Raw genomic sequence first — 47,494 nt, 5'->3', positions numbered from 1 at the left:
TATCAAACGAGTTGTCCATGTAAGGATCGTTGATTAACCCTTTCCAGCCGACGGTGGTACGGGGTTTCTCAAAATAGACACGCATAACGATGTACAGCTGATCCTTCAACTGCTCAGAAAGAGTTTTCAAAAGATGGGCGTATTCAAGTGCAGCTTCGGTATCGTGGATTGAACAAGGGCCACACACCACCAACAGACGCGGATCGCGGCCCGCGATGATGTCGGAGATGGTCTGACGGGAAGCCGCGATTTGCGCTTCCTGAGCAGCACTGAGCGGAAATTTCGCTTTCAACTCTCCCGGGGTGATTAAAATTTGTTCATCGGCGATATGCACATTGTTCAGCGCGTCTTTTTGCATGATTGCGATCCTTTTTACTCGTTTATGCGTGTTGGGATCCTCACTGAGGATGGCGTTCACTTTACCATAAGTCGTAAATCATGCAATCCACAGATGTACACTTTTATTACCACACATAAAAACCAACAAGGTAATTTTAAATAAAATTGTTTTATTTCATAAAATTAAAAATAAAAAACCGCACAACAATATTACACCATAATGTAAACTATTAATTACACTCATTGTGGAAATTTAATACCGCCCCTGGCATCATCTGGGCTAACATTCTGTTAAATAGACTTTTTTGGGATCGATCTTATGGCAATTCCTCATGTACATCTCCGCCCCTACAATTTGCAGGATGCTGAGGCTTTTACCGAGGCGGTGAATGCATCGCTTCCCAGCCTTAGCCCGTGGATGGAGTGGGCACATGATGACTATCGTAATGATGAAGCCGTCAGTTGGATCAATTTTACCCATCTCCAGCGGGCCAGAGGTGAAGCCGAAGAGTTCGCCATTGTCGATGGTAATGATCAATTGCTTGGCGGGGCTGGGATCCGTTTTGCCCGCCAACCCGGAGAATTCTGTGCTCTGGGTTATTGGGTGCGCTCATCTGCCCAGCGCCAGGGCGTCGCGACACGGGCTGTGGCGCAGCTGATTGAATTAGGCTTTCAATCACCCGAGGTGAAGTTACTGGAAATTCTCGCCGCTGCTGATAACCTGGCCAGCCGCGCAGTGGCAGAACGCAGCGGGTTTAGTTTCATTGATTATCGCTACGGGTTAATCGTGCTGGAAAGCGGCCCGGTGAATACCGCCATTTATCATTTAGAACGTAGATAAAAAAAGGGGCTGGCAGATGCCAACCCCTTGTTTGCTATTAACTTTGAGATGTCGCTTTCGCGAGCTCTTAGCTAAGACGCTCTTTAATACGAGCAGACTTACCAGTACGCTCACGCAGGTAGTACAGTTTGGCTTGACGCACAGCACCACGACGTTTAACAGCAATGCTGTCAATTACCGGAGAGTGAGTCTGGAAGACACGCTCAACGCCTTCGCCGTTAGAAATCTTGCGAACAGTGAATGCAGAGTGCAGACCGCGGTTACGAATAGCGATAACCACGCCCTCGAATGCCTGCAGACGTTTCTTAGAACCTTCAACGACCCATACTTTCACTTCCACGGTATCACCCGGACGGAAGGAAGGTACGTCCTGTTTCATCTGCTCTTGTTCAATTTGCTTGATAATGTTGCTCATAATTAAATCTCTTATCCTGGGTAAACTGATAGTCAGGGAAGATTACTCTTCCGCCTCATCGTTTTGTTGCTGCTGATGTTCCCGCTGGAACTCAGTAAGCAACCTTGCTTGCTCTACAGTCAGAGCCAGGTTTTCCAGAAGTTCAGGTCTTCTCAGCCAGGTACGGCCTAGCGACTGTTTCAGACGCCAGCGGCGAATATCGGCATGGTTCCCCGACAGTAACACTGCCGGTACATCCATCCCTTCTAACACCTCAGGTCGGGTATAGTGCGGGCAATCCAGCAAACCGTCCGAGAACGAATCCTCATCGGCTGACGCCTGCTTCCCCAGAACGCCGGGTATAAACCGGGCGACGGAGTCAATCAACGTCATGGCTGGTAGCTCACCGCCACTGAGTACGTAATCACCGATTGACCATTCTTCATCAATTTCGGTTTGAATAACGCGCTCATCAATCCCTTCATAGCGACCACATACCAGAATCAACTTCTGATGTGTCGCCAGTTCGCAAACGCCCTGTTGGTCAAGTTTGCGCCCCTGAGGTGAAAGATAAATCACCCTAGCCCCTTCTCCCGCCGCTGCTTTCGCTGCGGAGATGGCGTCCCGTAAAGGTTGCACCATCATCAGCATTCCCGGTCCGCCGCCGTAAGGACGATCATCCACGGTACGGTGCCGGTCGTGCGTGAAGTCACGCGGACTCCAGCTCTCAATGCTGAGCAGGCCATTTTTTACTGCCCGGCCAGTTACCCCGAAATCGGTAATAGCGCGAAACATCTCTGGAAACAGGCTAATAACACCAATCCACATCGCGTTCGCCGTTACGTTACCGGTTGATCCGGAGGTCAAAAACCAGGATCCCAATCTACTTCAATAGTGCCAGTAGAGAGATCGACTTTCTTGATAACCTGTTCATCAAGAAACGGTATTAACCGCTCCTGTGCACCGAATGCATCTTTCAGGTTTGCCTTTACGACGAGAACGTCGTTCGAACCGGTTTCCATCAAATCAATGACTTTGCCCATTTCGTAGCCTTCGAGGTTTACTACTTTGCAACCCATCAGGTCTTTCCAGTAGTAATCACCCTCTTCCAGCGCTGGCAGTTGCGCGGAGTCAACCGTAATTTCGCAATTGGTTAACTGTGCCGCTGCATCCCGATCATCAATGCCTTTGACTTTGATGATCAGATCCTGATTGTGGTGCTTCCAGCCCTCCAGTTCGACCAGCTGCCATTGACCGGCGTGCTGAATCAACCAGGGCTGATAGTCAAAGATACTTTCGGCTTCTTCGGTGGAAGAAAACACTTTGAGCCAGCCCCGAATGCCGTAAGCGGCACCCATCTTCCCCAATACGATTGGGTTAGCGGGAGGCTGTGCGGCAGGTTTTCTGCTCATGCTCACCACCGTGACAGATTAAGCTGCTTTTTTTGCTTCTTTGATCAGCGCGTTAACGCGATCAGAAAGCGTTGCGCCCTGGCCAACCCAGTGCTCAATACGGTCCAGATCCAGACGCAGACCTTCAGCCTGACCAGCAGCGATCGGGTTGAAGAAACCTACGCGCTCGATGAAGCGACCGTTACGAGCATTGCGGCTGTCAGTAACGACGACCTGATAGAACGGACGCTTTTTCGCGCCGTGACGTGCCAAACGAATAGTTACCATAACATCCTCATTAGTTAATAAAACAACCGGGCCCCATCGAGGAACGGGGCCCGGGTGCAATATATAAAGCCCGAAAATTCTACTCATTTTGGCGCAAAAAGCAACCTGAGCATCTCACTTTTCCGGCATTTTACCGGTCGCCTTAGCGACCGGGGAATCCTGGCGGCATCATGCCTTTCATGCTGCGCATCATTTTCGCCATGCCGCCCTTCTTCATTTTCTTCATCATGCGCTGCATGTCATCGAACTGCTTCAGCAGTCGGTTAACATCCTGCACCTGCATGCCTGAACCCAGGGCGATACGGCGTTTGCGTGAGCCTTTGATGATTTCCGGCTTCTCACGCTCTTTGCGTGTCATCGAGTTGATGATGGCTTCCATACGCACCAGAAGTTTATCGTCCATCTGCGATTTCACATTATCCGGCAGTTGGCCCATGCCAGGCAGCTTGCCCATCAGGCTTGCCATCCCACCCATGTTGCGCATCTGCTTTAGCTGATCAAGGAAATCGTTAAGGTCAAAGCCATCGCCGGTTTTCAGTTTCTTCGCCAGCTTTTCCGCTTGCTCGCGGTCAACTTTGCTTTCGATATCTTCAATCAGCGACAGCACATCGCCCATACCCAGGATGCGCGATGCAATACGATCTGGGTAGAACGGCTCCAGGGCTTCAGTTTTCTCACCAACACCCATGAATTTGATCGGCTTGCCGGTAATATGGCGAATCGACAACGCCGCACCACCACGTGCATCACCATCGACTTTGGTCAGAATCACACCGGTCAGCGGCAGCGCTTCATTAAATGCTTTCGCGGTATTGGCGGCATCCTGACCCGTCATGGCATCAACAACAAACAGGGTTTCTACCGGATCAATCGCGGCATGTACCTGCTTGATTTCGTCCATCATCGCTTCATCAACGTGCAGACGGCCCGCGGTATCCACGATCAGAACGTCGTAGAATTGCAGACGAGCTTCTTTCAGCGCGTTGTTCACGATATCGACAGGCTTCTGGCTCAGGTCAGACGGGCAGAAATCCACGCCAACCTGCTGCGCCAGCGTTTCCAGCTGTCTGATCGCCGCCGGGCGATAGACGTCAGCAGAAACGACCAGTACTTTTTTCTTGTGCTTCTCACGCAGGAATTTACCCAGCTTGGCAACGCTGGTGGTTTTACCCGCACCCTGCAGACCCGCCATCAATACGACGGCCGGTGGCTGAGCGGCCAGGTTGAGTGCATTATTTTCTGCACCCATCGCCTCGACCAGCTCATTGCGAACAATTTTGATGAATTCCTGACCTGGGGTCAGGCTCTTGTTCACATCATGACCAACCGCGCGCTCTTTCACACGGTTGATAAATTCACGTACGACTGGCAGCGCAACATCCGCTTCCAGCAGCGCCATACGCACTTCGCGCAGCGTGTCTTTAATGTTGTCTTCGGTCAGCCTTCCGCGGCCGCTAATATTGCGCAGGGTTTGCGACAAACGATCGGTTAAATTATCAAACATGCTCTCTCACTTAAAAACATAGCGAGGCCGCCAGGGCGACACAATGCGGCGGATTATAACACGAAGCCAGGCCGATCTCTGCAATTGCCCTTCAGATCGTTTGGAGCCTGATGCGGCTAACGTTATACTGCTTTTTTCCTTATCTGACCGACACCTGACAGGATCTATGTTTGTTTCTGCGATCGTGGCGCTGTTCGCCTACTCTATCAGCCTTGCTCTGATCATACCCAGCCTGTTGAAACGCAACGGTGGCTGGCGACGCCTTGCGGTACTTTCCGCCTGTGTGGCGCTGATTGCCCACGCCATCGCGTTGCAACAGCGTATTTTTGCCGTCGATAACGGCCAAAATCTCAGCCTGTTGAACATAGGTTCGCTGGTGAGCCTGCTGATCTGTTCGATTATGACCATCGTGGCGTCACGCAATCGTGGCTGGCTGCTGCTGCCTATCGTTTACAGCTTTGCGTTGATTAATCTGGCCTTTGCCACTTTCGTGCCCAACGCGTTTATTACCCATCTGGAAACCACGCCGGGCATGATGATTCACATCGGCCTGTCGCTGTTTGCCTATGCCACCCTGATCATTGCCGCCCTTTATGCGTTGCAGCTGGCGTGGATTGACTATCAGTTAAAAAATAAAAAGCTGGCGTTCACCCAGGATATGCCACCGCTGCTCACCATTGAGCGCAAAATGTTCCACATCACTCAGGTTGGCGTCGTGCTGCTGACGCTGGTGCTGTGCACCGGTCTGTTCTATATGCACAATCTGTTCAGCGCCGAGAATGTGGACAAAGCGGTACTCTCAATCATTGCCTGGTTCGTCTATATCGTTCTGCTCTGGGGACATTACCACGAAGGCTGGCGCGGTCGCCGTGTCGTCTGGTTCAATTGCAGCGGTGCGATTTTGCTGACCATGGCCTACTTCGGCAGCCGTGTACTGCAGCACCTGCTAACTCAATCGTCTCACTAAAGGAATTTTTGCGTTGGAACATGTTTCAACCACCACGCTGATCATCACCCTGGTCATCATGGTGCTGGTCTCGGCCTATTTCTCCGGTTCAGAGACCGGCATGATGACGCTTAATCGTTACAAGCTGCGCCATCAGGCTAAAAACGGACAGCGCGGCGCACGGCGCGTCGAAAAATTACTGCGTCGGCCAGATCGACTGATCAGTCTGGTGCTGATCGGTAATAACCTGGTCAACATCCTCGCCTCGGCGTTAGGCACTATCGTCGGCATGCGTTTATACGGTGATGCCGGCGTCGCGATAGCAACCGGCGTACTGACTTTTGTGGTGCTGGTGTTCGCTGAAGTGCTGCCCAAAACCATCGCCGCGCTCTATCCGGAGAAGGTCGCTTATCCCAGTAGTTTCCTGCTCGCTCCGCTGCAATATGTGATGCTGCCATTGGTATGGCTGCTCAACACCATTACACGCATTCTGATGCGCATGGTTGGTATCAAAACGGATGGCTCCATCAGTTCGGCGTTAAGTAAGGAAGAGCTACGCACCATCGTCCATGAATCACGCAGCCTGATGTCACGCCGTAATCAGGATATGCTGCTGTCAGTGCTGGATCTGGAAAAGGTGGGCGTTGAAGACATCATGGTGCCGCGTAACGAGATTGTCGGCATCAACATTAATGACGACTGGAAATCGATTGTTCGTCAGCTCAGTCATTCACCGCATGGTCGTATCGTATTATTCCGCGACTCGCTGGATGATTGCGTCGCCATGCTGCGGGTCCGTGAAGCCTGGCGCATGATGACCGAGAAAAAAGAATTCAACAAAGAGACACTGCTGCGTGCCGCCGATGAAATCTACTATGTGCCGGAAGGTACCCCGCTTAACGTGCAGCTGGTTAAATTCCAGCGCAATAAGAAGAAAGTGGGGTTAGTGGTGGATGAGTATGGCGATATCAAAGGTCTGGTCACCATCGAAGACATTCTTGAGGACATTGTTGGCGATTTCACCACCTCAATGTCTCCGACGCTGGCCGAAGAGGTCATGCCGCAGAACGACGGTTCTGTTCTGATTGAAGGCAGTGCAAATATTCGTGAAATCAACAAGGCCTTCAACTGGTCATTACCGGAAGAAGAAGCCCGTACCATCAACGGTATGCTGCTGGAAGTGCTGGAAGAAATCCCTCAGGTTGGCACCCAGGTACAAATTGGTAAGTACGATATTGATATTCTTGATGTGCAGGACAACATGGTGAAACAGGCACGTATTACGCCGCATACACCGCTAAAGTCTTCCATCGGTTCCTGAACTGAAGCATAAAAAAATGCCGCGATAATCGCGGCATTTTTCTTTCTGCATCAGCAAAAAACTAGATATGCAGTTCTTGTAGCTTTTCTTTCGGCAGTTTCAGATCTTCGTTGTAGTTAACGCCGATCTCGCTTGCCAGCACGTTGCGGGCAATCTGCTGCGCTTCATCCAGCGAATGCAGTTTGTAGCTACCACATTGATATTCGTTCAATTCCGGGATCTGGTTCTGTTCTTTTACTTTCAGAACATCTTCCATCGCCCCTTTCCACGCTTTTGCCACACGCTGTTCGTCCGGCGTGCCAATCAGGCTCATATAAAAGCCGGTACGGCAACCCATCGGCGAAATATCAACGATTTCCACGCCTTCACCATTCAGGTGATTACGCATAAATCCAGCGAAGAGGTGCTCCAGCGTATGGATGCCGCGCTCAGTCAGGATTTCCTTGTTCGGCCGGCAGAAACGCAGGTCAAAAACGGTGATGGTATCGCCATGAGGAGTTTTCATGGTTTTTGCTACGCGTACTGCGGGCGCCGCCATGATGGTGTGATCTACAGTAAAACTATCCAGCAGTGGCATATTGTCACCTCCTGTTTTGAGAATTTTTTTTAAAACGATGAAACTTTTCTGTTCGCCCAACGTCTGAATATATGAAAGACGCGCATTTGTTATCATCATCCCTGACAACAGAGATGTTAATTCGGCCACAGTGATGTGGCCTTTTCTTTTTTACCCTTCCCGGCTGGCGAGGTAGCTCGCAAAATCCAGCGTATCGCTCTGTTCCAGCTTCTCTTGCGCGAGCACTGAATCCTGCGCCTGGCGAGTAAAGTCATCCTCACTCAGAACCTGTAACGGCTCTTCGCATAACAAATGACGATATTGTTCAGCCAACGCCACTCCGGTCCCGGTCAAACCATTTTCCTTCATTGCATGAAGGATACGCGCCGAATAGGTTAGCTCAGGATCGTCAAACGATGCCACCAGTTGATCGCAAACCTGTTGATATTGCGTGCTGCCATGATTGCTGTCGAGTACTTCTGCTACGCGACTCAAATCAGCAAACAGGGCCTTACCTACCTCAACCAGCGTATGCTGCGTTTCACTGCAACCCACGGCAATCACCTGCCCCGGCTTACGGCCTTCCAGCACCACTCGATTCCAGTTTTTACGGCTGCACAGCAATTCATCTGCGCTCATTTCCGGCGCATCGGCCAGCGTACACCAAATCAGGAACAAATCGAGGAAACGCACCTGGGTCGCATCAACGCCAATCGCTGAGAATGGGTTGATATCCAGCGAACGGACTTCAATATATTCAATGCCGCCACGTTGCAGCGCATCTGACGGTGCTTCACCGGAACGTGTCACACGCTTCGGCCTAATCGGCGCGTACAGCTCGTTCTCAATCTGCAGCACATTGGTATTCAGCTGCAGCCAGTTACCATCGGCATCTTTAGTACCCATGGCCGCATACTCTTCCGATGGCGTTTTGATCGCGGCTTTTAGCGCCGCAACATAGCCATCCAGTGAGTTGAAGGTGATACCCAACCCACTTTGCGATTTATTGGTATATCCAAGGTCGCTCAGGCGCAAGGAGGTTGCATACGGCAACCACAAGGTCCCTTTGTCGTTCGTTTCAAACGGCAGATTGGTTTCGCGGCCTTGCAGGAAGCTCGAGCAAATTGCCGGCGAAGCACCAAACAGATACGGGATAACCCAGCCGAAGCGATAATAGTTACGGATCAGGCGCAGATAACCGGCAGAAATGGTCTCTTTACCACTTTCCGCATCTTTGACATCCGCCCACTCCTGCCAGAACGACAGCGGCAGTGAGAAGTTGTAATGGATACCTGAGATCGTCTGCATCAACGCGCCATAGCGATTTTTCAGCCCCTGGCGATACAGCGTCTTCATTTGGCCAATGTTGGAACTACCGTATTGCGCCAGCTCGATGTTATCGGCATCGTCAATAATGCACGGCATGCTAAAGGGCCACATGCGCTCCTGCCCCAGTTCACGCGCCACGTGGCGGTGAATATCGCGCAGGAAACTGAGCATGTGATCGATGTTCTGATCTACAGGCGTGATGAACTCCAGCAGCGTCTCGGCAAAATCGGTAGTAATCCAATCATGTTTCAGCGCTGAACCCAGAGACTCTGGGTGCCCGGTCGTTGCCAGATGACCATCCGGGTTGACACGCAAGGTTTCGCGTTCAATACCACGGCCGATACCCTTTAACGCGTCGGGATGCGCTTCCAGCCAGGAGAGCGCTTTTGATACGTCCGGGATCACATTAACCTCCCGCTGTGCGAATAATTTATTTTTGTTCAGCATAATGTTAACCGTAGCCTCGAATCTGTGCGAATCAATGCCACCATTGCAAACCTTGTAAGGTGACCATCGCGATAACGATGTAACGCAGTGTTTTACCGATGGCGAGAAACAGCAACGCCGGAAGCCAGGCAACGCGCAACCAGCCTGCGAAGACGCAGAGCAGATCGCCCACCACTGGCAGCCAGCTAAATAACAGGGCTGCAGGTCCCAATCGGTGTAACCACGTCATTGCTGTGTTATGCCATCGCCCCTGCCCTTTCGGCGGCATCAGGCGACCAAGAAGAATGTTAGTCAGGCCACCCAGCGTGTTTCCCACTGATGCAGCCAATAGCAGCCCATAGACCGATCCCTTTTGGGCGATCAACAAGGCTACCAGCACCGCCTCTGAGCTTCCCGGAAGGAGGGTGGCACTCAGAAAGCTACTGCCGAATAACGAGCCATAGGTCAGAAATTCATTCACAGTAAACGGACATCAACCACATCCATGCCTGCTGCTTTTGCTGCCTGAACACCAAAATCAGCATCTTCAAATACCACACAGCGCGCGGGCGCGACGCCCATTAACTCGGCGCAGCGTAAAAAGGTATGAGGTTGCGGTTTATGGCGCTGTACGTCATCAGCGCCAACGACGGCGGTAAAAAGATGATAAACACCTAATTGTGTGAGCAGGGCTTTAGCCAGGCTATGTTCACTGCCAGTGCCAACCGCCATCGGGCGACGTCCGTGATAAGCTTTCACCACCTCCATCAGCGGCAGAGGACGCACGCTATCCAGCAGCATTGCTTTAAAGGCCACGGTTTTTTCCGCCGCCAGCAAATGAGGATCGTGCGTAGCATGGTTTTGCTCAATGATGAATTGCGCCAGCTGCCAGGTGGGCGCACCGTTAAAGCTCACCATTTTTTCCTCATCCATGGTGAAACCATAGCGGCTAAGTACCTGATGCCAGGCTTTTCGATGTGTCGGCTCAGAATCGAGAATCGTGCCGTCCATATCGAAAATCAGGGCGTCATATTGGTCGTACATTGTCACTCCGGGCGTCCAGCAAACGAGCCATTACTTTAACGTAATGCGTTCAGGTTGTCGCCAGGCGCGCTTAACAGCAAATGCTTTGAAAGCATTAGTATTTTTAGTTTTAAGATAAAGGTGAGAAAGTGGTGCCGCAGATAAATGGCGGTTAAAACAGGGCTTTTTTTACAGCGGAGTGATAAATCGGGGGGATATGGTGCATCCAGGAGGATTCGAACCTCCGACCGCTCGGTTCGTAGCCGAGTACTCTATCCAGCTGAGCTATGGATGCATTGGAGAAACGTTGTTGCGATGGAAGAACTGAAACAATCGGGTGATGAGACAAAGAATGGTGCATCCAGGAGGATTCGAACCTCCGACCGCTCGGTTCGTAGCCGAGTACTCTATCCAGCTGAGCTATGGATGCATTGAGATATTTTCTTACGATGGACTAACTGAAATCAACCTGGGAATGATACGAAGAATGGTGCATCCAGGAGGATTCGAACCTCCGACCGCTCGGTTCGTAGCCGAGTACTCTATCCAGCTGAGCTATGGATGCATTTCTGAAAATTCTTGTACAACGCAGGGTGCTAACAACTCACCTCGAAAGGAACTGCTCGTTCACTCTTTACGACATCTTTTTCGATGGTGCATCCAGGAGGATTCGAACCTCCGACCGCTCGGTTCGTAGCCGAGTACTCTATCCAGCTGAGCTATGGATGCATCGAAAAATGGCGGTGAGGCGGGGATTCGAACCCCGGATGCAGCTTTTGACCGCATACTCCCTTAGCAGGGGAGCGCCTTCAGCCTCTCGGCCACCTCACCTTACGCGTTCTTCCGAACCGTGCTTCTGAACTTTCTTTCTGCTCATCGGCACTGCGTGGCGCACATATTACTTTCCCGCATTTATAAGTCAAACAATTTTTCCCACTACAGGTTCGTTTGCACAAATGACAGACAATCCGCGCATTTTGCCGACAAAAAGAGTGATTAATCAACAGTAAAAGGGGGATGCAGATAACAAAATGGGAAAGAAAAAAATGGGAGGGGAAGAAGTTGCAGGCAGGAAAAATCGGTAGCGCCTCGCAGCAAGGCGAGGCGCTGAATCCGTTAGTAACTCGTAGGCTGAGCTTTTTCTGCCTGAATGCGCTGATAGATCTCTTCGCGATGCACCGAAACTTCTTTAGGTGCATTGACGCCAATACGGACCTGGTTACCTTTAACTCCCAGCACCGTTACAGTCACCTCATCGCCAATCATGAGGGTTTCACCAACTCGACGAGTTAGAATAAGCATTCTTTGCTCCTTGAAAGATTAAAAGAGTCGGGCCTGTTCGGGTTCCCGGCCATATCCATCATATAACGCTGAACAATGTCTATGACAAATACACCATTGTGGTTTGCCACGCCAATACATTCTGCTGATAGTTAGTTTAGCCGAAATACACTGCCTCAACCTGACTTTGTCATTACCTGGTGCACATCGCGTTAAAAAGCGCCGGAACGTTCCGTTCCTGGCGCTCTCCACGATGCTTAGTTTTATTTCGTTACAGTCGATTGCTGACCCAGTCCTGCACACCCGCCAACGCGCCAGCCAGCGCCTGTGGATTCGTACCGCCCGCCTGAGCCATATCCGGGCGACCACCGCCTTTCCCGCCCACTTGAGCAGCCAGTTCCCCCACCAGTTCGCCCGCTTTTACGCGATCGGTCAGGTCTTTGGTCACACCCGCGATCAGCGATACTTTACCTTCTGCTACGGTCGCCAGCACGATAATGGCGGAACCAAGCTGATTTTTCAGGTCGTCCATCATGGTACGCAGCATCTTAGGTTCTACATTGCTAAGTTCACTCACCAGCAGTTTAGTCCCTTTAACATCCACGGCTTTGCTGCTGAGTGAGGCACTTTCCTGTGCTGCCTGCTGATCACGCAGTTGCTGCAATTCTTTTTCCAGGGCACGAACATGGTCCACCAGTCCGCGGACTTTCTCATTCAGATTACTGCTATTGGCTTTCACCAGATGCGCAATGTCCTGCAACTGGTGGCTTTGTGCATTAACCTGCGCCAGAGCCCCTTCGCCAGTTACCGCTTCGATACGACGTACACCCGCAGCAGTACCCGATTCAGACAAAATACGGAACAGACCAATATCACCGGTGCGCGCAGCATGCGTACCGCCACACAGCTCGGTTGAGAAATCTCCCATGCTCAGCACACGAACACGTTGATCGTATTTCTCGCCAAACAGTGCCATGGCACCCTTCGCTTTAGCAGCCTCAAGATCCATGATATTGGTTTCAACGGCCAGGTTACGACGGATCTGCGTGTTGACGATATCCTCAACCTGACGAATCTCCTGCGGCTTCATCGCTTCAAAATGAGAGAAGTCGAAACGCAGGTATTTATCATTGACGAGCGAGCCTTTCTGCGCGACATGCTCACCTAAAACCTGGCGCAATGCGGCATGCAACAGGTGTGTCGCTGAATGGTTCAGACGGATGCGGGCACGGCGTTCTTCATCAACCTGAGCACTCAGGCGATCGCCGACACGCAGCTGGCCGGTAGTTAGCTTACCGATATGACCAATGGCCTGACTATACTTCTGTGTGTCCTGCACGCTAAATTCAGCATTATTCCCAGCCAGTACGCCGGTATCACCTACCTGGCCACCAGACTCGCCGTAGAACGGGGTCTCATCAAGCACCACTACCGCGTCCTGGCCTGCGCTCACCTGCTCAACCGCTTGCCCATCGACAAACAACGCCTGTACGGTAGAGGTCAGTGCCAGCTGGTCATAACCTTTAAAGGCCGATGCAGAATCAATACGAATCACATTGTTGTAATCCGCACCAAATCCACTGGCTTCACGTGCACGCTGGCGTTGCTGCTCCATCGCCACTTCAAACCCAGCTTCGTCGATCTTCAGATTGCGCTCACGGCACACATCCGCAGTCAGGTCTACCGGGAAGCCGAAAGTATCATAAAGGCGGAATACAGTTTCGCCATCCAGCGTATCGCCTTGCAGCTTCGCCAGTTCTTCGTCCAGCAGCGCCAGGCCACGCTCCAGCGTTTTCGCAAACTGTTCTTCTTCCGCTTTCAGGACGTTCTCAACCTGAACCTGCTGACGTTGCAGGTCTTCACCTGCCGAGCCCATTACCGCAATCAGAGGCGCAACCAGCTTATAGAAGAAGGCATCTTTCGCGCCAAGCATGTTGCCGTGACGTACCGCGCGACGAATGATACGACGCAGTACATAGCCACGGTTTTCGTTCGAAGGAATCACGCCATCAGCGACCAGGAAAGCACAGGAACGGATATGGTCAGCGATCACTCGCAGTGATTTGTTGCTGAGATCAGTCGCACCTGTCACTTCAGCCACTGACTTAATCAGTCTGGCGAAAAGGTCGATTTCGTAGTTGGAGTTAACGTGTTGCAGAACCGCAGCAATACGCTCCAGCCCCATACCGGTATCCACTGAAGGTTTCGGCAATGGCTGCATGGTACCGTCTGCCTGACGGTTGAACTGCATGAATACGATATTCCAGATTTCAATATAGCGGTCACCATCTTCTTCCGGACTGCCCGGCGGGCCACCCCAGATATGATCGCCATGATCGAAGAAGATCTCGCTGCATGGACCACATGGGCCGGTATCACCCATCTGCCAGAAGTTGTCTGATGCGTAAGCGCTGCCTTTATTGTCCCCGATACGAATAATACGTTCGTGCGGAATACCAATATCTTTGGCCCAGATGTCATAGGCTTCATCGTCAGTTTCATAGACGGTGACCCAAAGGCGTTCTTTTGGCAGCTTAAACCACTGCTCGCCCGTCAGCAGTTCCCAGGCATAGGCAATCGCGTCTTTTTTGAAATAGTCGCCAAAACTGAAGTTGCCCAACATTTCAAAGAAGGTGTGATGACGCGCGGTATACCCCACGTTTTCGAGGTCATTGTGCTTACCGCCCGCACGAACGCAGCGCTGCGCTGTGGTCGCACGTGAGTAATCGCGCTTATCCTGACCGAGGAAAACGTCTTTAAACTGGTTCATCCCGGCGTTGGTAAACAGCAGCGTCGGGTCGTTGTTCGGTACGAGGGAGCTGCTGGCTACAACCTGATGTCCCTTGCTATGAAAAAAGTCGAGAAACGCTTGACGGATCTCAGCAGTGCTCTTGCTCATAAATTTCCTGGAATCACGCTAACGAACGTTACCTCTCGTCTGGCAAGCCGCATGCGCCCGGCCCACCACTGACTGAGGAACAAAAAGTGGGAATAAGATAAATTTTCTTCAGTGGGAAGTAAAATCCCATTGCCTTTCAGTCGTCAAAATTTCTGAAAATTGCCTGAATATCTTCCATCAGAAAGCCTTTTGTCATCAGAAATCGCTGGACTTTGCTTTTCCCGGCCCAGTCTTGTGGCAACGGATCGCCAAACTTACGTTTCGCCAGCCCGGCTGCACACGCGATCCAGTTGACCTCGGTATCAAACAGCGCTTGGTCAATTTCATCGCGCGCAATACCTTTTTGTTGCAGCTCCATGCGAATACGTTGCGGGCCATACCCTCTGCCGCTGCGACTGAGGATAAATCGCTCGGTAAAACGCTGATCGTTTAACCAACCATTTTGCTGACACCAGTCGGCAACCTGCTCCAGCAACTCATCAGGAATGGGTTCGGCTTTTTCCTGTTGCTGCATCCAGGCAGCCCGCTGGCTGGAAAGTTGTAGCTTGCGCTTCAGTTCTTCACGGCTATGGTCACGTTGTGACAGGATGCGCATGGCGCGGTCCAGTAAGCGCGAGAAAGTTGGCGCGGGTGTCGGAGATGATGACATATGACTTACCTTTTTCAGACCGTAGCGCAGGGTAAAGCAAGAGATTCAAGAGGGAAAGTGCAGGCGGGGTAAAAACAAAACGGGAGCAGAGCGCTCCCGTTGTGGTATCAGAAATCTTCGTTCGTTTCGCTGGCTTCTTCGTAATCGTCAGCGGAAACCTCCGCAGCACCGGCACTGGCCGTTGCACCGGTCAGCAGCATGTCACGCAGCTTCTGATCGATTTCATTAGCAATCGCCGGGTTTTCCTTCAGGAAATTGGTCGAGTTTGCTTTACCCTGGCCGATTTTGTCACCGTTGTAGCTGTACCAGGCACCGGCTTTCTCAACCAGCTTGTGCTTCACGCCCAGATCAACCAGTTCACCAAAGGTGTTGATACCTTCGCCATACATAATCTGGAATTCAGCCTGTTTGAACGGTGCAGCAATTTTGTTCTTCACCACTTTCACGCGGGTTTCGCTACCCACCACTTCGTCACCCTCTTTAATGGCACCGATACGGCGAATATCGAGGCGTACGGAAGCGTAGAACTTCAGCGCGTTACCACCGGTGGTGGTTTCCGGGTTACCGAACATCACACCAATCTTCATACGAATCTGGTTGATGAAAATCAGCAACGTATTGGACTGCTTCAGATTACCCGCCAGCTTACGCATCGCCTGGCTCATCATACGAGCGGCCAGCCCCATGTGAGAGTCACCGATCTCGCCTTCAATTTCCGCTTTCGGCGTCAGGGCAGCAACGGAGTCAACGATGATGACGTCAACGGCACCGGAACGCGCCAGCGCATCACAAATTTCCAGCGCCTGCTCACCGGTATCCGGCTGCGAACACAGCAGGTTATCAATATCGACGCCCAGCTTCTTCGCGTAGACCGGGTCAAGCGCATGCTCGGCATCAATAAAGGCACAGGTTTTACCTTTACGCTGCGCAGCGGCAATGACCTGCAAGGTCAGCGTAGTTTTACCAGAGGATTCCGGACCATAAATCTCAACGATACGGCCCATCGGCAGGCCGCCTGCGCCCAGCGCGATGTCCAGCGAAAGTGAACCGGTGGAGATGGTTTCAACATCCATCGAGCGGTCTTCACCCAGGCGCATGATGGAGCCTTTACCAAACTGTTTCTCGATCTGGCCCAGCGCGGCAGCTAAAGCCTTCTGTTTGTTCTCGTCAATCGCCATTTCCACTCCTAATCATGCCGGGTAAGCGGACATCTCTGTATGTCTGCTCGCGTTCTGTTGCTGGTAATTATACTGTACAGTCATACAGTATCAAGTTTAATTTGTCAGAAATTCATCATGCAGCGTTTGCAGTGCCCAGGCAACGGACTGACGACGCACCGCATCACGGTCACCAGCAAAGTGCTGACACTGCGCCATCAGTTGCCCATCCGGCCCGGCAAAGCCAAACCAGACAGTACCGACGGGTTTATCCGCGGTGCCGCCATCCGGTCCCGCAATACCGCTGACAGCAATAGCATACTGCGCACCCGCCTCTTTGCAGGCTCCCGCAGCCATTTCGCGCACGGTCTGCTCGCTCACGGCACCAAACCGGGCCAGCGTACCGGCCTGCACACCCACCATTTGTTGTTTGGCGTCATTGCTATAGGTCACGAAACTGCGCTCAAACCAGGCGGAACTGCCGCTGATATCAGTAAACACTTTTGCAATCCAGCCACCGGTACAGGACTCAGCCGCGGTGATGGTTGCCTTGCGCGTTTTCAGCTGCTCGCCAACACGACGACTCAACTGCTGTAACTGTTCATCGTTCATCGTCTTCTCCTTGTCTGGCGCTCACGTTAACAGTAAATGGTGCAGCGGAGGATCCTTTTCAACCCCGATGTACCGTTTTGCGCGTGCGCTTCCAGAAGCTTCAGCGTGTTTTCATTGCCACCATAAAAAGACGCGGGAAGGCCAGCAAAACCTTCCCATCGGCGCGAGTCGGATAAGCGGTAATCAGCGCCTGATGATATTCCGCTAAAAACGCCTGTTGCTGATTTTCATCCAGCCCGGCAAGGAAAGGACGCAAGCCGGTGGCTCGCAGCCAGGTAATAATCGCCTGTGCATCCGCCATGATGTGGTAGTAGGTGGTACGCCAGATATCCACCTCACAACCCGCATCACTCAGCAAATCATAATACTGTGCAGTGGTCAGTAAGCGCTTACGTTCAGCCGCCTGCTGGGAGATATGCGGCAGCCAGCGCTCACCCACAGCCACCTCGCGCATCAGGCGATGCGAAGGTTCCTCAAGGTTATCCGGCATCTGAATTGCCAGTGAGCCGCCGATAGCGAGCTGGCTCACCAGGTGTGGCAGCAGCGAAGAATGTTCACCCAGCCATTGCAAAGATGCATTCGCGTAAATCACCTGCTGGGGTTGTTCGGCCTGCCAGGAACGAATATCGGCCAGCTCAAAGAGGCAATCCGGAAGGCGTTCACGCGCCTGCACCAGCATCGCGTCCGAGCTATCAATGCCACAGATGACGGCCTCCGGCCAGGCCTGCGCCAGTAGCTCGGTACTGTTGCCCGGTCCGCAACCTAAATCCGTTGCGAAACGCACCTCAGGAGTGGCAACCCGCGCCAGCAACTCATAGGCCGGTCGAGTCCGCTCTGATTCAAACTGACGATATAGCTGTGGATTCCAGTCTTGCATTGTCACGCTCCTGTTTTATCCCAAGAACTAAACACTACTCGTTTTTGCCATCCCCCGAAAAGAAAAGTGCGATAGCTCACTTTTTGTGTGCTGTTCTCTGGTGAGTTTAGCCAATGGCGATTAAGTTAAAACGGCGTTTCATTTTTCACGATAAGGAGTTTGCTATGGTTGCACAACCTGCACTGGCTGGCGTCTGGTGTCCGTCAGTAACCCCTTTTGATAACGACGGTAACGTCGATATTGACGCTCTGGGCCGTCACTTCGACCGGCTCAATCATTCAGGCATTGATACACTTCTGTTAATGGGCAGCATTGGGGAGTTTGCTTCGCTCACGCAACAGGAGCGACTACATCTGATTCGCGAAGCGCGTCAGCTATCCCCACTCACGATGGTCGCTAACGTTTCCAGCACCTGCGTGCCTGATATGCTGCAACTGGCTGAGGCCGCGTGGCAGCATGGGTTTGACGCGGTGATGGTGCTACCTCCTTATTACTATGGACAAACGCAAAAACAGTTGCTGAGTTATTTCAAAACCCTGGACCAGCAATTAGGTGGGAAGTGGTTTGCCTACAATTTTCCGGCGCGTACCGGTTGTGATTTAACCCCCGCGCTGGTAGCGGAACTGGCAGCAGAACTGCCGAATTTTATTGGTATCAAAGATACGGTGGATTGTCTGTCGCACAACCGTGCGCTGATTGAAGAAACAAGAAAGGTCCGCAGTGACTTTGCGGTGTTATCCGGCTATGACGAATATCTGTTACCTAACCTGCTGGCAGGCGGTGCAGGGGTGATTTCCGGGCTGAATAATATTGTGCCAGAGCTGTTTGCCGGGGCAATGCAGGCATGGCGGGCAGGCGATTTACATCAGTTAACCGCAATTCAGCAACGCATTGGTCAGCTGATGGCGATTTATACCCTGGGGGACGATTTTGTCACGACGATCAAAACCGCCGTCGCACGTCGTTATGAATCGATGACCACCCGATCCCGCAATTATGGCGGAGAACTCAGTGCCGCCCAGTACGCAGCGATAGATCGACTGCTGGCATAATGGAACAACGCGGACGGCACTGCGCCGTCCGGATCTTAGTTCTTTTTCACGAACTCAGATTTCAGTTTCATCGGGCCAAAACCATCGATCTTACAATCGATATTGTGATCACCTTCAACCAGGCGAATGCTTTTCACTTTTGTGCCGATTTTCAACGTTGAGGAGCTGCCCTTAACCTTCAGATCCTTGACTACAGTGACACTGTCGCCATCCACCAGCAGGTTACCATTAGCATCACGCACAACCAGACCATCAGCAGCCACATCATCCGCCGCCAGCGACCAGATATGTCCACATGACGGGCAGTTCAGCTTCTCGCCATCCTGCCAGGTATAGTCGGCCTGGCATTCAGGACAGGCGGGTAAGGTATTCATAAGCGCTCCTCAGAGAAAAGGTCGCGGCGAAGGTGGTGCCGCAAAAGGGGCGACATCTTATCTCCTTACTGTTAGTAAGGACAGCATTAAAATATCGCTCCCTGACGAGCTTTGCTGACCGCTTCGCCCAACTGCCACACCGCCATTGCATAATGCGTGCTGTGATTGTAGCGGGTTATGACGTAGAAATTGGGCAGCCCGTACCAGTATTGATAACTGGTGCCGAGATCGAGGCGCAACAAACTGGCCTGATTGTTACCGTCCAGCGATCCCTGCGGTGTCAGGCCACTTGCCGCCAGAGTGCTAACCGGGTACAAGGTTTTGAAACCATTCTCCAGTGCCGGAGCCTGCCCGCTGGCCGGGACAGCGACGGCCTCCCCCGGACGCCAACCGTGTTCTTTGAAATAATTAGCCACGCTGCCGATAGCATCAACCGGATCCCACAAATTGATGTGTCCATCCCCGTTAAAATCCACCGCATATTGTTTATACGACGATGGCATAAACTGTCCGTAGCCCATTGCGCCCGCGAAAGAACCGCGCAGATCAAGCGGATCATCCTGCTCGGTACGTGCCATCAACAGAAACGTTTCCAGCTCGCTGCTAAAGTAAGCTGCCCGGCGTGGATAGTTGAACGAAAGCGTTGCCAGCGCATCCAGTAAGCGGGTTTTCCCCATCACCCTACCCCAGCGGGTCTCAACACCAATAATGCCGACAATAATTTCCGGTGGCACGCCATAGACCTGCTGGGCGCGTTGCAGCGCATCCTGATATTGATTCCAGAAGGCCACACCATTTTGCACGTTATCAGGGGTAATGAATTTATTACGATAGCGAATCCAGGCACCATTTGGGCCGGTTGGCGGAGTGTAGCTCGGTGCTTGTTGGTCCATCAGGCGCAGAACATAATCCAGCCGTTTCGCCTGGCCAATCACCGCATGTAATTGCTGGCGATCAAAACCGTGCTTCGCCACCATCTGGTCAATAAATTGCTCAGCGGCAGGATTCTCCGCGAAATCACCAAACATTGGCTGGATAGCGTGTGATTGATCCAGTAGAAAACCACCCTGAGGTGCAGAAACGACGGCGGGCTGCTGGGATGTTTCAGGCTTGCTACTACAGGCGGCAAGCAGGGTAATGAGCGGGAGAAGGGCAACCTTAAAACGCATTGGATTTCCATAAGCCAGATGAAACCGGAGTCCACATATTAATCGTTCAGGTTAATGACTTACAGGGCAATATCTTAAATTTACGTCAGTTATCTCTGTCAGGGCTCCGCCCGGCGAAATTTGCGACCCGCTTCCACACTTTACCATTTACAGCGTTTTTTTCTTTTTTCCTGCCGCAGCAATTTGCTATGGTCGGCAACCGAAAGGCCAGCAGGCGGATGAAGGAGATGCTGCAAAAATGGTAACATCGCTTCTTTCGTTATCGCGCCAGCGTGATAACGCACCTTCCCTGTAGCGATAACCTATTACGGGCACTCAAAAAGTAAATGCAAAGCGAGAAAGAGATGAAAGGAGCAGAGCAAATGGACTTCACCGCCCATACGCCCATGATGCAGCAGTACCTGCGTCTGAAGGCCGATCATCCTGATATCCTGCTGTTCTATCGCATGGGTGATTTTTATGAGCTGTTTTACGATGACGCAAAACGCGCTTCACAGCTGCTGGAAATCTCACTCACCAAACGCGGTGCGTCTGCAGGCGAACCCATTCCCATGGCAGGCGTTCCCTATCATGCGGTTGAAGGCTATCTGGCGAAACTGGTCCAGTTAGGTGAGTCGGTGGCGATTTGTGAGCAGATTGGTGATCCCGCGCTGAGCAAAGGCCCGGTAGAACGCAAAGTGGTGCGTATTGTCACCCCCGGCACCATCAGCGATGAAGCATTATTGCAAGAGCGCCAGGATAACCTGCTGGCGGCTATTTTTCAGAGCCAGCGCGGTTTTGGCTATGCCACGCTGGATATCAGTTCCGGGCGCTTCCGGTTGAGCGAGCCTGGCGATCAGGAAACCATGGCCGCCGAATTGCAACGCACGAATCCGGCTGAATTGCTCTACCCCGAAGATTTTCAGGCGATGCCGCTCATTGATCAGCGTCGTGGCCTGCGCCGCCGTCCACTCTGGGAATATGAAATCGATACCGCGCGCCAGCAGTTGAATCTGCAATTTGGCACACGCGATCTTAATGGGTTTGGCGTCGAACAGTCGTATCTGGCACTGCGCGCGGCAGGTTGTCTGCTGCAATATGTCAAAGACACCCAGCGCACCTCCCTGCCCCATATCCGCTCGCTCAGCATGGAGCGTCAGCAGGATAGCGTGATTATGGATGCCGCCACACGTCGCAACCTCGAAATCACGCAGAATCTGGCCGGAGGGACGGAAAACACCCTCGCTGCGGTTCTGGATAAAACCGTTACCCCGATGGGCAGCCGCATGCTAAAGCGCTGGCTGCATATGCCATTGCGTGATGTAGAAACCATCGCACGTCGTCAGCAATCCATTGCGGAATTACAGGCGCACAGTGAAGAGTTACAACCCGTGTTACGCCAGGTAGGCGATCTGGAACGTATCCTCGCCCGTCTGGCGCTGCGCACCGCCCGCCCACGCGATCTGGCCCGTATGCGCCACGCTTTTCAGCAGTTGCCGGAACTGAATGCCTTACTGGAACAGGCCGAGGCTCCTCAACTGATTCAGCTGCGTATGCAAATGGGGGATTTCAGTGAACTACGCGAACTGCTGGAGCAGGCGATTATTGAGTCTCCGCCGGTATTAGTTCGTGACGGAGGTGTGATTGCACCCGGTTATAACGCTGAACTCGATGAGTGGCGAGCACTGGCTGATGGGGCCACCGATTACCTCGATCGTCTTGAAATCCGCGAACGGGAAAAACTCGGGCTGGATACCCTTAAAGTCGGCTTTAACGCCATTCATGGCTATTACATCCAGGTCAGCCGTGGTCAGAGCCATCTGGTACCCATCCACTATGTGCGCCGTCAGACGCTGAAGAATGCTGAACGCTACATCATTCCAGAACTGAAAGAGTATGAAGACAAGGTCCTGACCTCAAAAGGCAAAGCACTGGCGCTGGAAAAAGGCCTTTACGACGAGCTTTTCGATCGCCTGCTGCCGCACCTGGAAGCGCTGCAATTAAGCGCTGCCGCACTGGCCGAGCTTGATGTGCTGGCTAACCTGGCGGAACGTGCCTGGACGCTCAACTATTGCCGTCCGGTGCTACAGGATAAAGCCGGTATCCGCATCATCGGCGGTCGTCACCCGGTTGTTGAGCAGGTGCTGAAAGAACCCTTTATCGCGAATCCATTATCACTCTCCACTCAGCGTCGTATGCTGATCATCACCGGACCGAATATGGGTGGTAAAAGCACTTATATGCGCCAGGCGGCATTGATCGCGCTGATGGCGTGGATCGGTAGCTTTGTTCCGGCTGAGGAAACGGTGATTGGCCCCATCGACCGTATTTTTACCCGTGTCGGTGCAGCTGACGATTTGGCCTCAGGACGCTCTACCTTTATGGTGGAAATGACCGAAACCGCCAACATCTTGCACAACGCTACCGAAAACAGCCTGGTACTGATGGATGAAATCGGTCGTGGTACCTCAACCTATGATGGCCTGTCGCTGGCCTGGGCCTGCGCCGAAAGCCTGGCCAACCGCATTAAAGCGATGACGTTGTTCGCTACCCACTATTTCGAGCTGACCACGCTGCCAGAAAAAATGGAAGGTGTGGTTAACGTGCATCTCGATGCCGTGGAACATGGTGACACCATCGCCTTTATGCACAGCGTCCAGGACGGCGCAGCCAGTAAAAGTTACGGCCTGGCTGTAGCGGCGTTAGCAGGTGTACCGAAAGAAGTCATCAAACGTGCACGCCATAAACTGAAGGAACTGGAAGCCCTTTCGGGCAGTTCAGCAGCCTCGACGGTAGAAGGTTCGCAGCTGCCGCTCCTGGTAGCAGACACGTCACCGGCAGTTGAGGCACTGGAAGCGCTCGATCCCGATACCCTGACACCACGTCAGGCTCTGGAGTGGATCTATCGGTTGAAAACGCTGGTGTAGAAGCAGCAGGATGGTGGCAGCCCGCCACCATCCTGAATAACAAGCATAAAAAAACGGTGACCAAATGGTCACCGTTTTTATGTAGCGATTACGGTTTATTCACGAAACAGCGCTTCGATATTCAGGCCCTGAGTCTGCAGAATTTCACGCAGACGGCGCAGACCTTCCACCTGAATCTGACGGACACGCTCACGGGTCAAACCGATTTCGCGGCCAACATCTTCCAGCGTTGCCGCTTCATAGCCCAACAGGCCGAAACGACGCGCCAGCACTTCACGCTGCTTAGCATTGAGTTCAAACAACCACTTAACGATGCTTTGTTTCATATCATCGTCCTGCGTGGTGTCTTCCGGGCCGTTATCTTTTTCATCGGCCAGGATGTCCAGCAACGCTTTTTCGGAATCACCACCGAGTGGCGTATCAACCGAGGTAATGCGCTCGTTGAGACGCAGCATACGGCTTACATCATCAACCGGTTTATCCAGCTGCTCGGCGATCTCTTCGGCACTCGGCTCATGATCGAGCTTGTGAGAAAGTTCACGCGCAGTACGCAGATAAACATTTAACTCTTTTACAATGTGGATAGGCAGACGAATGGTACGGGTTTGGTTCATGATCGCCCGTTCAATGGTCTGACGAATCCACCAGGTGGCGTAAGTCGAGAAGCGGAACCCACGTTCAGGGTCAAACTTCTCTACTGCGCGAATCAGGCCGAGATTCCCCTCTTCAATCAGGTCAAGCAGAGCCAGACCACGATTGCTATAACGACGGGCAATCTTCACCACCAGGCGCAGGTTACTTTCAATCATGCGGCGGCGAGAAGGAATGTCGCCTCGTAATGCGCGGCGGGCAAAGAACACCTCTTCTTCCGCCGTTAATAATGGAGAATAACCAATTTCTCCGAGGTAGAGCTGCGTCGCATCCAAAACGCGTTGCGTCGCACCCTGTGACAACAACTCTTCTTCCGCTACATCGTTATCACCAGGTTCGTTCTCAACGAGAGCCTTCTCATCAAAAACCTCAGCTCCGTTCTCCTCGAATTCCGCATCTTCGTGTAACTCGTTAACTTTCAGCGTATTCTGGCTCATAAGCGGCTCCTACCCGTGATCCAAGGGCAGAACACCTGGGTTCTGCCGGATTATCGTTGCGGTAAGTAACGCAACGGATTTACGGATTTCCCCTTGTAACGAATTTCAAAATGCAATCTTACTGAGCTGGTTCCGGTGCTACCCATGGTAGCGATTTTTTGCCCAGCTTTAACTTCCTGTTGTTCCCGGACCAGCATAGTGTCGTTATGGGCGTACGCACTCAGGTAGTCATCATTGTGTTTGATGATGATTAAATTACCGTACCCACGGAGCGCGTTGCCTGCGTATACCACCCTACCCGAAGCAGTGGCGACAACAGGTTGTCCACGCGAACCGGCGATATCGATCCCTTTGTTTCCGCCTTCCGCAGCGGAGAAGTTATCGATGATCTTCCCATCAGTCGGCCAACGCCAGCTTCCCACTGGGGTTGTGCTATCCGTTGTGCTGCTGACTGTGGGCGGTGCGATAACCGGAGCTGTGGTCGTTGCCACATTATTTGCCCCTTTCGACGGCAGCAATTTGCTGCCTGAAGAATTACCCGAATCATCAGAATACGTAATAACAGGTTGCTGTGCAACCGGGGTCGATTTAATTTGCGAAGAACTCGGTGTAACGGGTACGCCGCCCTGAGTTGCATCGGCCGCAGTGATAGCGTTACCACCGGTAATTGACTGTCCGGATCCATTACCAACCTGCAACGTTTGCCCGGCGCTCAGGCTATACGGGGCGGCGATGTTGTTGCGTTGAGCCAAATCGCGAAAATCGTTGCCAGTAATCCAGGCAATATAGAACAGGGTATCGCCACGCTTGACGGTGTAAGTCTCACCGCCATAACTACCTTTAGGAATATTCCCATAATTGCGGTTGTATACAATATGACCATTTTGCGTCGTCACATTATCATTACCACTAATCATTCCGCCCGACGCGGGCGCAGAAGGTACACCACCACTTAACATTCCGCCACGAGGCATTGTCGGTACACCGCCGCCAGAGGCGTCGCTCATACCACCGTTTCCACCAATCTGACTAATGGGTGCCTGTGTGTTATCGCTGGAGCTACAGCCTGCCAGCCAGAAACCGACCACTGTCAGTGCCGCCAGACGGCGTAATTGAAATATTGTGCTTCCCGTGCTCATTGATCCCCCGTGATGGCAATCCTGGATATAACTGTGACTGCGTTAGCCGCATTTTACACTGCGTAATGCGTCCGAAACGGCCTTTCGCTTTGATTAACAAGGATAGTAGCAAGATCAACTGCGCCATGCTATGTAACAGTTGTGAACAAGTACGAAGCGCTTTAGGCCAGATCGCCCTGTACTAAAGGCACAAAGCGGACGGGTTCGATGATCTCTTCAATCATCTCATCTCCCTGACGACGCAGACGTTTCAACACTTGCTGATCTTCTCCAACCGGCAGCACCATTCTGCCGCCGTCGCGCAATTGCGCTATCAGCGCAGTCGGAATTTCAGGTGGTGCTGCGGTGACGATAATGGCATCAAACGGACCGCGTGCCGCCCATCCCTGCCAGCCATCACCGTGGCGTGTGGAAACATTATGGAGATCGAGCTGCTTCAGCCGACGTTTCGCCTGCCACTGCAACCCTTTGATGCGTTCAACGGAATAAACGTGGTTAACCAGATGGGCCAGAATGGCAGTCTGATAGCCGGAGCCGGTGCCGATTTCCAGCACACATGCGTCGGCATTCAGTTCCAGCAGCGCTGTCATGCGCGCCACCATGTAGGGCTGTGAAATGGTTTGCCCGCTGCCAATCGGCAGTGCGACATTGTCCCAGGCTTTGTGTTCGAAGGCTTCGTCGATAAAACGCTCACGCGGCACATCGGCGATGGCTTTCAGCAGATGTTCATCATGGATGCCCTGCGCGCGCAGTTGCGCCAGCAGGGTTTCGACGCGCCGACTCACCATGCCAAATCCACCTCCGCCTGGGTCAGCCATTCGCTTAACACCAACTGCGCCGCTGGCGCGGTCAGGTCGACATGCAACGCGGTGATGGAAACGTAACCGGCATCAACCGCCGCAAAATCAGTATCCGGACCCGCATCCAGCTTTTCGCCCGGCGGCCCGATCCAGTACAGGGTGTTACCACGCGGATCCTGCTGACGAATCACCTGATCGGCCGGATGTCGGCTGCCGCAACGCGTCACGCGGAAGCCTTTCACTTCTGACAGGGGTAAATCAGGTACATTGATATTCAGGATGCGGCCGGTACGCAGCGGCTCACGTGTCAGGGCGCGCAGCAACGCGCAGGTCACTGCGGCTGCGGTGGCGTAATGCTGATGACCATTAAGGGATACGGCCAGCGCCGGTAGCCCGAGATGACGTCCCTCCATGGCAGCGGCTACGGTGCCAGAATAAATCACGTCATCACCGAGGTTCGGCCCGGCATTGATACCGGATACCACGATATCCGGGCGCGGTTGCATCAGGGCATTCACTCCGAGAAACACGCAGTCAGTCGGAGTGCCCATCTGTACAGCAATATCGCCGTTTTCATGGGTAAAGGTACGAAGCGGTGTTTCGAGGGTCAGCGAGTTGGAGGCACCGCTCCGATTACGATCGGGTGCCACCACCTGCACTTCAGCAAACTGGCGCAGCGCGCGCGCCAGAGTCTGAATACCAGGAGCATGAATTCCATCATCATTACTCAGCAATATCCGCATCGTTACCTTCTTGTTGGAGAAGCTCACGCACCACACTGGTGGCATAACTGCCCGCAGGCAGCCAGAACTCCATCTCCAGCGTCACATCATCCCACCAGTTCCAGCGCAACTCTTTTGGCACCACGCGCATTGCACGTCGTGCCGCATCAACACGTTCACGCTCAAGCAGTGTAATCAATTCTGCCGCACCTGCCAGGCTCTGCTGTTCAAATTCAAGCGCTTCCGCCTGGGTGCCCCAGCCACCACGCCCGGCTAACGGGGCGGTGATACGCAGCTCATCCTGGTCCACACGCTGTTGCAGTTCGGCCAGTTCTTCGGCCTGCGCGACAAACCAGCTACCACGCCCGGTCAGCTGCAATGCATCGCCGCTGATGACCACATCAAGGCTATTGTCACGCTGTAAGCGGGCGCTGGTCACCTGATTAAACAGATGGCTACGTGTCGCCGAAAGCAGCAGGCCTTTTTTGTTACGATCGCGTGGGCGAAAGCTATCCTGCGCCCACTGCCGGGCCTGCGTCAGATTATTACCATCGCGCCCGAAACGCTGCTCGCCAAAATAATTCGGCACACCGCTTTTCTGAATTTTCTGCAAACGCTGTTCTACCTCGGTACGATCCGAAATTTGACGGATCACCAGGCGAAACGCATTTCCCGCCAGCGCACCGGTACGTAGTTTACGCTTGTGGCGCACAACCTGCAGAATTTCCACACCTTCAAGCTGAAATTCAGACAGATCGGGCATAGCGTTACCCGGTAAACGGAAGCAAAGCGTCTGTTCCGTCACCGCATGACGGTCCTTCATCCCGGCATAGCTGAGATCGCGCACGTGCACACCTAAAAATTTCGCCAGCGCTTCCGCGACGAAACGGGTGTTACAACCGATTTTACGGATACGCACCAATAGCTGTTCACCTTCGCCATCATAGGGATAACCGAGATCCTCGATAACGACAAAATCTTCCGGATTGGCTTTAATCACCCCAGTCGCGCGCGGTTCACCATGCAGGTACAGCAATTCACTCATGCCGTTTCTGCCTTAACCAGCAACGCAACCGCTTCACAGGCAATGCCTTCGCCGCGCCCGGTAAAACCCAGTTTTTCTGTAGTCGTGGCTTTGACGTTGACCTGATCCATATGGCAACCAAGATCTTCGGCGATATTCACGCGCATTTGCGGGACGTGCGGCAGCATCTTCGGTGCCTGGGCAATGATGGTGACATCCACATTACCAATCTGGTAACCCTTCTGCTGGATGCGACGCCAGGCTTCACGCAGCAGGCCACGGCTGTCTGCGCCTTTATAAGTGGGATCGGTATCGGGAAACAGTTTGCCGATATCGCCCATCGCCACCGCTCCCAGCAGGGCGTCAGTCAGCGCATGTAACGCCACATCACCATCGGAATGCGCAATAAAACCCTGTTCGAAGGGAACTCGCACCCCGCCAATCACCAGAGGCCCCTCGCCTCCGAAGGCGTGCACGTCAAAACCGTGGCCGATACGCATCATGCGCTCTCCTGTAACTGAATCTGGGTAAGATAAAAGGCCGCCAGCGCCAGGTCTTCTGGCCGCGTCACCTTGATGTTATCACTGCGACCGCTCACCAGTTCGGGATGGTAGCCGCAGTATTCCAGTGCTGATGCCTCATCGGTAATGATCGCCCCTTCATTAAGGGCGCGCGTCAGGCAAGCCGTCAGCAGTGCGTGAGGGAAGAATTGCGGCGTCAGCGCATGCCATAAATTTTCACGCTCAACGGTATGCGCAATGGCCGCTTTGCCCGGTTCGGCACGCTTCATGGTGTCACGCACCGGTGCCGCCAGAATCGCCCCCACTTTACTGTGCTGACGCACGGCCAGCAGGCGTGCTAAATCATCGGGATGCAGACACGGACGCGCCGCGTCATGCACCAGCACCCACTCCCCCTGCTTCACTGCCTGCAACCCCGCCAGCACGGACTCAGCGCGCGTATCGCCGCCGGTGACGCGCAGCACGCGGGCATCCTGCGCCAGCGGCAAGGTGTCAAACCAGCCATCATCGGGGCCGATGGCGACCACCACCTGTTTTACGGCAGGATGCGCCAGCAACCGCGCGACGCTGTGTTCAAGAAGGGTGAATTGACCGATGGTCAGATACTGTTTCGGGCAGGCCGCCTGCATGCGGCTGCCAATACCGGCAGCGGGCACTACGGCGATCACATCCGCAGAGGAAGAAAGGTTGTTCATGGTTTATCGTTGTTGATTTTGCGCAGCTTGTTGCGCGTTACGTTTGTTCTGGTCCGGCACCAGACGATAGAAGGTTTCACCGGGCTTGATCATGCCCAGTTCATTGCGTGCGCGTTCCTCGATAGCCTCAGAACCGCCGTTGAGATCGTCAATTTCGGCGAACAGCTGATCGTTACGCGCTTTGAGTTTGGCGTTATTCGCCTGTTGTGACGCGACGTCATCATTAACGCGCGTATAGTCATGAATCCCGTTCTTACCCAGCCACAACGAATATTGAAGCCAGCCGAGCAGTACGAGTAGCAATAACGTCAGTTTTCCCATCCCCGCCCCCTGAAAAACGGCTCAATCATCCCATAACTTCGCGCCGGACTCCACTCCAGCAGCGAAAATGCCGTTCACAGGCGTTTGTCCGTACAAATAATGACGCAGATGATGAGAACATCGGCAGGTAAAGTTTTGTAACCAGCCGACGCGTTTGCACATCAGGCACAGCTTACCAGCCGGAGAGAAATGAGAAGAGTAGCCAGAACAGGCATACCACCACGATTGCCGTGACCACCCCGCTCCAGAACAAATGACCACGCAGCATCAGGCTGAAGACAATACCAATCAGCACCGAAACCGGCAGCAGGGCGAGGAAAAATGGCCAGGTATAGAGGAAGAAGAACAGCGTATTGGAGCCGTAGAGCAGGAACGGAATTGCCAGAGCGCACCAGTACGAGAGAAAACCAATCACACCACCCGGTAACGACGAGCGCGGCTCATCCTGGGGGAGTTCATCTTTGCGTGCCAGCATAGGGGTAACGTTCTGCATAGAGTTCCTGTTGACGCGAAGCGCGGCAAACCGTAATGATTTGCCGCTGTCTATTCAGGATCTGATGATATCGCGGTGGCGCAGCAGGTCTAACAATTGGGCGGTCAGTTTTGTAACCAATTGTTCACCATCCAGGTGGATTGCAGGCTGATCTGGTGCCTCATAAACGCTGTCGATGCCGGTGAAATTCCGCAGTTCCCCGGCACGGGCTTTTTTATACAATCCTTTCGGATCGCGTGCTTCGCACACTGCCAGCGGCGTATCGACAAACACTTCAATAAACTGGCCTTCTGCCAGCAGGTCGCGCACCATCTGGCGCTCGGCACGGTGCGGGGAAATAAAGGCGGTCAGCACCACCAACCCCGCATCTACCATCAGTTTTGCCACTTCACCGACGCGACGAATATTTTCTTTACGATCGTCATCGCTGAAGCCGAGGTCACGGCATAAGCCGTGACGCACATTGTCACCATCCAGCAGATAGGTACTGACGCCCAGACGATGCAGCGCCTGCTCCACTGCACCTGCTACCGTGGATTTTCCCGAGCCGGACAGCCCGGTAAACCACAGCACCACGCCCTGATGACCGTGCTGCTGCTCACGCTCAGCGCGCGTCACCGGATGGTCATGCCACACCACGTTTTCATCGTGTTGCGCCATTACTGACCACCCAGCAGATCGCGTGCATTCCAGTGTGGGAAATGACGACGAACCAACGCATTCAGTTCCAGCTCAAAGTCGCTGTACTGACCAGCCTCAGCGCGGCTGGCACTTTGCGGTTCTTCAATCATGCCCGCGCCGACGGTAACGTTGCTCAGACGATCAATAAAAATCATGCCACCGGTCACCGGGTTCTGGCGATACTGATCCAGCACCATCGGTTCATCGAAGGTGACTTCCACCAGCCCGATACCGTTCAGCGGCAGGCTGTCAGCATTGCGTTTTTCCAGCGTGTTGATCTCAACCTGATAAATTACTTTTTCCACGCGACCACGGGCTTTCTTACCGGCAATCTTCACATCATAGCTCTGGCCTGGTTGCAACGGCTGCTCAGCCATCCACACCACGTTGACGGTGGCGGATTGCACCGATTTCAGCTCCGCATCAGCGTCTACCAGCAGGTCGCCGCGACTGATGTCAATCTCATCTTTCAGCACCAGGGTGATAGCCTCGCCAGCGCCTGCCTCCGGCAAATCACCGTCAAAAGTGACGATGCGCGCGATAGTCGATTCCACACCCGACGGCAGCACTTTCACGCGCTGCCCCACTTTCACCACGCCTGACGCCAGCGTACCGGCATAGCCACGGAAATCGAGGTTCGGGCGGTTAACGTATTGCACCGGGAAGCGCATCGGCTGATGATCAACCACGCGGTTCAGCTCTACGGTTTCCAGCACATCCAACAGCGTCGGGCCGCTATACCACGGCATGCTCTCGCTCTGTGAGGCAACGTTATCCCCTTCCAGCGCCGACATCGGCACAAAGCGGATATCGAGGTCTTCCGGCAGCTGTGCCGCGAAATCGAGGTAATCCTGTTTGATCTGTTCAAACGCGTCCTGTTTGAAGGACACCAGATCCATCTTGTTGATCGCCACCACCAGATGCTTAATGCCCAGCAGCGTCGAGATAAAGCTGTGACGACGGGTCTGATCCAGCACACCTTTACGGGCATCAATCAGCAGAATCGCCAGATCGCAGGTTGAGGCACCGGTCGCCATATTGCGCGTGTACTGCTCGTGTCCGGGGGTGTCCGCGATAATGAATTTGCGCTTCTCGGTGGAGAAGTAACGATAAGCCACGTCAATGGTGATGCCCTGCTCACGCTCGGCCTGCAAACCATCAACCAGCAGTGCCAGATCGAGCTTTTCGCCCTGCGTGCCGTGACGTTTGCTGTCGTTGTGCAGTGAAGAAAGCTGATCTTCATAGATCTGACGGGTATCGTGCAGCAGACGGCCAATCAGTGTACTTTTGCCGTCGTCCACGCTACCGCAGGTGAGGAAACGCAGCAGGCTTTTGTGTTGTTGCGCGGTCAGCCAGGCTTCCACGCCGCCCTGATCGGCAATCTGTTGTGCAATAACGGTATTCATCTGCGTCTCCTTAGAAATAACCCTGACGTTTCTTCAGTTCCATCGAACCGGCCTGGTCACGGTCAATCACGCGGCCCTGGCGTTCGCTGGTAGTGGAGACCAGCATCTCTTCAATAATTTCCGGCAGCGTTCGAGCTTCGGATTCCACCGCACCGGTCAGCGGCCAGCAGCCGAGGGTACGGAAACGCACCATACGCTGTTTGATCACTTCACCTGGTTGCAGGTCGATACGGTCGTCATCCACCATCATCAGCATGCCATCACGCTCCAGCACCGGACGCGGTGCGGCAAGATACAGCGGCACAATCTCGATGTTTTCCAGGAAGATGTATTGCCAGATATCCAGTTCGGTCCAGTTGGAGAGCGGGAACACACGGATGCTCTCACCTTTGTTAATCTGGCCGTTGTAGTTGTGCCACAGCTCCGGTCGCTGGTTTTTCGGGTCCCAGCGGTGGAAGCGGTCACGGAATGAATAGATACGTTCCTTAGCGCGTGATTTCTCTTCATCACGGCGTGCGCCACCAAACGCGGCATCAAAGCCGTATTTGTTTAGCGCCTGCTTCAACCCTTCGGTTTTCATGATGTCGGTATGTTTGGCGCTACCGTGTACAAACGGGTTGATGCCCATCGCCACGCCTTCCGGGTTACGATGTACCAGCAACTCAGCACCCATCGCTTTGACGGTGCGATCGCGGAATTCGTACATTTCACGGAATTTCCAGCCGGTATCAACGTGCAGCAGCGGAAATGGCAGCGTGCCCGGATAGAAGGCTTTGCGCGCCAGATGTAGCATCACCGAGGAGTCCTTGCCGATGGAGTACATCATCACCGGATTACTGAACTCGGCCGCCACCTCGCGGATGATATGGATACTCTCTGCCTCCAGCTGGCGCAGATGAGTGAGTCGGTTTTGGTCCATAATTTTTCCTCAAGCCAAATTGACAACGGCGGACTCGCGAGCCCCCTGCTGTGCCGAATGTTGAAACCAGGCCAGTTGCCCGTGCAAATTCACAACTTCGCCAATCACCAGCAATGCTGGCGTCGGCGCGGTGGCGGCCAGCGCCTCCAGTTGGGCTAAGGTGCCAGTCAGCACCTGCTGATCCTGACGCGTGCCGCGGCCAATCACCGCAACAGGCGTCGCTGGATCGCGCCCGTGTTCAATCAGTCCGGCGGCAATCTCCGCCGCCTTCACCGTGCCCATATAAATTGCCAGCGTCTGACGCGCGCGCGCCAGTGACGGCCAGTCAATACCGTTGCTGTCTGCCCGGCAGTGGCCGGTGATAAACAACACGCTTTGCGCATGGTCACGATGGGTTAAAGGGATACCGGCATAGGCGGTTGCGCCCGCTGCCGCAGTGATACCCGGCACCACCTGAAACGGGATACCGGCAGCTTTGGCGGCCTGCAACTCTTCACCGCCGCGACCAAAAATAAAGGGATCACCGCCTTTCAGTCGCACCACGCGTTTACCTTCCAGCGCCAGTTTCACCAGCAGCTGATTGGTCTCTTCCTGTGATACGGAATGGGCACCGGCGCGTTTACCCACGCAGATACGATCGGCATCGCGTCGTACCAGTTCCAGCACCTCATCACTGACCAGGTGGTCATACAGCACCACATCGGCCAGCTGCATCACCTGCAAGCCACGTAGCGTCAATAACCCGGCATCACCGGGACCGGCACCGACCAGGGTGATTTCGCCTGGGTTTCCGCTGTCGTTCTCCAGCTCACGATCCAATGTGCGACGCGCTTCATTAACGTTGCCCGCCGCCATCTGGCTGGCGAACAGGCCGTTGAAGGCGCGCTCCCAGAAACGACGGCGTTCTGACATCTGGCGATAACGTTGTTTCACTTTGTCGCGCCACTGCCCGGCAACGAGGGCCATTTGCCCGAGATTCGCGGGCAACAGGGCTTCAATTTTTTCCCGCAGCAGACGCGCGAGTACCGGTGCGGTGCCACTGGAGGAAATCGCCACCACCAGCGGGGAACGATCAACAATCGACGGGAAGATAAAGCTGCATTTCGGCTGGTCATCCACCACATTCACTAGCTTGTGGCGCGCGTTGGCAGCGTCGAAGACCTGGCCGTTAAGGATGTTGTTATCTGTGGCGGCAATCACGAGGAACACACCTTCCAGCTGTTCCGCATCAAAGGTTTGCGCTACCCACTCAATGGCCGCAATCTCATGCAGTGCCTGCAACTCATGGCCCAGCTCACGCGCCGTCACCCGCACATGCGCACCGGCACGCCGCAGCAGTTCAATCTTGCGCGCAGCGATGTCGCCACCGCCGACAACCAGTACCGGACGGTTTTTGAGATCGGCAAAGAGAGGCAGATAATCCACGTTAACCTTGTTAGTTTTACAATAAGTTAACGCGACTATACGTCCCCGCCTTCTGGCAGATGAAATTACGAATTGGAATGAGTAGTTACCGAATGGAATAACGACCCGGGATTGCTGAGAACATTTTGTGCTTAGCAAATGATATTGCTGGTGTTTCGGAGCAAATCAAATTGTGTAATAGCGGTCACAGTTTCATACTGAAGCACAATTTTTTTTGCACGACGGGATGTCAGAAAAGGACACACTATGTTTGCCACCCTCCGCCGCGTCTTGCTGGCAGCAGCGATAGCGGGCGGTTTTCCTCTCCTTGCTCAGGCTGCCGGGAACGTACCCGGGCAATTTGCCGAACAACAATTGCGTCATATCGCAACCTATTATCCGGGTCGCATGAGCGGCAGCCCGGCAGAGCTGATGACCGCAGATTACCTGCGCCAGCAATTCACCCAACTGGGTTATCAGAGCAATACCCGCCAGTTCAATACCGGCTATAACTGGCGCGAAAAGCAGGGCCAGATGCGCTGGCATAAAGTGACCGCCACGTCGGTGATTGCCGCCCGCGCGGGTAGCGCACCGCAGGAGATCCTGATTGTGGCGCATCTCGATACCTGGACACCGCTCAGCAGCCGTGAAACTGACAACAACATCGGCGGTCTGCGTTTGCAGGGCGTGGATGATAACGCTTCTGGCCTGGGTGTGATGCTGGAGTTAGCCCAGCAGCTCAGCAAAACGCCTTTACATTATGGCGTACGCTTTGTGGCGCTGAGTGCCGGTGAAACCGGTCTGCATGGCATGGATGATTATCTGTCACGCATGAGCGCCAAAGAGAAGAAAGACACCCTGCTGGTGATCGATCTGAACAGCCTGATCGTCGGCGATCATCTCTACTTTAACAGCGGCATGAATACGCCATCGGCGGTGCGCAAGCAAACCAGCGCCCGTGCCGTGCAGCTCGCGCACCGCTTTGGCATCTCTGCTGCCACCCATACGCTGGTGGCACGTGATTTTCCCGGGGAGAATCCTTTTGATAAGGCGGGTATGCCGCTGCTGGATGTCACCGCCAGCAACTGGGCGCTGGGAAATAAAGATGGGCAGCAGCAGCGCGTGCGCAGCTCCCACTTCCCGGATGGCAGCGTCCGTCATCAGACCGAGCGCGATAACCTGGACTATCTCGACCACTGGCTGCCAGGCCGCATTACCCAACGCACCCATGAGAGCGTGAGAATCCTGTTGCCATTGCTCACCGAGCTGGCGAACCCGACAACATGAGGAACTGATATGTACGTGGTTTATCTGAACTATTTCCGTCCGGTAGAAGAAGTGGAAGCCCTGCTCGCGCCCCATATTGCATGGCTGGATCGTTATTTTGCCAGCGGTGCATTTATTGCGGCCGGACGTAAGGAGCCACGTACAGGCGGAATGGTGATGGTGAAAGAGATGCCACGGGACGAGCTGGATGCGATTCTGGCGGAAGATCCCTTCGTGGCGGTGGCGAATTATGACGTCACAAAGGTGAATGTGACGCGAGCTGGCGAGGATTTTGCCGGTTTAACCGGAATTTAATGACGAACCGTAGCGGCGCGATAAATCGCGCGATCTTTTAAAAGACGCGCGATTTATCGCGCCGCTACGGGTGAAAACCTTAACCTTCGTGCAGGCCGCACTCACGCTTCAGACCGAAGAAACGCGTTTCTTCTTCCGCCATGCCGGGTTCCCATTTCTTCGTGGTATGCGTATCCCCCACTGACAGGTAACCCTCATCCCACAGCGGATGGTATTTCAGGCCATGCTGTTTCAGGTACTGATGCACCTGGCGGTTATCCCAGTCGATAATCGGCAGAACTTTAAAAACACCACGCTGAATCGCCAGTACTGGCAGATGCGCCCGGCTGCCGGATTGATCACGGCGCAGGCCCGCAAACCAGGTTTGCGCCCCCAGCGTTTCCAGCGCGCGGTTCATTGGTTCCACTTTATTGATCTGGTTGTATTTCTCGATCCCTTCGACACCCTGCTCCCACAGTTTGCCGAAGCGTGCTTCCTGCCACGCAGGCGAGGTCTCAGCACGGAATACCTGCAAATTCAGGTTGAGTTGCTCAGTCAGCTCATCGATAAAGCGATAGGTTTCCGGGAACAGATAACCGGTATCGGTCAGAATCACCGGAATCTCCGGTTTCAGCCGGGTGACCATATGCAGCAACACCGCCGCCTGAATACCAAAGCTGGACGAGAGTACAAACGCACCAGGCAGTTGCTCCAGCGCCCAGTTCAGACGCTCTTCTGCCGATTGTTTTTCCAGCCGGGCGTTGGTTTCTGCCAGCGCCATTACGCGATCAATTTTCGGTAAATCATTCAGTGCGGAAAGATCGAGTACCGTCATACTGCCTCCGGGTCCCAAAAATCACGGGCAGGATCAACCACTGGCTTCACGATGCCCGCGCGAATCACGAAGTCGCCAAAACCTTCTTCACCTTTGCGTTCTTTGGCCCAGCGTCCCACCAGCTCATCAATGCTGGCGAGGATCTCGCCTTCCGTGATGTTTTCACGATACATACGCGGAATACGGGTACCGATACGGTTGCCGCCAATATGCAGGTTGTAACGACCTGGCGCTTTGCCCACCAGACCGATTTCGGCCAGCATGGCACGGCCACAGCCGTTAGGACAACCGGTAACGCGTAGCACTATGTGCTCCTCGCCAACGCCATGACCATGCATGATTTCTTCCACTTTGGTCACGAACGACGGCAGGAAGCGCTCGGCTTCAGCCATCGCCAGCGGGCAAGTCGGGAAAGATACACAGGCCATCGAGTTTTCACGCTGCGGCGTCACCTGTTCCATCAAACCATGTTCACGGGCGATGGCTTCAATCTGCGCTTTTTGCTTCTCCGGCACCCCCGCCACGATCAGGTTCTGGTTGGCAGTCAGACGGAAATCACCCTGATGCACTTTGGCGATTTCGGCAATACCGCGTTTCAGCGGACGGCCCGGATAATCCAGCAAACGACCGTTTTCAATAAACAGCGTCAGATGCCATTTCTTATCGACACCCTTGATCCAGCCAATACGGTCGCCACGGGTGGTGAATTCGTACGGACGCGTCGGACCGAAGGTCAGTCCGGCACGTTTTTCCACTTCAGCTTTAAAGGTTTCCACGCCCACGCGTTCCAGCGTGTATTTGGTTTTGGCGTTTTTACGATCGGTACGGTTGCCCCAGTCACGCTGCGTGGTCACCACGGCGGCCGCGACATCCAGGATCTTCTCCACCGGCAGGAAGCCAAATTCGCTGGCGGTGCGCGCGTAAGTCGCTTTGTTGCCGTGATCGATCGACAGCCCACCGCCCACCAGCAGGTTAAAGCCCACCAGCTTGCCTTTCTCAGCGATAGCAATAAAGTTGAGATCGTTAGCGTGCAGATCCACATCGTTATGCGGGGGGATCACCACCGTGGTTTTAAACTTACGCGGCAGGTAAGTCTCACCGAGGATCGGCTCCTCATCGGTGGTGGCAACTTTTTCCTGATCCCACCAGATCTCCGCATAGGCGCGGGTTTTCGGCAGCAGGTGCTCCGACAACTTTTTCGCCCATTCGTAGGCTTCCTGATGCAGCTCAGATTCCACCGGATTCGAGGTACACAACACGTTACGGTTGACGTCGTTAGCGGTTGCCAGCGCATCAAGACCGACTTCATGCAGCATCTGGTGGGTCGGCTTGACGTTCTTCTTCAGAATACCGTGAAACTGGAACGTCTGGCGGTTGGTCAGACGGATACTGCCGTAAATGGTTTTGTCGGTGGCGAATTTATCAATCGCCAGCCACTGGGTCGGCGTGATGATGCCGCCCGGCAGACGGCAACGCAGCATCATGGCATGGCGCGGTTCGAGTTTCTGCGCCGCACGCTCGGCACGGATGTCACGGTCATCCTGCTGGTACATACCGTGGAAACGGATCAGCAGGAAGTTATCGCCGTTGAAGCCGCCGGTCAGACCATCATCAAGATCTTCAAGGATGGTGCCACGCAGATAATTGCTTTGCTTTTTCAGACGCTCGGCATCAACAAGTTTGCCTTCAACGACCAGCGGTCCAGGGTGTTTTTCACTCATTAGTAAACGTCTCGCTGATAACGGCGCTCAATGCGCAGCTCACTTAAAAACTCGTCAGCCGTTTCACGATCCATTCCACCGTGCTCGGCCACCACATCCAGTAATGCCTGCTCAACGTCTTTCGCCATGCGATTGGCGTCGCCGCAGACGTAAAGGTGCGCGCCTTCTTCAATCCAGCGCCACACTTCCGCACCTTTGGCACGGATTTTATCTTGTACGTAAATCTTCTCTGCCTGGTCGCGTGACCACGCCAGATCGATATGGGTCAGCAGACCGTCTTTGACATACTTCTGCCACTCAACCTGATACAGGAAATCGTCGGTGAAGTGCGGGTTGCCAAAGAACAGCCAGTTTTTGCCGCCTGCACCCTCGTTATCACGCTGTTGCATAAAGGCGCGGAACGGGGCGATGCCAGTACCGGGTCCGATCATGATCACCGGCGTTTCCGGGTTGGCAGGCAGACGGAAGTTGTCGTTATGTTCGATAAACACGCGAATGTCGCTGTCTTCTGCCAGACGATCGGCCAGCCAGGTCGAGGCACCGCCGCCACGTACCCGTCCATCGATGTCGTAGCGCACCGCACCCACGGTGATGTGCACTTCAGTTTCGTTCTCAGCCTGCGAGGACGCAATGGAGTAAAGACGCGGCGTCAGCGGGCGCAGCAGCCCGGTTAACTGCTCAGCGTTCAGTTCAGTGGGAGCCTGGCGCACCATATCGACAATCGGCAGGCTCTGCGCATAGTGTTGCAGTTTCGGTTTGTCACCCACCAGTGCCAGCAGCGCATCGTTGCGCGCCAGCGCGGCATAATGTTCGACGATCTGCGGCGTGTTCACCGTCAGCTCGAAATGACGTTGCAGGGCATCAGACAGCGCCAGGGTTTCACCGTGGATAGTCACCGGCTCGTCACCTTTCAGCCACAGCAATTCCAGCAGCTCGGTTACCAACGCCGGATCGTTTTCATACCAGACACCGAGGGCATCGCCCGGCTGGTAACGCAGGCCCGAATCGCCGAGATCGATTTCGATATGACGCACGTCTTTATCGGAATCACGCCCGGTGATTTTCTGGTTCACGGCAAAGCTGGCTGTCAGCGGCGCTTCTTTGCTGTAAGGACTGCTGTGGACTTCGTTAACACTGCCCGCTGCGGTGATAGCTGCAATGGCGGGTGCTTCAGTCGGCACACGCGCTTTCAGGATGTCGGTAATTTGCTTACGCCAGGCGCTTCCCTGTTCGGCATAATCCACATCCGCGTCAACGCGATCCAGCAGACGCTCAGCACCCAGCTCGGCCAGGCGACTGTCGAAGTCCTTACCGGCTTTGCTAAAGAATTCGTAGGACGTATCGCCGAGACCAAATACGGCAAAAGCCGCGCCCTTCAACTGCGGGGCTTTTTTCGACATCAGGAATTTATGCAGCGCCACCGCTTCTTCCGGCGGCTCGCCTTCACCCTGGGTGGAGGTCACCACCACCAGCAGCTTTTCCTGACCAATTTGTTTGAATTTGTAGTCACCGGCGTTGACCAGATTAACGCTCAGTTTGGCGGCCAGCAGGTCATCACGCAGTTGTTCCGCCAATCGGCGTGCATTGCCGGTTTGTGATGCGGAGATCAACAGGATGGTCGGCACGTCGGCCTGCACCGGCGCAGGGGCAGCCACGGCTCCTGGCGTCTGGTTGACCATGCCCCAGAAATAACCCGAAAGCCATGCCATTTGGGTGGTAGAGAAATCGGTAGTCGCCGCCTGTAAGCGCGCGAGTTGCTCCGGGGTTAGCGGCAGCAGTGAACCTGGGGGTGCCTGAGTCGTCATCGCGTTAAAAATTCCAGTATCAGAAGTCCGGACCGTAAAATGGCGGAAGAGTGAGTAGGTTACCGGCCCGTATATTAACGATTAAATACACCTTCGACATAATAAATAACCAAAACGACTAAGTGGTTTTTCGGGTAATGCTAACCAGCAAAAGTGGTAAATAAAGCAATGTATATTCAATAAGTTAATTTTCAGCCTGATTGGGTTAAGTGCGTAAAATGCCCTGTTCATCGGTAACGGATGCTAAAAATCTGCATTTCAGGTAGACTTCAGCGGTTTTTATGTTGAGGCCATTATGTCTACCACGTTGTTTAAAGAGTTCCAGTTTGAAGCGGCGCACCGCTTACCTCACGTGCCTGAAGGGCACAAATGCGGTCGTCTGCACGGCCACTCCTTTCTGGTGCGGCTGGAAATTACCGGTGAAGTGGATGCTTATACCGGTTGGGTTATGGATTTTGCAGAACTGAAAGCGGCGTTTGCGCCGATTTACGATCGTCTCGATCATCATTATCTGAATGACATCCCGGGACTCTCTAATCCCACCAGCGAAGTGCTGGCAAAATGGATTTGGGACGAGATGAAGCCGATCCTGCCAGAACTCAGTGCGGTGATGATCAAAGAAACCTGCACCGCAGGCTGCGTCTACCGCGGATAGTTGTTGTGTTCCCGGGCTGCTCCCGTGCAGCCTGAGTTTTCTGCCCTACGCTTCTTTACACTCAGGTCATCTGGTTGTCATCAACTCCCCCTACGTTGTTGTCTCCTTCATTAAAGATCAAGAGAATCAACAATGAACCTGGTGAAACGCCTTTCCCTGATTGCTGTTTTTATTTCCGCCTCTGCCGCCGTTCAGGCGCAAAACGTGCTTGATTTCCCGCAGCCGAAAAACGTGCCGGATGAGTTTTATGCCGTCACGGAAATCCCGGCGGGTGGCAATATCAAGTATGAAACCGACGCGAAAACCGGCTTTATCGTCGCCGACCGTTTTCAGTCGATGCCGGTGGCTTACCCGGCCAACTACGGTTCGCTGACTCAATCGCTGGGTGGCGATGGTGATCCGCTGGATGTCATTTTCTATAGCCGTGCCCCGCTGCAACCGGGTACGTTGATTAAGCTGCGCCCGATTGGCGTGCTGAAGATGATCGATGGTGGCGAAGTGGACGATAAGATCGTCGCGGTGCCCGCCAGCAAAATCGATCCCACCTATGACGATATCAAGACGATGAACGATCTGCCGAAGATCGAGCAGGAACGTTTGCAGGCGTTTTTTCGTGTCTACAAACAACTGCCGGATGGTCGTAAGAAAGTGGAGTTGAATGGTTTCCAGGATGCGGCGGCAGCGAAAGCAGAAATTAAGCAGGCTTTTGACGCGTATCAGGCGAAGCAGTAACGACGAGGGCGGCCGTGGCCGCCCTGATTTATCAGGCGATATTGAGATATTTGTGCGTCTGCATCGACAAGCGCCAGTTACGGGCAATACAGGTTTCGATGCACAGTTTGGTCGCCGCATCACCACGGCTGATCGGCTGTAGCGCAATGATGCGCTTTTTCTCGTCGTGCAAGCCTGCCAGCAGCGCATCCAGCGCTTCAACATCACGTTCGCGCGCTACCGGATGTTTGATCTCATCCGCCCGCACTAACGCCTGCGGCAGCACATCGTAACCACCGCGCATATTCACTTTCGGTGAAACCGTCACCCAGGTGGTGTCAGTGCAGCGAATTTCATGGGTGCCGCTGGTTTCAATCTGGCACTGAAAACCCGCCGCTTCCAGTGCGCTGGTCAGAGGGCGTAAATCGTAAATGGCCGGTTCACCACCGGTGATCACTACATGGCGCGCGGTCCAGCCCTGACGCTGAATGCTCTCAATCAGCATCGCAGCATCGGCGTTGCCCCAGGCATCGCTTTCAACAGTTTTGACCAGAATGTCACCGAGCGAGGTCTCCCGATCTGCCAGCTTTTCCCAGGTATGTTTGGTATCACACCAGCTACAACCCACCGGACATCCCTGCAAGCGGATGAACAGTGCCGGAACGCCCGTGTAAAAACCTTCGCCCTGCAGCGTCTGGAACATTTCGTTAATCGGGTAGAACATTTTTTACTCACTTCATCATTTCAAGGCGCAGATTATGGCAGATCTGTCACCGGTAACAACAGCGGCTTTACGCCAAAAATGCAAAAGCCCCGCACAAGGCGGGGCTTCACATCGGGCGATACCGCCTTACGGCAGCATCAGCAGGCGATTAAGCCTGGCCTTTCACTTCTTTCAGACCATTGAAAGGTGCTTTCGCGCCCAGTGCTTCTTCAATACGAATCAGCTGGTTGTACTTGGCAACGCGGTCAGAACGGCTCATAGAACCGGTTTTGATCTGGCCAGCCGCAGTACCTACCGCCAGGTCAGCGATGGTCGCATCTTCGGTTTCACCTGAACGGTGTGAGATCACCGCGGTGTAGCCAGCGTCTTTCGCCATCTTGATAGCAGCCAGTGTTTCGGTCAGTGAACCGATCTGGTTGAATTTGATCAGGATGGAGTTAGCGATACCTTTATCGATACCTTCTTTCAGGATCTTGGTGTTGGTTACGAACAGATCGTCACCTACCAGCTGGATTTTGTCGCCCAGCACTTTGGTCTGGTAAGCGAAGCCCGCCCAGTCAGACTCGTCCAGACCGTCTTCGATAGACACGATCGGGTACTGTTTGGTCAGATCTTCCAGGAAATGAGTGAATTCTTCAGAAGTGAACGCTTTACCGCCTTCACCCGCCAGCACGTATTTGCCGTCTTTGTAGAATTCAGACGCTGCGCAGTCCATCGCCAGGGTGATGTCTTTGCCCAGTTCGTAGCCTGCTGCTTTTACCGCTTCAGCGATAACGGCCAGTGCTTCGGCGTTAGAACCCAGGTTCGGCGCGTAGCCACCTTCGTCACCCACTGCAGTGTTCATGCCTTTGCTTTTCAGCACTTTTGCCAGGTGATGGAAAACTTCAGAACCCATACGGATGGCTTCTTTAACAGTTTTCGCGCCAACCGGCTGAATCATGAATTCCTGGATGTCGACGTTGTTGTCAGCGTGCTCACCACCGTTGATGATGTTCATCATCGGCAGCGGCATAGAATATTTGCCCGGGGTGCCGTTCAGTTCAGCGATATGCTCATACAGCGGCTGACCTTTAGAAGCAGCAGCAGCTTTAGCCGCAGCCAGAGAAACGGCCAGAATGGCGTTTGCACCGAAGTTGGATTTGTTCTCAGTACCGTCCAGCTCGATCATGATCTTATCGATGTTCGCCTGGTCTTTGGCATCTTTGCCTTTTACCGCGTCAGCGATCGGACCGTTAACCGCCGCAACCGCTTTGGTTACGCCTTTGCCCAGGAAACGAGATTTGTCACCGTCACGCAGCTCCAGAGCTTCGCGAGAACCGGTTGATGCACCTGACGGCGCAGCAGCCAGACCAACGAAACCACCTTCCAGATGCACTTCTGCTTCTACAGTCGGGTTGCCACGGGAGTCGATAATTTCGCGACCGATGACTTTTACGATTTTGGACATTCGATTTTCCTCAGTACAAGTTAGTCAATCCTAAGACAAACAACGCGCGAAACTTCGCGCGCTGCTCGTGAAACTTACTTCGCTAACCGCTTCTGGTACTCCTGCGCCGCTTTAACAAAGCCAGCGAACAACGGATGACCATCGCGCGGGGTCGACGTGAATTCCGGGTGGAACTGACAGGCCACAAACCACGGATGGTTTGGAATCTCAATGATTTCGACCAGTTGATCGTCACCGGAACGGCCTGCAATGCGCAGACCCGCCGCTTCAATCTGCTTCAACAGCATATTGTTTACTTCATAACGGTGGCGGTGACGTTCAGTGATCACGTCTGAGCCGTACATCTGGCGTACTTTGCTTTCCGGCGTAAGCTGGCACTGCTGGCTACCCAGACGCATGGTGCCGCCCAGATCGCTCTGCTCGCTACGCACTTCGACGTTGCCTTCTTCGTCACGCCATTCGGTGATCAGCGCAACCACCGGGTACTTACAGTCTGGCACAAATTCAGTTGAGTTGGCGCCAGCCATTCCCGCCACGTTGCGGGCAAATTCCATCAGTGCAACCTGCATTCCCAGGCAGATGCCGAGGTAAGGCACGTTGTTTTCACGCGCGTATTGCGCGGTCATCAGTTTGCCTTCCACGCCACGGTAGCCAAAGCCACCCGGAATCAGAATAGCATCCAGATCTTTCAGTAATTCGACACCACGGGTTTCAACATCCTGCGAATCGATCAGCTTGATATTAACGGTGACACGATTTTTCAGACCACCGTGTTTCAGGGCTTCAATCACGGATTTGTACGCATCCGGCAGCTCGACATATTTGCCGACCATACCGATGGTCACTTCGCCGCCCGGATTCGCTTCTTCATAAATCACCTGCTCCCACTCGGCCAGGTTGGCTTCCGGAGCATTCAGGTTGAAGCGTTTACAGATGTAGTCATCCAGACCCTGCGATTTCAGCAGGCCCGGAATTTTGTAGATGGAATCAACATCTTTCAGGGAAATAACCGCTTTTTCCGGAACGTTACAGAACAGCGCAATTTTGGCGCGTTCGTTGGCCGGTACAGCGCGGTCAGAACGGCAGATCAGCACATCTGGCTGAATCCCGATGGACAGCAGTTCTTTGACCGAGTGTTGTGTCGGCTTGGTTTTCACTTCGCCTGCGGCAGCCATGTACGGCACCAGCGTCAGGTGCATATACATAGTGTGTTCACGGCCCACATCGACCGCCATCTGGCGAATCGCTTCGAGGAACGGCAGGGACTCGATATCCCCCACGGTGCCGCCGATTTCCACCAGAACCACATCGTGGCCTTCGCCACCTTCAATGATGCGTTCTTTGATAGCGTTGGTGATGTGCGGGATAACCTGAATGGTCGCACCCAGATAGTCGCCACGACGCTCTTTGCGCAGCACTTCTGAGTAAATACGGCCGGTAGTAAAGTTGTTGCGGCGCGTCATTTTGGTACGGATGAAGCGCTCGTAGTGACCTAAATCCAGATCGGTTTCGGCCCCGTCGTCGGTGACGAAAACTTCACCGTGCTGAGTGGGGCTCATGGTACCCGGATCGACGTTGATGTACGGATCGAGTTTCATGATGGTCACATTCAGACCACGTGCTTCAAGGATGGCTGCGAGGGAGGCTGCGGCAATGCCTTTCCCCAGAGAGGAAACGACCCCGCCGGTCACAAAAATATAGTTCGTTGTCATGCTGAACCTGAGAGTTTAGGTTTAAAGACGATGGAATAACCAGGACGGGAAAACAGTATACCTGAAGTCGTCACCTGCCACAATTGATCAATCACCACCCTCTCCTCCTGCGCAGTGCAGCGAATAACATAGCGGATAGCCAGGGGGGAAATGTTGACGCACGTCACAAAGTTGCCGCTCAGCTGAATCGAGTAAGCTCAAGCGGCGATTTTATGCGCAGCGCTGGAATAATCAACAAATCGCCTGCGATACGTTACTGCTTGTTCTCACTGACTTTAACCTGCTGCCAGGCCTCTTCCATCTGCTCAAGGGTGGCATCGCTCATCACCAGCCCCTGCGCGGCAATCAGCCCTTCCACCTGGCGAAAACGACGTTCAAATTTGTCATTGGCCTTTTGCAACGCGACCTCGGCTTTGCTGCCGAGATGACGTGAAAGATTGACCGTGGCGAATAACAAATCGCCGATTTCCTCTTCCAGCTTGTCGTTATCGATCACCGCCTGCTGCGCTTCGTGCATCACTTCATCAATTTCTTCATGCACTTTATCCAGCACCGGACCGAGGCTATTCCAGTCGAACCCGACATTGCTGCAACGTTTCTGGATTTTGTGCGCGCGCATTAACGCAGGCAACGCTTTGGGGATGTCATCCAATGCCGAATGCTGCGCTTTTTCCGCCCGCTCATGTTGTTTGATGGCTTCCCAGTTTTTAATCACCTGCTGTGCATCATCGACCTGCGTATCGCCGAAGATATGCGGGTGACGGCGTTCAAGTTTGTCGCTGATGGCGTTGCAGATGTCATCGAAGTTGAAACGCTGCTGCTCATTGGCCATCTGCGCGTAAAACACCACCTGGAACAGCAGATCACCCAGTTCCCCGCGCAGATCATCAAAATCTTCGCGCTGGATGGCATCAATCACTTCATACGTCTCTTCCAGCGTATAAGGGGCGATGGAGGCGAAAGTTTGCTGCCGATCCCACGGGCAACCACGCTGCGGATCGCGCAGGGTTTGCATGATGGTGAGCAGACGTTGGATAGATGTCATTGGCAGGTCCTTTGGGGAATAACGATTTGTAGCGGCGCGATAAATCGCACCGCTACGGTTGGTGCATGGTGTTTAATGCAAACGGCGCGCGTCGATAATATCGGGCACCTGATTCAGTCGGGCAAGCACGCGGCCCAGCACCTGCTGGTTGTAAATCTCGATATCCATATCGATGGTGGCCAGCTGTTTACGGGTATCGCTGCGGCTGGAGACGCCGAGGACGTTGACCTTCTCATTCGCCAGGATGGTGGTGATATCGCGCAGCAGGCCGCTACGGTCGTTAGCCGTCACACGTACCACCAGCGAATAACCGCTGGAGTAGCTCTCCCCCCACACCGCATCAACAATACGTTCCGGCGCATGGGAAATCAGCTCCGCCAGTTGGTCACAATCGGCGCGGTGAATCGAGATGCCGCGCCCCTGGGTGATAAAGCCGACGATATCGTCACCCGGAATCGGCTGACAGCAGCGGGCGATGTGGTGCAACAGGTTACCGACCCCTTCCACCACTACACGGCCACTCTCTTTGCGCGCCGACGATGGCGTGTGCGATTTTTGCGTCAGCTGACGCAGCGCTTCGCGGTCTTCCTCTTCGGCACTCGGTTTGTTGAGCTTGCCTTGCAGGAAGTTGACCATCTGGTTGAGACGAATATCACCGCCGCCAATCGCCGCCAGCAGTTCATCCAGCGATGTGACGTTATAGCGCGGCAGCAGCAGCTTCTCCGCCTCACG

47 protein-coding genes, 5 tRNA genes and 1 pseudogene (1 of these 53 only partly in view) are annotated in these 47,494 nt (G+C 53.8%); 9 read left to right on the top strand and 44 right to left on the bottom strand.

Annotated features, from left to right (window positions below; genetic code table 11):
* Positions 1–358: pseudogene (locus tag PW844_RS29365) on the bottom strand (3-deoxy-7-phosphoheptulonate synthase); the annotation flags it as partial.
* 300 nt (positions 359–658) lie between these two features.
* Between PW844_RS29365 and PW844_RS29360 the strand changes: the two are divergent.
* Complete coding sequence (locus tag PW844_RS29360; protein WP_084876419.1) at positions 659–1,180, top strand: GNAT family N-acetyltransferase; 522 nt, start codon at positions 659–661, stop codon at positions 1,178–1,180.
* A 67-nt stretch (positions 1,181–1,247) separates the two neighbouring features.
* Here the strand turns inward: PW844_RS29360 and rplS are convergent, their stop codons facing one another.
* From rplS to ffh, 5 genes are all read right to left on the bottom strand, one after another.
* Entirely contained in the window at positions 1,248–1,595 is a 348-nt protein-coding gene (gene rplS, locus PW844_RS29355; RefSeq protein WP_299460431.1) for a 50S ribosomal protein L19, read from the bottom strand.
* Positions 1,596–1,637: 42 nt separating this feature from the next.
* Positions 1,638–2,402, bottom strand: coding sequence for a tRNA (guanosine(37)-N1)-methyltransferase TrmD (gene trmD / locus PW844_RS29350; RefSeq protein ID WP_299460494.1), 765 nt, complete (start codon positions 2,400–2,402; stop codon positions 1,638–1,640).
* Positions 2,403–2,437: 35 nt separating this feature from the next.
* Positions 2,438–2,986 (bottom strand): ribosome maturation factor RimM, encoded by a 549-nt coding sequence (rimM, locus tag PW844_RS29345; RefSeq protein ID WP_299460428.1) that lies wholly within the window; start codon positions 2,984–2,986, stop codon positions 2,438–2,440.
* A gap of 18 nt (positions 2,987–3,004) precedes the next feature.
* Positions 3,005–3,253 carry a 30S ribosomal protein S16 gene (rpsP, locus tag PW844_RS29340; RefSeq protein WP_013510204.1) on the bottom strand — a complete coding sequence of 83 codons (249 nt, stop codon included), beginning with the start codon at positions 3,251–3,253 and terminating at the stop codon, positions 3,005–3,007.
* Between the two features lie 142 nt (positions 3,254–3,395).
* Entirely contained in the window at positions 3,396–4,757 is a 1,362-nt protein-coding gene (gene ffh, locus PW844_RS29335; protein WP_299460425.1) for a signal recognition particle protein, read from the bottom strand.
* A 166-nt stretch (positions 4,758–4,923) separates the two neighbouring features.
* On the opposite strand from ffh, the gene PW844_RS29330 reads away from it, so the two are divergent.
* Together PW844_RS29330 and PW844_RS29325 are read left to right on the top strand one after the other, a co-directional pair.
* A complete protein-coding gene (locus tag PW844_RS29330; protein WP_208716237.1) occupies positions 4,924–5,724 on the top strand; it encodes an inner membrane protein YpjD in 801 nt (266 codons plus the stop codon).
* A 13-nt stretch (positions 5,725–5,737) separates the two neighbouring features.
* Positions 5,738–7,024: an HlyC/CorC family transporter gene (locus PW844_RS29325; RefSeq protein WP_299460422.1), complete on the top strand. Its 1,287-nt coding sequence runs from the start codon at positions 5,738–5,740 to the stop codon at positions 7,022–7,024.
* 61 nt (positions 7,025–7,085) lie between these two features.
* Here the strand turns inward: PW844_RS29325 and luxS are convergent, their stop codons facing one another.
* From luxS to tam, 15 genes are all read right to left on the bottom strand, one after another.
* A complete protein-coding gene (luxS, locus tag PW844_RS29320) occupies positions 7,086–7,601 on the bottom strand; it encodes an S-ribosylhomocysteine lyase (RefSeq protein WP_084876445.1) in 516 nt (171 codons plus the stop codon).
* 150 nt (positions 7,602–7,751) lie between these two features.
* The gene (gene gshA, locus PW844_RS29315; protein ID WP_299460418.1) at positions 7,752–9,356 is read right to left on the bottom strand and encodes a glutamate--cysteine ligase; all 1,605 of its coding nucleotides are present in this window, start codon (positions 9,354–9,356) and stop codon (positions 7,752–7,754) included.
* Positions 9,357–9,387: 31 nt separating this feature from the next.
* A complete protein-coding gene (locus PW844_RS29310; protein WP_299460416.1) occupies positions 9,388–9,816 on the bottom strand; it encodes a YqaA family protein in 429 nt (142 codons plus the stop codon).
* Positions 9,813–10,379 (bottom strand): fructose-1-phosphate/6-phosphogluconate phosphatase, encoded by a 567-nt coding sequence (gene yqaB, locus PW844_RS29305; RefSeq protein ID WP_299460414.1) that lies wholly within the window; start codon positions 10,377–10,379, stop codon positions 9,813–9,815. The genes PW844_RS29310 and yqaB overlap by 4 nt, the downstream gene beginning before the upstream one ends.
* 197 nt (positions 10,380–10,576) lie before the next feature.
* Positions 10,577–10,653 (bottom strand) — tRNA-Arg (locus PW844_RS29300).
* Between the two features lie 58 nt (positions 10,654–10,711).
* A tRNA-Arg gene (locus PW844_RS29295) sits at positions 10,712–10,788 on the bottom strand.
* A gap of 58 nt (positions 10,789–10,846) precedes the next feature.
* Positions 10,847–10,923: transfer RNA gene (locus PW844_RS29290), tRNA-Arg, on the bottom strand.
* 87 nt (positions 10,924–11,010) lie between these two features.
* Positions 11,011–11,087: transfer RNA gene (locus tag PW844_RS29285), tRNA-Arg, on the bottom strand.
* Positions 11,088–11,096: 9 nt separating this feature from the next.
* Positions 11,097–11,189, bottom strand: a tRNA-Ser gene (locus PW844_RS29280).
* Between the two features lie 285 nt (positions 11,190–11,474).
* A complete protein-coding gene (gene csrA, locus PW844_RS29275; RefSeq protein ID WP_013510212.1) occupies positions 11,475–11,660 on the bottom strand; it encodes a carbon storage regulator CsrA in 186 nt (61 codons plus the stop codon).
* Between the two features lie 250 nt (positions 11,661–11,910).
* Complete coding sequence (gene alaS / locus PW844_RS29270; protein WP_299460410.1) at positions 11,911–14,538, bottom strand: alanine--tRNA ligase; 2,628 nt, start codon at positions 14,536–14,538, stop codon at positions 11,911–11,913.
* 136 nt (positions 14,539–14,674) lie between these two features.
* Positions 14,675–15,187 carry a regulatory protein RecX gene (locus PW844_RS29265; protein ID WP_208617292.1) on the bottom strand — a complete coding sequence of 171 codons (513 nt, stop codon included), beginning with the start codon at positions 15,185–15,187 and terminating at the stop codon, positions 14,675–14,677.
* Between the two features lie 107 nt (positions 15,188–15,294).
* Positions 15,295–16,365 carry a recombinase RecA gene (gene recA / locus PW844_RS29260; protein ID WP_084876451.1) on the bottom strand — a complete coding sequence of 357 codons (1,071 nt, stop codon included), beginning with the start codon at positions 16,363–16,365 and terminating at the stop codon, positions 15,295–15,297.
* A 96-nt stretch (positions 16,366–16,461) separates the two neighbouring features.
* Entirely contained in the window at positions 16,462–16,956 is a 495-nt protein-coding gene (pncC, locus tag PW844_RS29255; protein WP_299460403.1) for a nicotinamide-nucleotide amidase, read from the bottom strand.
* A 100-nt stretch (positions 16,957–17,056) separates the two neighbouring features.
* A complete protein-coding gene (gene tam / locus PW844_RS29250; protein WP_299460400.1) occupies positions 17,057–17,833 on the bottom strand; it encodes a trans-aconitate 2-methyltransferase in 777 nt (258 codons plus the stop codon).
* Positions 17,834–17,997: 164 nt separating this feature from the next.
* Here tam and PW844_RS29245 point away from each other — a divergent pair, with 164 nt between their 5' ends.
* Entirely contained in the window at positions 17,998–18,885 is an 888-nt protein-coding gene (locus PW844_RS29245) for a dihydrodipicolinate synthase family protein (RefSeq protein WP_299460397.1), read from the top strand.
* Between the two features lie 35 nt (positions 18,886–18,920).
* On the opposite strand, the gene PW844_RS29240 is transcribed toward PW844_RS29245, so the two are convergent.
* Positions 18,921–19,259: a zinc ribbon domain-containing protein YjdM gene (locus PW844_RS29240; protein ID WP_299460394.1), complete on the bottom strand. Its 339-nt coding sequence runs from the start codon at positions 19,257–19,259 to the stop codon at positions 18,921–18,923.
* An 86-nt stretch (positions 19,260–19,345) separates the two neighbouring features.
* A complete protein-coding gene (mltB, locus tag PW844_RS29235) occupies positions 19,346–20,428 on the bottom strand; it encodes a lytic murein transglycosylase B (protein ID WP_299460391.1) in 1,083 nt (360 codons plus the stop codon).
* Between the two features lie 362 nt (positions 20,429–20,790).
* On the opposite strand from mltB, the gene mutS reads away from it, so the two are divergent.
* Complete coding sequence (gene mutS, locus PW844_RS29230; protein ID WP_299460388.1) at positions 20,791–23,334, top strand: DNA mismatch repair protein MutS; 2,544 nt, start codon at positions 20,791–20,793, stop codon at positions 23,332–23,334.
* 95 nt (positions 23,335–23,429) lie between these two features.
* Here mutS and rpoS read toward each other — a convergent pair whose 3' ends face one another.
* The 13 genes from rpoS to cysG all read right to left on the bottom strand — a co-directional run bounded on the left by rpoS (position 23,430) and on the right by cysG (position 34,568).
* Positions 23,430–24,422: an RNA polymerase sigma factor RpoS gene (gene rpoS, locus PW844_RS29225; RefSeq protein WP_013510222.1), complete on the bottom strand. Its 993-nt coding sequence runs from the start codon at positions 24,420–24,422 to the stop codon at positions 23,430–23,432.
* A 50-nt stretch (positions 24,423–24,472) separates the two neighbouring features.
* Positions 24,473–25,561 carry a murein hydrolase activator NlpD gene (gene nlpD, locus PW844_RS29220; protein ID WP_299460371.1) on the bottom strand — a complete coding sequence of 363 codons (1,089 nt, stop codon included), beginning with the start codon at positions 25,559–25,561 and terminating at the stop codon, positions 24,473–24,475.
* A gap of 161 nt (positions 25,562–25,722) precedes the next feature.
* Positions 25,723–26,349 (bottom strand): protein-L-isoaspartate(D-aspartate) O-methyltransferase, encoded by a 627-nt coding sequence (locus tag PW844_RS29215; RefSeq protein ID WP_084876460.1) that lies wholly within the window; start codon positions 26,347–26,349, stop codon positions 25,723–25,725.
* Positions 26,343–27,104, bottom strand: a complete 762-nt coding sequence (gene surE / locus PW844_RS29210) for a 5'/3'-nucleotidase SurE (RefSeq protein ID WP_084876461.1) — start codon at positions 27,102–27,104, stop codon at positions 26,343–26,345. Before surE ends, PW844_RS29215 begins: the two co-directional genes overlap by 7 nt.
* Positions 27,085–28,128, bottom strand: a complete 1,044-nt coding sequence (gene truD / locus PW844_RS29205; protein ID WP_299460364.1) for a tRNA pseudouridine(13) synthase TruD — start codon at positions 28,126–28,128, stop codon at positions 27,085–27,087. Before truD ends, surE begins: the two co-directional genes overlap by 20 nt.
* A complete protein-coding gene (ispF, locus tag PW844_RS29200; protein WP_299460491.1) occupies positions 28,125–28,607 on the bottom strand; it encodes a 2-C-methyl-D-erythritol 2,4-cyclodiphosphate synthase in 483 nt (160 codons plus the stop codon). Before ispF ends, truD begins: the two co-directional genes overlap by 4 nt.
* Positions 28,607–29,323: a 2-C-methyl-D-erythritol 4-phosphate cytidylyltransferase gene (gene ispD, locus PW844_RS29195; protein ID WP_299460361.1), complete on the bottom strand. Its 717-nt coding sequence runs from the start codon at positions 29,321–29,323 to the stop codon at positions 28,607–28,609. Before ispD ends, ispF begins: the two co-directional genes overlap by 1 nt.
* A 3-nt stretch (positions 29,324–29,326) precedes the next feature.
* Complete coding sequence (ftsB, locus tag PW844_RS29190) at positions 29,327–29,644, bottom strand: cell division protein FtsB (RefSeq protein ID WP_013510229.1); 318 nt, start codon at positions 29,642–29,644, stop codon at positions 29,327–29,329.
* A 172-nt stretch (positions 29,645–29,816) separates the two neighbouring features.
* Positions 29,817–30,137: a DUF3561 family protein gene (locus PW844_RS29185; RefSeq protein ID WP_084876464.1), complete on the bottom strand. Its 321-nt coding sequence runs from the start codon at positions 30,135–30,137 to the stop codon at positions 29,817–29,819.
* A 54-nt stretch (positions 30,138–30,191) separates the two neighbouring features.
* On the bottom strand, positions 30,192–30,797 hold the full coding sequence (gene cysC, locus PW844_RS29180) for an adenylyl-sulfate kinase (protein ID WP_299460346.1): 606 nt from the start codon (positions 30,795–30,797) through the stop codon (positions 30,192–30,194).
* Positions 30,797–32,224, bottom strand: coding sequence for a sulfate adenylyltransferase subunit CysN (cysN, locus tag PW844_RS29175; protein WP_299460343.1), 1,428 nt, complete (start codon positions 32,222–32,224; stop codon positions 30,797–30,799). The genes cysC and cysN overlap by 1 nt, the downstream gene beginning before the upstream one ends.
* A gap of 10 nt (positions 32,225–32,234) precedes the next feature.
* The gene (gene cysD, locus PW844_RS29170) at positions 32,235–33,143 is read right to left on the bottom strand and encodes a sulfate adenylyltransferase subunit CysD (RefSeq protein ID WP_084876467.1); all 909 of its coding nucleotides are present in this window, start codon (positions 33,141–33,143) and stop codon (positions 32,235–32,237) included.
* A 9-nt stretch (positions 33,144–33,152) separates the two neighbouring features.
* On the bottom strand, positions 33,153–34,568 hold the full coding sequence (cysG, locus tag PW844_RS29165) for a siroheme synthase CysG (RefSeq protein WP_299460336.1): 1,416 nt from the start codon (positions 34,566–34,568) through the stop codon (positions 33,153–33,155).
* 246 nt (positions 34,569–34,814) lie between these two features.
* Between cysG and PW844_RS29160 the strand changes: the two genes are divergently transcribed.
* Together PW844_RS29160 and PW844_RS29155 are read left to right on the top strand one after the other, a co-directional pair.
* A complete protein-coding gene (locus tag PW844_RS29160) occupies positions 34,815–35,834 on the top strand; it encodes an aminopeptidase (RefSeq protein ID WP_299460332.1) in 1,020 nt (339 codons plus the stop codon).
* 9 nt (positions 35,835–35,843) lie between these two features.
* Positions 35,844–36,128 carry a YciI family protein gene (locus tag PW844_RS29155; protein WP_299460329.1) on the top strand — a complete coding sequence of 95 codons (285 nt, stop codon included), beginning with the start codon at positions 35,844–35,846 and terminating at the stop codon, positions 36,126–36,128.
* Between the two features lie 79 nt (positions 36,129–36,207).
* On the opposite strand, the gene PW844_RS29150 is transcribed toward PW844_RS29155, so the two are convergent.
* Genes PW844_RS29150 through cysJ form a run of 3 tightly spaced genes read right to left on the bottom strand, consistent with a single transcriptional unit; the run spans position 36,208 to position 40,468 of the window.
* Positions 36,208–36,942 carry a phosphoadenylyl-sulfate reductase gene (locus PW844_RS29150; RefSeq protein ID WP_299460326.1) on the bottom strand — a complete coding sequence of 245 codons (735 nt, stop codon included), beginning with the start codon at positions 36,940–36,942 and terminating at the stop codon, positions 36,208–36,210.
* Positions 36,939–38,663 carry an assimilatory sulfite reductase (NADPH) hemoprotein subunit gene (gene cysI, locus PW844_RS29145; protein ID WP_299460323.1) on the bottom strand — a complete coding sequence of 575 codons (1,725 nt, stop codon included), beginning with the start codon at positions 38,661–38,663 and terminating at the stop codon, positions 36,939–36,941. The genes PW844_RS29150 and cysI overlap by 4 nt, the downstream gene beginning before the upstream one ends.
* Entirely contained in the window at positions 38,663–40,468 is a 1,806-nt protein-coding gene (gene cysJ, locus PW844_RS29140; protein WP_299460320.1) for an NADPH-dependent assimilatory sulfite reductase flavoprotein subunit, read from the bottom strand. Before cysJ ends, cysI begins: the two co-directional genes overlap by 1 nt.
* A 295-nt stretch (positions 40,469–40,763) precedes the next feature.
* Between cysJ and queD the strand changes: the two genes are divergently transcribed.
* Positions 40,764–41,123 carry a 6-carboxytetrahydropterin synthase QueD gene (gene queD, locus PW844_RS29135; RefSeq protein WP_084876474.1) on the top strand — a complete coding sequence of 120 codons (360 nt, stop codon included), beginning with the start codon at positions 40,764–40,766 and terminating at the stop codon, positions 41,121–41,123.
* Positions 41,124–41,255: 132 nt separating this feature from the next.
* Complete coding sequence (locus tag PW844_RS29130; protein ID WP_084876475.1) at positions 41,256–41,855, top strand: inorganic diphosphatase; 600 nt, start codon at positions 41,256–41,258, stop codon at positions 41,853–41,855.
* A 31-nt stretch (positions 41,856–41,886) separates the two neighbouring features.
* On the opposite strand, the gene queE is transcribed toward PW844_RS29130, so the two are convergent.
* The 5 genes from queE to relA form a co-directional block, all read right to left on the bottom strand.
* Positions 41,887–42,558 (bottom strand): 7-carboxy-7-deazaguanine synthase QueE, encoded by a 672-nt coding sequence (gene queE / locus PW844_RS29125; RefSeq protein WP_084876476.1) that lies wholly within the window; start codon positions 42,556–42,558, stop codon positions 41,887–41,889.
* Between the two features lie 148 nt (positions 42,559–42,706).
* Positions 42,707–44,005, bottom strand: coding sequence for a phosphopyruvate hydratase (gene eno / locus PW844_RS29120; RefSeq protein ID WP_208716268.1), 1,299 nt, complete (start codon positions 44,003–44,005; stop codon positions 42,707–42,709).
* A gap of 74 nt (positions 44,006–44,079) precedes the next feature.
* Positions 44,080–45,717, bottom strand: a complete 1,638-nt coding sequence (gene pyrG / locus PW844_RS29115; RefSeq protein ID WP_208716269.1) for a glutamine hydrolyzing CTP synthase — start codon at positions 45,715–45,717, stop codon at positions 44,080–44,082.
* A 253-nt stretch (positions 45,718–45,970) separates the two neighbouring features.
* Entirely contained in the window at positions 45,971–46,762 is a 792-nt protein-coding gene (gene mazG / locus PW844_RS29110; RefSeq protein ID WP_299460305.1) for a nucleoside triphosphate pyrophosphohydrolase, read from the bottom strand.
* 72 nt (positions 46,763–46,834) lie between these two features.
* A protein-coding gene (gene relA / locus PW844_RS29105; protein ID WP_299460302.1) for a GTP diphosphokinase crosses the window boundary here: on the bottom strand, positions 46,835–47,494 show its final stretch. 1,575 nt of this gene lie beyond the right edge of the window; 660 of the gene's 2,235 nt are visible here — the last part of the coding sequence; the start codon falls outside the window, past its right edge; the stop codon is at positions 46,835–46,837.

The sequence above is a fragment of the Pantoea sp. genome (genome assembly GCF_028283705.1).
Lineage (GTDB): Bacteria > Pseudomonadota > Gammaproteobacteria > Enterobacterales > Enterobacteriaceae > Pantoea.
Note: the sequence above shows the minus strand (reverse complement) of the source record. Positions and strands in the feature narration are given on the sequence as shown.

Excerpts from the sequence above, each read along its gene's own strand:
- mutS (WP_299460388.1), top strand. The coding sequence starts at position 20,791 with ATGGACTTCACCGCCCATACGCCCATGATGCAGCAGTACCTGCGTCTG.
- PW844_RS29185 (WP_084876464.1), bottom strand. The coding sequence starts at position 30,137 with ATGCAGAACGTTACCCCTATGCTGGCACGCAAAGATGAACTCCCCCAG.
- PW844_RS29245 (WP_299460397.1), top strand. The coding sequence starts at position 17,998 with ATGGTTGCACAACCTGCACTGGCTGGCGTCTGGTGTCCGTCAGTAACC.
- surE (WP_084876461.1), bottom strand. The coding sequence starts at position 27,104 with ATGCGGATATTGCTGAGTAATGATGATGGAATTCATGCTCCTGGTATT.
- gshA (WP_299460418.1), bottom strand. The coding sequence starts at position 9,356 with ATGCTGAACAAAAATAAATTATTCGCACAGCGGGAGGTTAATGTGATC.
- queD (WP_084876474.1), top strand. The coding sequence starts at position 40,764 with ATGTCTACCACGTTGTTTAAAGAGTTCCAGTTTGAAGCGGCGCACCGC.
- PW844_RS29360 (WP_084876419.1), top strand. The coding sequence starts at position 659 with ATGGCAATTCCTCATGTACATCTCCGCCCCTACAATTTGCAGGATGCT.
- PW844_RS29130 (WP_084876475.1), top strand. The coding sequence starts at position 41,256 with ATGAACCTGGTGAAACGCCTTTCCCTGATTGCTGTTTTTATTTCCGCC.
- cysI (WP_299460323.1), bottom strand. The coding sequence starts at position 38,663 with ATGAGTGAAAAACACCCTGGACCGCTGGTCGTTGAAGGCAAACTTGTT.
- ffh (WP_299460425.1), bottom strand. The coding sequence starts at position 4,757 with ATGTTTGATAATTTAACCGATCGTTTGTCGCAAACCCTGCGCAATATT.
- nlpD (WP_299460371.1), bottom strand. The coding sequence starts at position 25,561 with ATGAGCACGGGAAGCACAATATTTCAATTACGCCGTCTGGCGGCACTG.
- PW844_RS29155 (WP_299460329.1), top strand. The coding sequence starts at position 35,844 with ATGTACGTGGTTTATCTGAACTATTTCCGTCCGGTAGAAGAAGTGGAA.
- ispD (WP_299460361.1), bottom strand. The coding sequence starts at position 29,323 with ATGAACAACCTTTCTTCCTCTGCGGATGTGATCGCCGTAGTGCCCGCT.
- rpoS (WP_013510222.1), bottom strand. The coding sequence starts at position 24,422 with ATGAGCCAGAATACGCTGAAAGTTAACGAGTTACACGAAGATGCGGAA.
- PW844_RS29240 (WP_299460394.1), bottom strand. The coding sequence starts at position 19,259 with ATGAATACCTTACCCGCCTGTCCTGAATGCCAGGCCGACTATACCTGG.
- csrA (WP_013510212.1), bottom strand. The coding sequence starts at position 11,660 with ATGCTTATTCTAACTCGTCGAGTTGGTGAAACCCTCATGATTGGCGAT.
- ispF (WP_299460491.1), bottom strand. The coding sequence starts at position 28,607 with ATGCGTATCGGCCACGGTTTTGACGTGCACGCCTTCGGAGGCGAGGGG.
- yqaB (WP_299460414.1), bottom strand. The coding sequence starts at position 10,379 with ATGTACGACCAATATGACGCCCTGATTTTCGATATGGACGGCACGATT.
- recA (WP_084876451.1), bottom strand. The coding sequence starts at position 16,365 with ATGGCGATTGACGAGAACAAACAGAAGGCTTTAGCTGCCGCGCTGGGC.
- rpsP (WP_013510204.1), bottom strand. The coding sequence starts at position 3,253 with ATGGTAACTATTCGTTTGGCACGTCACGGCGCGAAAAAGCGTCCGTTC.
- cysJ (WP_299460320.1), bottom strand. The coding sequence starts at position 40,468 with ATGACGACTCAGGCACCCCCAGGTTCACTGCTGCCGCTAACCCCGGAG.
- luxS (WP_084876445.1), bottom strand. The coding sequence starts at position 7,601 with ATGCCACTGCTGGATAGTTTTACTGTAGATCACACCATCATGGCGGCG.
- ftsB (WP_013510229.1), bottom strand. The coding sequence starts at position 29,644 with ATGGGAAAACTGACGTTATTGCTACTCGTACTGCTCGGCTGGCTTCAA.
- truD (WP_299460364.1), bottom strand. The coding sequence starts at position 28,128 with ATGAGTGAATTGCTGTACCTGCATGGTGAACCGCGCGCGACTGGGGTG.
- PW844_RS29150 (WP_299460326.1), bottom strand. The coding sequence starts at position 36,942 with ATGACGGTACTCGATCTTTCCGCACTGAATGATTTACCGAAAATTGAT.
- cysD (WP_084876467.1), bottom strand. The coding sequence starts at position 33,143 with ATGGACCAAAACCGACTCACTCATCTGCGCCAGCTGGAGGCAGAGAGT.
- PW844_RS29330 (WP_208716237.1), top strand. The coding sequence starts at position 4,924 with ATGTTTGTTTCTGCGATCGTGGCGCTGTTCGCCTACTCTATCAGCCTT.
- rplS (WP_299460431.1), bottom strand. The coding sequence starts at position 1,595 with ATGAGCAACATTATCAAGCAAATTGAACAAGAGCAGATGAAACAGGAC.
- PW844_RS29265 (WP_208617292.1), bottom strand. The coding sequence starts at position 15,187 with ATGTCATCATCTCCGACACCCGCGCCAACTTTCTCGCGCTTACTGGAC.
- mltB (WP_299460391.1), bottom strand. The coding sequence starts at position 20,428 with ATGCGTTTTAAGGTTGCCCTTCTCCCGCTCATTACCCTGCTTGCCGCC.
- alaS (WP_299460410.1), bottom strand. The coding sequence starts at position 14,538 with ATGAGCAAGAGCACTGCTGAGATCCGTCAAGCGTTTCTCGACTTTTTT.
- PW844_RS29160 (WP_299460332.1), top strand. The coding sequence starts at position 34,815 with ATGTTTGCCACCCTCCGCCGCGTCTTGCTGGCAGCAGCGATAGCGGGC.
- cysC (WP_299460346.1), bottom strand. The coding sequence starts at position 30,797 with ATGGCGCAACACGATGAAAACGTGGTGTGGCATGACCATCCGGTGACG.
- trmD (WP_299460494.1), bottom strand. The coding sequence starts at position 2,402 with ATGTGGATTGGTGTTATTAGCCTGTTTCCAGAGATGTTTCGCGCTATT.
- rimM (WP_299460428.1), bottom strand. The coding sequence starts at position 2,986 with ATGAGCAGAAAACCTGCCGCACAGCCTCCCGCTAACCCAATCGTATTG.
- tam (WP_299460400.1), bottom strand. The coding sequence starts at position 17,833 with ATGCAAGACTGGAATCCACAGCTATATCGTCAGTTTGAATCAGAGCGG.
- cysN (WP_299460343.1), bottom strand. The coding sequence starts at position 32,224 with ATGAATACCGTTATTGCACAACAGATTGCCGATCAGGGCGGCGTGGAA.
- pncC (WP_299460403.1), bottom strand. The coding sequence starts at position 16,956 with ATGAACGATGAACAGTTACAGCAGTTGAGTCGTCGTGTTGGCGAGCAG.
- mazG (WP_299460305.1), bottom strand. The coding sequence starts at position 46,762 with ATGACATCTATCCAACGTCTGCTCACCATCATGCAAACCCTGCGCGAT.
- eno (WP_208716268.1), bottom strand. The coding sequence starts at position 44,005 with ATGTCCAAAATCGTAAAAGTCATCGGTCGCGAAATTATCGACTCCCGT.
- PW844_RS29215 (WP_084876460.1), bottom strand. The coding sequence starts at position 26,349 with ATGGTGAGTCGGCGCGTCGAAACCCTGCTGGCGCAACTGCGCGCGCAG.
- pyrG (WP_208716269.1), bottom strand. The coding sequence starts at position 45,717 with ATGACAACGAACTATATTTTTGTGACCGGCGGGGTCGTTTCCTCTCTG.
- queE (WP_084876476.1), bottom strand. The coding sequence starts at position 42,558 with ATGTTCTACCCGATTAACGAAATGTTCCAGACGCTGCAGGGCGAAGGT.